Source organism: Acinetobacter piscicola (genome assembly GCF_002233755.1).
Lineage (GTDB): Bacteria > Pseudomonadota > Gammaproteobacteria > Pseudomonadales > Moraxellaceae > Acinetobacter > Acinetobacter piscicola.
The window spans coordinates 1-55,543 of the sequence record NZ_NIFO01000026.1; the positions used below are offsets into that span (position 1 = coordinate 1).

The 55,543-nt window shown below is 36.6% G+C and carries 56 protein-coding genes; 23 read left to right on the top strand and 33 right to left on the bottom strand.

Translation table 11 applies throughout. From position 1 onward, the window contains the following. Positions 1-278: 278 nt before the first annotated feature. The 6 genes from CDA10_RS14480 to tssH are packed head-to-tail and all read right to left on the bottom strand — an operon-like array spanning position 279 to position 7,860. Complete coding sequence (locus CDA10_RS14480; protein WP_089606284.1) at positions 279-1,256, bottom strand: M15 family metallopeptidase; 978 nt, start codon at positions 1,254-1,256, stop codon at positions 279-281. Beyond that, entirely contained in the window at positions 1,253-1,843 is a 591-nt protein-coding gene (locus CDA10_RS14485) for a hypothetical protein (protein WP_089606285.1), read from the bottom strand. Before CDA10_RS14485 ends, CDA10_RS14480 begins: the two co-directional genes overlap by 4 nt. Positions 1,844-1,855: 12 nt before the next feature. Then, a complete protein-coding gene (gene icmH / locus CDA10_RS14490; protein WP_089606286.1) occupies positions 1,856-2,656 on the bottom strand; it encodes a type IVB secretion system protein IcmH/DotU in 801 nt (266 codons plus the stop codon). Between the two features lie 17 nt (positions 2,657-2,673). Further along, positions 2,674-4,038 (bottom strand): type VI secretion system baseplate subunit TssK, encoded by a 1,365-nt coding sequence (gene tssK / locus CDA10_RS14495; RefSeq protein ID WP_089606287.1) that lies wholly within the window; start codon positions 4,036-4,038, stop codon positions 2,674-2,676. Between the two features lie 6 nt (positions 4,039-4,044). Next, the gene (tssA, locus tag CDA10_RS14500) at positions 4,045-5,148 is read right to left on the bottom strand and encodes a type VI secretion system protein TssA (RefSeq protein WP_089606288.1); all 1,104 of its coding nucleotides are present in this window, start codon (positions 5,146-5,148) and stop codon (positions 4,045-4,047) included. A gap of 21 nt (positions 5,149-5,169) precedes the next feature. Next, a complete protein-coding gene (gene tssH / locus CDA10_RS14505; protein ID WP_089606289.1) occupies positions 5,170-7,860 on the bottom strand; it encodes a type VI secretion system ATPase TssH in 2,691 nt (896 codons plus the stop codon). A gap of 360 nt (positions 7,861-8,220) precedes the next feature. On the opposite strand from tssH, the gene CDA10_RS14510 reads away from it, so the two are divergent. The 12 genes from CDA10_RS14510 (at position 8,221) to CDA10_RS14565 (ending at position 22,199) form a co-directional block, all read left to right on the top strand. Then, the gene (locus tag CDA10_RS14510) at positions 8,221-8,859 is read left to right on the top strand and encodes a hypothetical protein (protein ID WP_089606290.1); all 639 of its coding nucleotides are present in this window, start codon (positions 8,221-8,223) and stop codon (positions 8,857-8,859) included. A gap of 40 nt (positions 8,860-8,899) precedes the next feature. Then, positions 8,900-9,409: a type VI secretion system contractile sheath small subunit gene (gene tssB, locus CDA10_RS14515; RefSeq protein ID WP_089606291.1), complete on the top strand. Its 510-nt coding sequence runs from the start codon at positions 8,900-8,902 to the stop codon at positions 9,407-9,409. Then, on the top strand, positions 9,402-10,880 hold the full coding sequence (gene tssC, locus CDA10_RS14520) for a type VI secretion system contractile sheath large subunit (RefSeq protein WP_089606292.1): 1,479 nt from the start codon (positions 9,402-9,404) through the stop codon (positions 10,878-10,880). The genes tssB and tssC overlap by 8 nt, the downstream gene beginning before the upstream one ends. A 48-nt stretch (positions 10,881-10,928) precedes the next feature. Continuing rightward, positions 10,929-11,432: an Hcp family type VI secretion system effector gene (locus CDA10_RS14525; protein WP_089606293.1), complete on the top strand. Its 504-nt coding sequence runs from the start codon at positions 10,929-10,931 to the stop codon at positions 11,430-11,432. 65 nt (positions 11,433-11,497) lie between these two features. After that, a complete protein-coding gene (gene tssE / locus CDA10_RS14530) occupies positions 11,498-11,965 on the top strand; it encodes a type VI secretion system baseplate subunit TssE (RefSeq protein ID WP_089606294.1) in 468 nt (155 codons plus the stop codon). Between the two features lie 17 nt (positions 11,966-11,982). Continuing rightward, a complete protein-coding gene (gene tssF, locus CDA10_RS14535) occupies positions 11,983-13,791 on the top strand; it encodes a type VI secretion system baseplate subunit TssF (protein WP_089606295.1) in 1,809 nt (602 codons plus the stop codon). Further along, positions 13,755-14,747: a type VI secretion system baseplate subunit TssG gene (gene tssG / locus CDA10_RS14540; RefSeq protein WP_089606296.1), complete on the top strand. Its 993-nt coding sequence runs from the start codon at positions 13,755-13,757 to the stop codon at positions 14,745-14,747. The genes tssF and tssG overlap by 37 nt, the downstream gene beginning before the upstream one ends. Next, entirely contained in the window at positions 14,748-16,142 is a 1,395-nt protein-coding gene (locus tag CDA10_RS14545) for a hypothetical protein (protein WP_089606297.1), read from the top strand. Positions 16,143-16,193: 51 nt separating this feature from the next. Continuing rightward, positions 16,194-20,120 carry a type VI secretion system membrane subunit TssM gene (gene tssM / locus CDA10_RS14550; protein WP_228704645.1) on the top strand — a complete coding sequence of 1,309 codons (3,927 nt, stop codon included), beginning with the start codon at positions 16,194-16,196 and terminating at the stop codon, positions 20,118-20,120. Between the two features lie 34 nt (positions 20,121-20,154). Then, entirely contained in the window at positions 20,155-21,114 is a 960-nt protein-coding gene (gene tagF, locus CDA10_RS14555) for a type VI secretion system-associated protein TagF (protein ID WP_089606299.1), read from the top strand. A 4-nt stretch (positions 21,115-21,118) separates the two neighbouring features. Beyond that, positions 21,119-21,883 (top strand): OmpA family protein, encoded by a 765-nt coding sequence (locus CDA10_RS14560; RefSeq protein ID WP_089606300.1) that lies wholly within the window; start codon positions 21,119-21,121, stop codon positions 21,881-21,883. 49 nt (positions 21,884-21,932) lie between these two features. Then, positions 21,933-22,199, top strand: coding sequence for a PAAR domain-containing protein (locus tag CDA10_RS14565; protein ID WP_089606301.1), 267 nt, complete (start codon positions 21,933-21,935; stop codon positions 22,197-22,199). Positions 22,200-22,441: 242 nt separating this feature from the next. Here the strand turns inward: CDA10_RS14565 and CDA10_RS14570 are convergent, their stop codons facing one another. Continuing rightward, complete coding sequence (locus CDA10_RS14570) at positions 22,442-22,984, bottom strand: NADPH-dependent FMN reductase (protein ID WP_089606302.1); 543 nt, start codon at positions 22,982-22,984, stop codon at positions 22,442-22,444. Between the two features lie 197 nt (positions 22,985-23,181). Between CDA10_RS14570 and CDA10_RS14575 the strand changes: the two genes are divergently transcribed. After that, positions 23,182-23,745, top strand: coding sequence for a 5'-methylthioadenosine/S-adenosylhomocysteine nucleosidase family protein (locus tag CDA10_RS14575; protein ID WP_089606303.1), 564 nt, complete (start codon positions 23,182-23,184; stop codon positions 23,743-23,745). Between the two features lie 86 nt (positions 23,746-23,831). On the opposite strand, the gene CDA10_RS14580 is transcribed toward CDA10_RS14575, so the two are convergent. From CDA10_RS14580 to CDA10_RS14665, 19 genes are all read right to left on the bottom strand, one after another. Next, positions 23,832-24,449 (bottom strand): TetR/AcrR family transcriptional regulator, encoded by a 618-nt coding sequence (locus CDA10_RS14580; protein ID WP_089606304.1) that lies wholly within the window; start codon positions 24,447-24,449, stop codon positions 23,832-23,834. 402 nt (positions 24,450-24,851) lie between these two features. Continuing rightward, positions 24,852-25,649 (bottom strand): ATP-binding cassette domain-containing protein, encoded by a 798-nt coding sequence (locus tag CDA10_RS14585; RefSeq protein ID WP_089606305.1) that lies wholly within the window; start codon positions 25,647-25,649, stop codon positions 24,852-24,854. Between the two features lie 9 nt (positions 25,650-25,658). Beyond that, on the bottom strand, positions 25,659-26,480 hold the full coding sequence (ssuC, locus tag CDA10_RS14590) for an aliphatic sulfonate ABC transporter permease SsuC (RefSeq protein ID WP_089606306.1): 822 nt from the start codon (positions 26,478-26,480) through the stop codon (positions 25,659-25,661). Next, a complete protein-coding gene (ssuD, locus tag CDA10_RS14595) occupies positions 26,477-27,646 on the bottom strand; it encodes an FMNH2-dependent alkanesulfonate monooxygenase (RefSeq protein WP_089606307.1) in 1,170 nt (389 codons plus the stop codon). The genes ssuC and ssuD overlap by 4 nt, the downstream gene beginning before the upstream one ends. A 30-nt stretch (positions 27,647-27,676) precedes the next feature. After that, on the bottom strand, positions 27,677-28,609 hold the full coding sequence (locus CDA10_RS14600; protein ID WP_171334003.1) for a sulfonate ABC transporter substrate-binding protein: 933 nt from the start codon (positions 28,607-28,609) through the stop codon (positions 27,677-27,679). Between the two features lie 99 nt (positions 28,610-28,708). Then, a complete protein-coding gene (locus tag CDA10_RS14605) occupies positions 28,709-29,668 on the bottom strand; it encodes a sulfonate ABC transporter substrate-binding protein (RefSeq protein ID WP_089606309.1) in 960 nt (319 codons plus the stop codon). A 336-nt stretch (positions 29,669-30,004) separates the two neighbouring features. Then, entirely contained in the window at positions 30,005-31,357 is a 1,353-nt protein-coding gene (gene argA, locus CDA10_RS14610; RefSeq protein WP_089606310.1) for an amino-acid N-acetyltransferase, read from the bottom strand. Positions 31,358-31,503: 146 nt separating this feature from the next. Further along, complete coding sequence (locus tag CDA10_RS14615) at positions 31,504-31,881, bottom strand: RcnB family protein (RefSeq protein WP_089606311.1); 378 nt, start codon at positions 31,879-31,881, stop codon at positions 31,504-31,506. A gap of 231 nt (positions 31,882-32,112) precedes the next feature. After that, positions 32,113-32,493, bottom strand: coding sequence for an RcnB family protein (locus CDA10_RS14620; RefSeq protein ID WP_089606312.1), 381 nt, complete (start codon positions 32,491-32,493; stop codon positions 32,113-32,115). A gap of 254 nt (positions 32,494-32,747) precedes the next feature. Beyond that, positions 32,748-33,158 carry an RcnB family protein gene (locus tag CDA10_RS14625; RefSeq protein WP_089606313.1) on the bottom strand — a complete coding sequence of 137 codons (411 nt, stop codon included), beginning with the start codon at positions 33,156-33,158 and terminating at the stop codon, positions 32,748-32,750. A 290-nt stretch (positions 33,159-33,448) separates the two neighbouring features. Next, entirely contained in the window at positions 33,449-33,604 is a 156-nt protein-coding gene (locus CDA10_RS16895) for a hypothetical protein (protein ID WP_167374972.1), read from the bottom strand. A 198-nt stretch (positions 33,605-33,802) separates the two neighbouring features. Next, positions 33,803-34,825, bottom strand: a complete 1,023-nt coding sequence (gene ahr, locus CDA10_RS14630; protein ID WP_089606314.1) for an NADPH-dependent aldehyde reductase Ahr — start codon at positions 34,823-34,825, stop codon at positions 33,803-33,805. A gap of 32 nt (positions 34,826-34,857) precedes the next feature. After that, on the bottom strand, positions 34,858-35,412 hold the full coding sequence (locus tag CDA10_RS14635; protein ID WP_089606315.1) for a DNA-3-methyladenine glycosylase I: 555 nt from the start codon (positions 35,410-35,412) through the stop codon (positions 34,858-34,860). A 46-nt stretch (positions 35,413-35,458) separates the two neighbouring features. Continuing rightward, a complete protein-coding gene (locus CDA10_RS14640; RefSeq protein WP_089606316.1) occupies positions 35,459-35,704 on the bottom strand; it encodes a hypothetical protein in 246 nt (81 codons plus the stop codon). Positions 35,705-35,749: 45 nt separating this feature from the next. Continuing rightward, complete coding sequence (locus tag CDA10_RS14645; protein ID WP_089606317.1) at positions 35,750-36,286, bottom strand: M23 family metallopeptidase; 537 nt, start codon at positions 36,284-36,286, stop codon at positions 35,750-35,752. A gap of 87 nt (positions 36,287-36,373) precedes the next feature. Further along, positions 36,374-37,423 (bottom strand): A/G-specific adenine glycosylase, encoded by a 1,050-nt coding sequence (mutY, locus tag CDA10_RS14650; protein WP_089606318.1) that lies wholly within the window; start codon positions 37,421-37,423, stop codon positions 36,374-36,376. Between the two features lie 128 nt (positions 37,424-37,551). Then, complete coding sequence (locus CDA10_RS14655) at positions 37,552-37,920, bottom strand: HIT family protein (protein WP_089606319.1); 369 nt, start codon at positions 37,918-37,920, stop codon at positions 37,552-37,554. A gap of 54 nt (positions 37,921-37,974) precedes the next feature. Next, positions 37,975-38,712, bottom strand: coding sequence for a dienelactone hydrolase family protein (locus CDA10_RS14660; protein ID WP_089606320.1), 738 nt, complete (start codon positions 38,710-38,712; stop codon positions 37,975-37,977). A 186-nt stretch (positions 38,713-38,898) separates the two neighbouring features. Next, positions 38,899-39,057 (bottom strand): DUF1328 domain-containing protein, encoded by a 159-nt coding sequence (locus CDA10_RS14665; protein WP_089606321.1) that lies wholly within the window; start codon positions 39,055-39,057, stop codon positions 38,899-38,901. A 200-nt stretch (positions 39,058-39,257) separates the two neighbouring features. Here CDA10_RS14665 and CDA10_RS14670 point away from each other — a divergent pair, with 200 nt between their 5' ends. The 4 genes from CDA10_RS14670 (at position 39,258) to CDA10_RS14685 (ending at position 44,817) form a co-directional block, all read left to right on the top strand. Then, the gene (locus tag CDA10_RS14670; RefSeq protein WP_089606322.1) at positions 39,258-39,710 is read left to right on the top strand and encodes a YcgN family cysteine cluster protein; all 453 of its coding nucleotides are present in this window, start codon (positions 39,258-39,260) and stop codon (positions 39,708-39,710) included. 156 nt (positions 39,711-39,866) lie between these two features. Next, entirely contained in the window at positions 39,867-41,033 is a 1,167-nt protein-coding gene (gene ampC / locus CDA10_RS14675; protein ID WP_089606323.1) for a class C beta-lactamase, read from the top strand. Between the two features lie 82 nt (positions 41,034-41,115). Further along, complete coding sequence (locus tag CDA10_RS14680; RefSeq protein ID WP_089606324.1) at positions 41,116-42,390, top strand: replication-associated recombination protein A; 1,275 nt, start codon at positions 41,116-41,118, stop codon at positions 42,388-42,390. Positions 42,391-42,465: 75 nt separating this feature from the next. Continuing rightward, entirely contained in the window at positions 42,466-44,817 is a 2,352-nt protein-coding gene (locus tag CDA10_RS14685) for a glycerophosphodiester phosphodiesterase family protein (RefSeq protein ID WP_089606325.1), read from the top strand. A 474-nt stretch (positions 44,818-45,291) separates the two neighbouring features. Here CDA10_RS14685 and purC read toward each other — a convergent pair whose 3' ends face one another. From purC to dapA, 3 genes are read right to left on the bottom strand one after another with little or no spacing between them, the layout of a single operon-like run. Next, on the bottom strand, positions 45,292-46,011 hold the full coding sequence (purC, locus tag CDA10_RS14690; protein WP_089606326.1) for a phosphoribosylaminoimidazolesuccinocarboxamide synthase: 720 nt from the start codon (positions 46,009-46,011) through the stop codon (positions 45,292-45,294). Positions 46,012-46,048: 37 nt separating this feature from the next. After that, a complete protein-coding gene (locus tag CDA10_RS14695; RefSeq protein WP_089606327.1) occupies positions 46,049-46,657 on the bottom strand; it encodes a lipoprotein-34 precursor (NlpB) in 609 nt (202 codons plus the stop codon). 15 nt (positions 46,658-46,672) lie between these two features. Further along, positions 46,673-47,569: a 4-hydroxy-tetrahydrodipicolinate synthase gene (gene dapA, locus CDA10_RS14700; RefSeq protein ID WP_089606328.1), complete on the bottom strand. Its 897-nt coding sequence runs from the start codon at positions 47,567-47,569 to the stop codon at positions 46,673-46,675. A gap of 529 nt (positions 47,570-48,098) precedes the next feature. Between dapA and pncA the strand changes: the two genes are divergently transcribed. Beyond that, positions 48,099-48,746 carry a bifunctional nicotinamidase/pyrazinamidase gene (gene pncA, locus CDA10_RS14705; RefSeq protein WP_089606329.1) on the top strand — a complete coding sequence of 216 codons (648 nt, stop codon included), beginning with the start codon at positions 48,099-48,101 and terminating at the stop codon, positions 48,744-48,746. A gap of 94 nt (positions 48,747-48,840) precedes the next feature. After that, positions 48,841-49,794: a bile acid:sodium symporter family protein gene (locus CDA10_RS14710; RefSeq protein WP_089606330.1), complete on the top strand. Its 954-nt coding sequence runs from the start codon at positions 48,841-48,843 to the stop codon at positions 49,792-49,794. A gap of 50 nt (positions 49,795-49,844) precedes the next feature. Here the strand turns inward: CDA10_RS14710 and CDA10_RS14715 are convergent, their stop codons facing one another. Then, on the bottom strand, positions 49,845-50,330 hold the full coding sequence (locus tag CDA10_RS14715) for a 2-thiouracil desulfurase family protein (RefSeq protein ID WP_089606331.1): 486 nt from the start codon (positions 50,328-50,330) through the stop codon (positions 49,845-49,847). Positions 50,331-50,408: 78 nt separating this feature from the next. On the opposite strand from CDA10_RS14715, the gene CDA10_RS14720 reads away from it, so the two are divergent. The 3 genes from CDA10_RS14720 (at position 50,409) to CDA10_RS17045 (ending at position 51,817) form a co-directional block, all read left to right on the top strand. Further along, positions 50,409-50,687, top strand: coding sequence for a DUF4031 domain-containing protein (locus CDA10_RS14720; RefSeq protein WP_089606332.1), 279 nt, complete (start codon positions 50,409-50,411; stop codon positions 50,685-50,687). Between the two features lie 105 nt (positions 50,688-50,792). Further along, a complete protein-coding gene (locus CDA10_RS14725; RefSeq protein ID WP_089606333.1) occupies positions 50,793-51,545 on the top strand; it encodes a pyridoxine 5'-phosphate synthase in 753 nt (250 codons plus the stop codon). Positions 51,546-51,601: 56 nt separating this feature from the next. Beyond that, complete coding sequence (locus CDA10_RS17045) at positions 51,602-51,817, top strand: hypothetical protein (protein WP_089606334.1); 216 nt, start codon at positions 51,602-51,604, stop codon at positions 51,815-51,817. 369 nt (positions 51,818-52,186) lie between these two features. On the opposite strand, the gene CDA10_RS14735 is transcribed toward CDA10_RS17045, so the two are convergent. After that, the gene (locus CDA10_RS14735; RefSeq protein WP_089606335.1) at positions 52,187-52,669 is read right to left on the bottom strand and encodes a hypothetical protein; all 483 of its coding nucleotides are present in this window, start codon (positions 52,667-52,669) and stop codon (positions 52,187-52,189) included. 89 nt (positions 52,670-52,758) lie between these two features. On the opposite strand from CDA10_RS14735, the gene CDA10_RS14740 reads away from it, so the two are divergent. Next, on the top strand, positions 52,759-52,977 hold the full coding sequence (locus CDA10_RS14740) for a helix-turn-helix domain-containing protein (protein WP_089606336.1): 219 nt from the start codon (positions 52,759-52,761) through the stop codon (positions 52,975-52,977). A 1-nt stretch (position 52,978) separates the two neighbouring features. Here the strand turns inward: CDA10_RS14740 and CDA10_RS14745 are convergent, their stop codons facing one another. Beyond that, positions 52,979-53,935 (bottom strand): hypothetical protein, encoded by a 957-nt coding sequence (locus tag CDA10_RS14745; RefSeq protein WP_089606337.1) that lies wholly within the window; start codon positions 53,933-53,935, stop codon positions 52,979-52,981. Between the two features lie 15 nt (positions 53,936-53,950). After that, positions 53,951-55,543 (bottom strand): ORC-CDC6 family AAA ATPase (locus CDA10_RS14750; protein WP_089606338.1); only part of this gene is annotated, 1,593 nt, incomplete at its 5' end.

Genomic DNA, 55,543 nt, shown 5'->3' on the forward strand with positions numbered 1-55,543 from the left:
AGGCACAGCAGAGTCTTACCATTTACAGTCAGATGCAAGAACTAAACTTCGGTTCGGTTTACTTTTCTTTCGGGATGAGTGGCACTGCCACGCAAGGGTAAAACCTGAGCTGTGATTAAAGCAGCGCAAGAGTCGCCAACTCGACAGATACTATCAAGTACCGAATATATTGCAAAAACAGTATATTGCAGATCTTGCGGAATATATTCCTCATACCTCGAACAATGCGACTGACGTTTCCGCGTATCATATAGTTGGTAACTTATCCCGAACTCAGGTTAATTTAAATCAAGATCATTTACGATAAGTCCTTGTGCTTCTGCAATTAGGCGTTCTGCTGATTCTCGATTTTTTCTTAAACCAGGCATACGAAACTCAGTATGACCATAATCATGAATTCTTGTCCAACGACCACCCCACGTTAAACCTACCGATTCAGCAACAACACCGTAAAGTTGATAACCTTTCCAAGCCCATGGATCACGTTCAGAAATGACAACTTTTCCATCTTTTTTAAAGGCAATATCTGCGGCTAATCCAAATTGATGATAACTTTGATAAGCCTTAGCTAAAGTCGTTGCTGTATTACCAGATAACCGCGTTTGGCGTTCAGGACTACGATAACCCTCTAAAAGTACCATTTCATAGCCATGTTGTTCTTTCATAATTTTAAAGACCATAAGTAAGCGTTGTTTATAGCTAGGGTGCATTTTGTTCCATTTACGATCAACCATTGCAGTATTAAAACTACTTCGCTGATCTCCAAATTCTTCATAATCAATACTTGACGGATTTATAGTTGAAAATTGATGATTTTGATTAGAATCTTCTTTTTCTAATATTTGCGCTTGAACAATTGCTGCATTAATTAGGCTGTCTTCTACCGCAGGTGGTGGGCTTAAAACTTCTCCATTTAACAAAGCATAAATTTGTGGATCAGTTTTTCTTAGATATTCTGCTTCGATTTGTGTAGGATCGATTGGACGTGTAAATGCAAAAACTAAAATACTTGAAAGTAAAAAAAAACCTGCAATTAAAATCCACCATTGTTGTAAATGCCAATGGGTCTGAGTTTGTTTAGAAGAAGCAGCTTGATTCATTTGCTCCGCAAAGTTTCGCGCAGAAGCAAATTTCTTTTTCCCTTGAGGCAATAATATTCTAAAGTAAGTTAATGTTTTATTTCTAAGTTCGTAAGACATCAAAAAAATTAAACAAAGCGCCAATAAAATAAAACATAAAATGACAAAAAAAATCATGGTTTATTTTCTATTTGCCGACGATCAATTGAAACTTTAACAGAACCTATAGGGCTTACTTCTTCGATCTCTTTGCTGGTAGTATTTATTTGTTTTTCTTCAGTCTTTAGTGCGGGTATTTTCTTTATTTTTGGTTCAGTAGCTTTCTCTTTTGTAATTGGTTTGGCGAGAGGAGGTTGAATTACTGTTAGGTTTTTCTTTTCAGATCCATTAAATTGCTCGAATGGAGATGTTTTGTTCAAATTTTTAGTTTCTATTTTATTATTTCCATGTTTAAAAATATCTTTTAAGTCCTTTTCATTGACATGCTGTTTATAGGCACTGGAATCCTCTTCTTCCTCATTATGTCCATGATTGGACTCAGATGGTAAAACATTCAGCTTTTCAAATTCATTTTGCTGAAGTGTTTCGGATGTATTATTTTCCATTTTAATAAATTGATTTGTATTGAATAATATTAAAAATAAAATTGAAGAAATAATGAAACCAATAAATAAACCAAGTAGAAAAACAATTGATTTACTAAAGTTTTTTTTAGTGGGTTTATTTTGCAATATACGGATCGAGTTTTGTTTTTCTTGAGTCATAGTTTTACCTGATTAAGGCAAGTGAATTGTAATATGAGCCTGTTCGGCTGGTGTAGAAATTACATTTTTAAATTTTATTAAAGCTGAGTTCTGATCTTTATCCAGTAATATTTTTAAACCTGAAAATGTGAGTAAAGCAAAAAGTAGTAAGAAGAATAAAATCCAAACAAAAGGTAATTCTTTATGAATGATATTTTTAATTTGATCAGGTAAAGCTGAAAATGGTGAAAAAGCCGTTTTCTTTCCTTTTAAGAAATCTATTTCATCACCAACACGTGCGGCGAGATGGTTTAAACTTTCAATAGATTCAATGCGATACTTTCCCTGAAACCCAAGTAATAAACAGTAATGATAAACCTCTAAAGAAGCCAAACGCTCTTTGCCATGACTACGTATTTTTTCTAAAAATTCAAAAAAACGGTAGCCTGCTAACTGAGAACCAAAAATACTTAATTGCAATGGACTAATTAACCATTGATTTTGAAGATTAAAAAATGAAGAATCTTGCTGCGTAACGATGGTTTCATCTAATAAAGCACAATATGCATATTTTGCATCATGTATATCTTCAGCAGAAAATTGAAGCTTTTTTGCTTGATTCTCAAAGCGATTTAATAAATCTAAAATCTTTTCTTTAAAACCTTCAGTATTTTCTGGAACATATTGGTTTCTTAATAAAAAGACAATATAGAAACCATCATGTAAAAGATCGACTAGATTCGTGGTTTGGTTTACTTTAGATTGTTGTAGTAGAGAACCTATACCAATTTGTCCATCATCAAACAGTGAAGGAGCGATATTATTTTGACTCATTTTTATAATTCTCTATTTTAACCGTTCATTACAGCAATTAATTCAATACTGATATCTTGGAAACCCGCAGGGATATAAATACAAATCGTTTCTGAATCAAGCATACGTTGATACATTTCATGATGAGGCTCTATTTCAAAATAATTCACACCTGAACGTACAGGAATTGCTGTAGGGATTTGTACCAAATGATGAATTGGAGTTGCTGGTAAAGCAGCTACAACCCGTTGTTCTACATCCACCGTATTACCAACTTTGAAACGAAGTGGGACGATTTGAATGAGTTCATGTGTTTGCATCATGCTACTTGAAACAGCGATATATAGACGAGTTTCCTTGGTAATTTTGTCTGTTTCCAAACTTCCAACCCAATAAGACGGTCGAATTTCTTTAAGTGCGATGCTGATATAACGACTGGAAATAATGGTGTCTAATAACTCTCTGAGTATTTTATCAAGTTGAGTAAAACTGTTTTGAAGATTATGGTGTTGGTACCGTGGTAAATGTTCAACCTCATATGCAGTTGAAAATGTAAGTAAAGAACCCGTTAAGCGTAACAGTTCAAAAAATAATTTTTCTGGATGGATTTGAGGGTTTTGTAATAAGTGATTCAATGTTGCATGCGCGGTATTGAGTGCATTGACTAACCAAAAAGAAACAATGTCACCAGATCTAAATTCGATGAGTTTCTGTTCATTTTCACGATTATTTGATTGTATTGTTTTAATTTTTGCTCGAATAACATTTAATGTTCGCTTTAAATTCGAGAGTAATGCTTCATTGGATTGGATGTGTAGGATTGGTGGAATAAATTTTGAATCAATTTCAAAATGACCAGAACTGAGTCGTCTAATTTTACCGATGTTTAAATATAGAAAACCATTCAAATCTTGGTTTGGATCGGCTTGAACATCGAATAGCTTAAATTCGGTATGACGTTTTAGAAGGGTAATTTCAGCAGGTGTTGCATCTGTATAAAGATCATGTATTTCATTGAGATAAGAGTGGTATCTAGCAGGTTGCTTATCTTGATCATCTGAAATATTTTTCTTATTTGGCTGAACAATGGGTAATGCTAAATAAATCAGCATTTCACCACGTAAGTTTAATTCATCCAATAAAATAGGGTTGGGAAGCAAATCTTTCGCTGGTGCTTGATAGATTTCACCATCCTGCCAGATCATATCAATTTGTTCTAATGCTAAAATATGTGTACTCAGCTGAGTTTCATCAAAGCGTATACTTTTAATACCATATGGATAAGGAACAGTAGAACGAATTGTGTGATTCAAACGTTGTTCTTGATAGGTATCCTGTAATTGAAAGTGCTGAGGTCTTAAAAACAAACCTTCACCCCAAAGAACTTTTTCTGCTTTAAACATTAACGATTACCATTCTGAAGATTCATTATTTTGATTTGTCCCTAATAACTCTTGGATAGAATCAAGAGGGTTTTCATTTTTAATTACTTGAGCAAGCCATTCATGTAGTGGCATTTGGCTCCATTTAATGGTTTTTTGCAGCATATAACTTACAGGGCTATGTGGTTCATTACTTTGAAAATAATCGGCTATATCTTGTAAAACTTGCATCGCCTGTTCGCGATTTTGCAAATGATTTTGCGCTTGAGGTTGAAATGATTGAGTTTGAACGATGGCAGATGGAGTCGTACTAGAGTTTATGGGTAAAGTAGATTCTCGAGAGGACATTTCAGTTTCTGATGTATTCATCGTAGTAGAAAAAGAATCTGCTTTATAAATTCTTTTTAGACTCATTTGAATATCTTCAAGTTGAGAATCTATAGCTGCAAAACTAGGTGCTTCAAGTTCCATAAGCAAATCTAAAACTTGTTTAATAATGTTCCAGTGTCCAAGTATTTCTTGAAAATACTGATAATTTTGATATTGAAAACTACGAGATGTATTGAGTAAAGCCTGATTAAATTGATCTAATTCTAAAGAAGCTTCAACATTTTCAGTATCTTCGGCTTGTTTACGTCGATTATTTTGTATATGTAAAAGTTTTTCATATTGTGCAAGAGAGTAGAAAGGTTGAATATTAATTAACGGCACATTCTTTATGAGTTTTGGGACTTGCGAGGTAAAACCTTGAAGCAAACCTAAGCGCTGATCAAGATCATCATCTTCAATTTCAGGATAAATTTTGAGCCAGAATTGTTCTAAAATTTTATGACATAGTTCAAGTCCTTTGATTAATCCTTCAAAACCATATAAATTTGACCAAGCTTCAGTTAACCACGTTAATAAACGAATATCTTTGGTTTTCGTAGTGAGTAATTGTACTGATTTTTCTGCAATAAATGACCAATCTGCTTGTTTATGTTCAGAAACCCAATCGCCCTGATCTAAAAGAGGATCATCATGTATTCTCGCTTTTTTAATTTCATGAAATTCTGTAGAAAATGATAAGTCTTTACCACATGGATCGTTCTCTGAGATTGGTGCTAATAAAGCTTCTAAATTTATATCCATTTTTATGCTCATTGAAAATATTTACGCTTCCACAGCTTTTGATTTCTTTGCTGTTTTTTTCTTTTCTTGCTTAGGTTGTGGATCTAAAAGATAAATAATCTGATCATCTTTGACATCTATATGAATGATTTTTGGTATGTTTTGTTCAGCTAAAGCGACTAATATTTCAGTAGCTAAGGCTGGTAGAACAGAGGCATTTAAAATATTGTCAATGTTGCGCGCACCACTATCGACTTCAATACAACGACTTAATATGAGTTCAATTAAATCATCACTATATGTCACTTGAGTTCTATATTGATGTTTCAGACGAGCTATAATTTTTCTTAGTTTATGTTCAATAATTCGAACTAAAAGATCATCATGCAAAGGATAATAAGGCACGATTCTCATACGGCCAAGGAATGCTGGCTTAAACTGTTTATACAAACTTGGTTTGAGTTGTTCAATTAGTTGTTCCGCACTTGGCCATTCTTCAAGAGGTTGATTCATACAAGCCTGCATAATGGTTGTTGAACCAGTATTCGATGTGAGTAATATTGTTGTATTTTTAAAGTCGATGATGCGCCCTTCGCCATCTTCGAGCATACCTCGATCAAAAACTTGATAAAATAGCTCTTGTACATCACTGTGCGCTTTTTCAATTTCATCCAATAAAACAACACTATATGGGTTGCGTCGAATAGCCTCAGTTAAAACACCACCTTGCCCATAACCGACATAGCCTGGAGGCGCACCTTTGAGGGATGAAACAGTATGTGCCTCTTGGTATTCAGACATATTAATCGTAATTAAATGAGATTCGCCTCCATAAAGTTCATTAGCAAGTGCAAGTGCTGTTTCTGTTTTACCAACACCGCTTGGACCGACCAACATAAATACCCCTTGCGGTTTATTTGGGTCTTCTAAACGCGCTTTTGCAGTTTTAATACCCTGCACCAATTGGTGTAATGCATAATCTTGTCCCATTACTCGCTGTTCAAGTTCTTCTTTTAAACTTAAAATTTGTTTGATTTCATCATGAACCATTTTTCCCACAGGAATGCCAGTCCAGTCCGAAATAATTTCATTAATAATTTGCGTATTTACCCGTTCAAAAACTAAAGCCTCATGATTTTGCAGTGTAGATAACTGATTCCTAAGTTCGAGGATTTCAGTTGTAATGGGCTGTTCGTTTGAGCTTACAAGGCTTTCGAGTGCTTGAATTTTATGTACTAAATCAAGTTCCATTTTCCACTGTTGTTCGGTTTTTTTAATCTCTTGATTCAGTGTTTCCAAAGATAAATTTAATTTTTGTAAACGATCTGTATGAATCGGATTGTATCGTTGTTCATTTTCTAAAATATTAAACTCTAAGCTTAAATTATGCTGCTGTGCTTTGAGTTGATCTAGTTTTACAGGCTGAGCATTTTGCGTGAGTGCTACCCGAGCAGCCGCAGTATCTAAAACACTAATGGCCTTATCTGGAAGTTGACGCCCACTAATATAACGATGCGAAGCGTGTACTGCTGTGATAATAGCCTCATCATCAATACGTAAATTAAAATGATTTGCCATGACTGGAATCATGGCACGAAGCATATCAATCGCAACTTCTTCAGTTGGCTCTTCTACTTTAACAACTTGAAAACGACGACTTAAGGCAGCATCTTTTTCAAAATATTGTTTATATTCTGCCCATGTTGTTGCTGCAATTGTACGTAATTCACCACGAGCAAGTGCTGGTTTTAACAGATTTGCAGCATCATTTTGTCCTGCTTGTCCACCTGCACCAATCATAGTATGTGCTTCATCTATAAAGAGAATAATCGGGTGAGATGCTTGTTGTACTTCCTGAATAACCTGTTTCAAGCGATTTTCAAATTCCCCTTTGACGCTTGCTCCAGCTTGTAACAATCCCATATCGAGAGAATGAATTTGCACATTTTTTAAAGCATCAGGCACCTGATTCTGTGAAATTTTTAATGCTAACCCTTCTACTACAGCTGTTTTCCCTACACCTGGCTCACCAGTCAAAATAGGATTGTTCTGACGACGTCGCATTAAAATATCGAGCATAAGACGAATTTCATATTCACGACCAATGACAGGATCAATTCCACCATTTTGTGCTTTTTGGGTGAGGTTGGTTGTAAATTGATCTAGAGCGAGCGTCTTTTGCTTGGATGTTATTGGGGATAATGCAGGATCTAAATCGCTTTTTTCTAAGCTTGCTTCAGTGGGATTATTTACTGGAATATTTTCAGAACTTTTAATACAAATATCTAGAAACTTATGCTTCATTGTATCAATTGGAAATAGGTCAAATAGATTTGATGCACGGATTGCAATTTGATAAAGATCTGAAGCTGTTAAAAGTGCAACAAGTAAATGACTACTTCTAATCATTGGATTTTTTTCAGCTGAAGCTAAAAGCCACGCTTGTTCAAGCAATTGAACAATTGATTTTGAAAAAATAGGTGTTCGGGTATTTCCTTTAGGTAACTTGGATATACATTCTAATAAATCTGAGAATAAAACATCTTTAGAAATATTATATTTATTAAGTAAAATTTCAATATCATTGTTGGGCTGTTGTTCTAATAATTTAACGAAAAGATGCTCAACTTCTATTTCAAAATTGTGATGATTGACACATAAATTGGCAGATTGTTCTAAAGAAGTACGTGAATGAATCGATAGCTTTTTAATTAAAACCTTTAAATCTGTCATCTTTAAATCTCTCAGTAATAAGTGTTTAATCAAATATTGTTTAATATGTATTTTAAATTAGTATATTTAAATCAAATAGTTAAATGTTTTATTGAAATCCAGTCTAAATATTTTACATAAAAAAAAAGATTTGTGAAGTTTTGATTTTATTTAGTTTTTATAAATAAATGAAATATCCATAAAAATTAATAAATTATAATTAATTTAAAAAATCATGCTTGACATTATTTTAAATTTTTAGTCTCATTGTTAAAATTTTCTAAATTATAACAGTTAAGATTTTTGAAATTAAATTCTAATCTATCAAAAAAGCGTAGCTATATTCAGAAAAGTGAATCAAGAAAATATTGAGGTTGGATTTTGAAAAAGTTTATTTTGTGTGGTTTCGTTTTCGTAACATCTGTTACTAGTGTGATTGGTCATGCTGGAGATGAAATAAAGCTTAAAAAGTCGTGTTTAAAGGATTATCCAGAAATGGTTGGTGAGTCTAACCCTGAGCTTTTATCAATTTATTCACAGCTTTGTGATAAGAAAAATAAAGATAATAAGAACAGTATCCTTATTTTAGCAGCACAGAAATTTCAACAAATGGGTAAAAATAATAAAGCTATTCACATTGTGAGTTATTTAGAAACACAGAATATTCAAAGTAATGAGCTTACAGATGTGAAATTTTTATCAGGTATTGGTTTGGCTTATGACGCATTAAACAAGATGAGAAATAACGAAATGCGTTATTTAGCAGAAGAGACAACGTATCCTGCGGCTAAAAACCTTTCAGAGGCAATCAAACATGCGGCTCCATCTAGTGTTTTGGTTGAAAAACAACAAGAAGTAAATACCAGTACCGTGAAGACCAGTAGACCAACACGATCCACTCGATCTGTTCGTCCTGCAAAATCAGTACGTAAAGCTGCTGCACCTATAAAATCTGTCACACCAGTGAAATCTAAGCCTGTGGCGAGTTCAGCAAGTCAAAATCCATTTGGCAAGCTGTAAAGAATTAAAAAATTTTAATGATATTGGTGAGGGATGAGAAATGTCTAAACGCGAAAGTGTACAAAAGAAATTACAACGAATCAGACCACCACGTGTTCAGCTTACCTATGATGTTGAAGTTGGCGATGGTAAAGAGGTTAAAGAATTACCCTTTGTTGTTGGGGTGTTAGGTGATTTTTCTGCAGCTTCTGAGTTAGAAAAAACAAAGCTGAAAGATAAAAAATTTATCAATGTAGACTTAGATAATATTGATGAAGTCATGGAGTCTTTATCTCCGCGAGCTGCATATCAAGTCGAAAATACGTTGACTGAAGACGGCGGTTATATGTCTGTTGATCTAACATTCAAAGCAATGGATGATTTCAGACCAGAACACGTTGTACAGCAAATAGAGCCTTTGAAAAAGCTGGTTGAAGCACGTGAGCGTTTAACAGATTTAAGAAATAAAATTTCGAATAGTGAACGTTTAGAAGATTTGCTCGATGAAGTTTTACAAAATACAGATCAGATTCGTAAGTTAAGTGCTGAGGCGGGTTCTGAAAATGAGTAATTTACAAACCAGTTCAACACAAGATCTTGTTACAGAAGAAAACTTGCTTGATTCAATTGTTGAGCGTAGTCGAATTGCAAGAAATGATGAAGAGCATATTCGGGCTCGAAATTTAATTGGTGAGTTGGCCAAAGAAGTCATGGCTGGAACAATTACTGTTTCAGAAAATATGTCTTTATCTATTGATAAGCGTATTGCAGAAATTGATGCTTTAATTTCTGCTCAACTCAGTAAAATTATGCATCATGAACAATTTCAAAAAATTGAATCAACATGGCGTGGTTTACATTATTTTTGTCAGGAATCTCCATCGAATCCTTTAATTAAAATTCGTATGTTGAATACAACGAAAAAAGAATTGGTGAAAGATTTCCAAGGTGCAACTGATTTTGATCAAAGTACCTTGTTTAAGAAAATTTATGAGGAAGAATACGGGTCTTTTGGTGGTGCGCCTTATGCAACATTGATTGGTGATTTTGAGTTTGATCGTACCCCATCAGATATGTATCTCTTAGAACAAATTTCACATGTTGCAGCGGCTTCACATGCACCATTTATTTCTGCAGCAAGCAGCAATATGTTAGGGCTTGAATCGTTTACGGATATTGACCGCCCGCGTGATGTTTCTAAAGTATTTGAAACAGCTGAATATGTGCAATGGCGTTCATTCCGTGAAAGTGATGATGCACGTTATGTGGCTTTAACAATGCCGCGTGTATTGGGACGTTTGCCTTATGATCCAAAAGAAGGTTGGTCAACTGAAGGTTTCAATTTTGTTGAGGAAGTTTCTGGTCAAAACCATGATGAATATCTGTGGATGAATGCAGCTTATGCCTTTGGTACTCGTTTAACTAATGCTTTTGATATGCATGGTTGGTGTGCTGCTATTCGTGGTGTAGAAGGTGGTGGAATGGTTGAAGGCTTACCAGTTCACACCTTTAAAACGAGTGATGGAGAGGTTGTATTTAAATGTCCGACGGAAATTGCGATTACAGATCGTCGTGAAAAAGAACTTAGTGATTTAGGTTTTATTCCTCTAGTACATTGTAAAAACACAGATTACGCAGCATTTTTTGGTGCACAATCAACTCAAAAACCAAAAAAATACGACAATGATACTGCAAATGCAAACTCATCATTGTCGAGTCAGATTCAATATATTATGGCTGTTTCTCGTATCGCTCATTACTTAAAAGCAATGATGAGAGATAAGGTGGGAAGTTTTGCTTCGGCTGGGAATGTAGAAGTGTTCCTCAATGAATGGTTATCTCAGTATGTATTACTTGATGATGGCGCTTCTCAAGAAGCTAAAGCACAGTATCCACTTCGTGAAGCTTCCGTCAAAGTTGTAGAAAATCCTGCAGAGCCAGGGCACTACAAGTCTGTGGTTTTTTTAAGACCGCATTTCCAGCTGGATGAGTTGTCAGTTTCATTACGACTCGTTACTGAGTTGCCTCAGTCCTCAAATTAAAATAGAGAACAGCTAAATAATAACTTTAAAAAAAATAGGGTAATTCCAATGAAAGATATATATGTTCACTTTCAAGGTAAATATAAAGTTGATGGTGAGTCTCGCGATTCAGAGCACAAAAACTGGTTAGAGGTGAATTCTTGGTCTCATAACATCCGTCAGCCTAAATCTGCAACTTCTTCAAGCGTTGGCGGGCATACTGCTGAACGCGTTGAACATTCAGATATGGTTTTTGTTAAAGATTTGGATGCGACTAGCCCAAAGCTTTGGGAAGCATGTTCAGCAGGTTATACATTTGATGAAGTCCAGATTGATTTTTATCGTGCTAATGGCGATAAGCGTATTAAGTATTTACAAATCAAGCTGAAGCATGTTTTGGTTTCAAGTGTAACACCAGTAGTCAATGAAGAAGGTGTGCCAACTGAAGCATTTGGTTTGAAATATGCTGCAGTTGAGTGGACTTACAACCAACAAGATATTAATGGCTCTGCTAAAGGTGCTGTTACTAAGAAATGGTCTCTTTCAAATAATACTGCATCTTACGCTGCATAATTTTTTGTTGAGATGGATAGAGACTGTTCAGCCTCTATCCTTTTAAAATCATTAGAATTTTATTTATGAATTTAGATCAACTTTATCCCTATGGGTTCCGTTCTACATTGTTTGATCGTCTAATTGTTGAAGATAATCAAGGGCTTTCCATTCATGAGTTGAGAGAATCTATTGCTCGTGATTTAGAAGATTTACTGAATACACGCATTGCTAAACTTGATTTCAATATTGATGAATATGAATTGGTAACAAAGTCGATTGTACAATTTGGAATTATTGATTTTGTGGGGTTATCTACTGCGAATCCGACAGACCGGGAAACCATTTGCAAGTCCATAGAGCAATCAATAATTTCACATGAACCTCGTTTAAAACAAATAAAAGTTGAGATGCAATTGGATGAGCTTAATGTTGGTTCTTTATCCTTAAGTATCCAAGCCTTTTTTAATATTCATCCACTTTATGAACCTGTAATTTTTGATGCCTTACTTAAGCCAACAACACAACAATATGTCATTTCTGCGCGATCTTAAATAAAGTAGGGTATGCCGTGATCGAAGAACTTTTACCGTATTATGAAAAACAATTGCAAGAATTTGGACAACAAGCACGTGTTTTTGCAGATAAATATCCAAAAATTGCGCAAAGACTTTCGTTAAACCAAGAACAAATTGATGATCCACATATTGAACGTTTAATTCAAGCATTCTCTTTAATTGCAGCACGTATCGATAAAAAATTAGCAGACAGTTACGATATTTTTACTCGTTCCTTATTTGAGGTCATGTTTCCCCAATATTTACGTCATTTCCCAGCTTGTTCAGTGGTCAGTTTCGAAGATATTGATAGACAAAAGCAATTGACTGAGGCGCATTTGGTTCCTAAAGGGACAAGCTTAAAGTCTCGAAGCTTTAAAGGTGTTCCATGTGAATTTAATACCAGTGCTGAAGTAAAACTTTTACCCATTCAATTGGAGAGTTTGCGTTTTCAGACCAGTCCGAGTGCACACATTCATTTAAATCAAAATGCGACCTTAAGTTTAAAGTTTGATGTATTTAATTCAGCTCAAAAGTGGTTAAAAAATGAAAAACTGCCTATTTATTTAGATGCAATTTCGAATTTTCCACTTCAGGTTTTGGACCATATTTTTCATCAAAATACCAGTTTTAGTCTTCGAATTAACCATCAAGTTGTTGAAATTAAAAACCCTTTTGAAGTGATGGGATTTGACGAGCATGAAGCTCTATTGCCAGTGGATCAGCATACTCATCATGCTTATCGATTATTAATTGAATATTTTTGTTTTCCTGAAAAATTTAGCTATTTAAATTTGAATTTAGCTTTTTTAAATTTTTTAAAAACTTCAGATCACCGTTTTGAAATACAGATCCATTTAAAATTGAATTTGAATGATCAGACAGTTATCCGAAATTACTCGGAATTGAATATTGCTAATTTTAAATTATTCACAAGTCCCATTGTCAATTTATTTGAAAAGCAGGCAGAACCTCAAAAAATAAACCATAAAAACTTAGAATATCCTTTAATCACTGACTCTCATCATCCAGAGCTTTATCAAGTTTATTCAATCCTCGAAATGAATTTAATTCGTGAAAAAAGTAATAAAGATCAAGTGGTTTATCCTATTTTACCTTTTTTTGCGATGAGTCATTATCATGGAGAAGATGTTCAGTTTTTTTATGCTTTGAATCCAACGATTTTACAAAACAAATTTGTCGAAACAGGTTATTCGATTATTTCTAAGCACCTTGAACCACAAAGTATTAAATCGGATTTTGTCAGTTGTAAGTTACTTTGTTCAAATCGTGATTTGCCATATGAAGCATTTGGACAGAACAATAATGTATTGAATTTGAGTGATAATGCAGTTGCGCGCCGAGTACAGATACTAAAAAGACCGACCGAACCATATCAATTTGAACAGAATAAAAATGAACAATGGCGAATTATTTCTCATCTTTCACTCAATACTTTAGCACTCATGAAAGGTGATGCTATAAGTCACATCAAAGAATTATTAGAACTTTATAACCTACCAAAATCTAAGGAAAATCACTTAGTAATTGATGCAATTAAAAGCATTGATTTTGAAATTACTCATAAGTTAGTTGAAGCTAAACCTTTTCCAATGTTTATACGTGGTGTGAAAGTTTTGCTGGGTGTCGATGCCCAAGTTTTTCATGGGCATAGCTTATATATTTTTAGTGAATTAATTTCTCATATTTTTAACTTAAAAGTACAAATGAATAGTTTTGTCGATGTTTTTGTTAGAGATATGAATAGCAAACAGGAGTTATACCAATGCGTTCAGAACGTTGGTGGCAAGAAGCTTCTGTAATTGATGAGCTTTTTAAGACTCCGACAGCGTTTGAATTTATTCAAACGACTCGTCTATTGAGACATGCACCTAAAACTTCGGTTTTAAAGAATTGGTCTGATGATTTTCATTTTCAAAGTTCTTTAAATTTGAATTTTCCAAAGAGCGAAATCGAATCTTTAAATCAAGAAGATGAGCGTATTCACTTAACAAATTTGGTGGTTAGTTTAACAGGTATGCAAGGTGTTATGCCTTATACTTATACGAATAGAGTAAAACGAGCTTCTCGTAAACAACGTGTTGAAATTCAAAATTTTTTAGGCTTGTTTAATCATAAATTGACAGCGCAATTTGTCGATGCAAGCTTGAGCTATAATTTGCCAGTACGCTATGAAATTGAAAAGGAAAATAGTTATTTAGAGATTTTACATGCTTTAAATGGTTATATTCGAACGCAGCATCAACAGCATGATTTAGATGATTATTTTGCAGAGTTTTCGGGATTGATGCAGGGGCAGAACAATACCGCTCATGCACTAAAAACGATGTTAGGGTGCATATTTAATCAAACTGTTGAAATAAAAGAATATCTTGTGGAAAAATTTAGTTTAGCAGAACAACAACAAACGATGCTCGGTGGCAAAAATCCATTTCTATTGGGCGTAAATACTTTTTGTGGGGAAACGATTCGACAAATTGATGGAAAAATTGAGATTCAAATAGGCCCTTTAAAATACGCGCAATATTTAGAATTTTTACCAAAAAAGAAGCTGAGTAATAAGCTTAAAAATATTTTACAAAGTTGGTGTAGTCCAACTTTACTTATCGATTTGCGCTTAATCCTTGCTAAAGAAGATGTTCAACCTTTGCAATTGAGTTCAACGAGCCATATTGGCTTGGCTCAAGGTGCTTTTGTCATGCCAAAAAAACAAATTGATAATCATGAAACGTGTTATGCACTGATTGGAGTGTCATAAATGATAAAAAAAATATTAACGACGTTGTTTAGTGTTTTATTACTGGTGATTGCAGGTGTGGTCTTTTACTGGCGTGACATCAAATATAATCCGAGTGGTCAAGATTTTTTAATATTTTTTGGTTTGATCCCACTCTCGATCATATTATTGATTTTAGCACCGATGTTTATTTGGAAGTTTTTCAAACTTCGCCAAAAGAAAATAGAGCAAAAAAAAGCAGAAGCTGAGCAATCAGCAGAAGAAAAAATAAATACCAAGGAGCAAGTTACAGATCAGATTGAATGGATTCAATTGCAAGTATTTTCAGCAACGAGTTTAAGTGCTTTGGGTGAGAACGGTGCTCATATTGAGCTTCTTCAAGAGGTAATCAGCCCAAAGCTTGACCAAGAACTTCTTAATCATTCCAATTTACCTACGCTGTCGTATCGTATTACAGACATAGATGATGTCGTGAATAATGATAGTGAGCAATCAGTGCTTTCTACACGCCAAAAAAGAATCGCTGCTTTGATCCTGCAACAACTTGCGAAGAATGAAGTGGTTTTGTCTCAGATTGCAACGCATTTGAAGAATTCAGCTTTATTTTATGATGCCAAATTGGCACATGAATATCGTATGCATCCAGCATGGATTGACCCAAATAGCGAGTATAAGGAGGAAGAATCCGAACGCGTTATTGAGACAGTACCGAGGTTAAATCGTTTAAATATTCACATGATTCTGCCTGAAAATTTACTTCACGCATGGGATGAAAATTTGGTTTCTACGCATGTAAATGAATTTTTAACAGGGCTCGGAATTATTTCTCAACAATTAGATACGCAATATCATTATTGGGGGGAGACTACGGCTTATAACGACTGGATCAGATTGTTAAAACAATTTCAGTATTTGGACTCCGAGGTATCTTTTTTTATTGTTGTAGATTCTGAAATTGATCAGGAAACTTTGAAAGACCATTCATGGGGACTTGATAAATATATTCCATCTGAATATGTCAGTACTTGTTGTATGACCAGTACTAACGTTGAGCTACAAGATTTAGTTGTGATGAAAAATATACGTATTGCATTAAATTCAGATCAAGCCTCAAAAACATTAAAAGAATTGAATTTAGAACAAGCGAGTCAATTTGAACAGGATGCCGCATTTGTCTTGATTTTAGATGACCCAGCTGAGTTTAAATTACCGCAAAAATTAAACCTCAACTTTGCTAAAAGCATGATTGAAGAACACCATTATCTTTACAGTAAAAACAGCTTAGGACATACCCAATCTTTATCTAAAATTTTTGGATTTATGTTGAGCTTACACTTTAAAGATGAATTGTATGGCTATGTGTATTCCGCTGAACATCGACAGACCCAAGTCATTGTTGGGACTGAGTTTGTATAGAAATACCTACATAGAAATGACATATAAATATAGAAAGAAATAGAGAAAATGATACATACAATTTTGAGTTATGTTTGGCAATATGTAACAAATCCTAAAGCCATTATTGCGCTTTCAATTTTTGTTGCTTTAATTTCATCATATAGCGTTGTTCCTCGCCGTATTTTTATCATCATGCTTGCAGCCTATGTATTCGGTTTAATTATTTATGCAATTTTTTGGTTTATTCAGCGTAGAAAGCATACCAGTCAAGGCGAAGCCTTAGTTGAGGCTATTCAGCAAGATAATACTGCTGAATATGGAAAGCTAAAAGACAAAGAAGAGTTGCAACTGATTAATCAACAAATGAAAGACTCGATTCAGTTGATTCGAAAGTCTAAATTGGGAGATAAAAAGGGCAATGCTGCGCTATATGAATTGCCTTGGTATATGGTCATCGGCAATCCCGCTGCTGGTAAAAGCTCAGCAATTTATCACTCAGGTTTGAAATTCCCTTTTGAAGAATCACATCAGAAAATTGTATCTTCTGGACTGAGTGGAACTCGAAATTGTGATTGGTTTTTTTCTACCGAAGGTGTGCTACTTGATACAGCAGGGCGATATTCGGTTTATTCAGAAGACCATTCAGAATGGCTAGGTTTCTTAGATATTTTGAAAAAGAATCGCTCGAAAGCACCGATTAATGGTCTTATTGTCATTGTAAGTGTCGCTGAGTTAGTTAGTCAAAGCCCTGAAAAATCAATTAAGTTAGCCAAGAGTTTACGTGCACGTATTCAAGACCTAACTGAGCGATTAGAAATTTTTGCACCTGTTTATTTGGTGTTTTCTAAAATGGATTTGATTGCAGGTTTTACTGAATTTTTTGAGTGCTATGAAGCTGCTGAGTTTGATCAAGTCTGGGGTGCAACGCTGCCTTATGATTCTGAATCATCACAAAATGCAGTTGAGCATTTCGAGAAACATTACAGTATTTTATACGATGGCTTAAAAGGCGTAAGCACAACACATTTAAGCCGCCGTCATGCACAAAATATTTCTCCCAGTGTGATGACTTTCCCTTTGGAATTTAAAACATTAAAACCTGTTTTAAAGACATTTATTGGGACTTTATTTGAAGAAAATCCATACCAATTTAAACCTGTATTTCGTGGTTTTTATTTCACCAGTGCTTTACAAGAAGGTGTAATCGAAAGCCCAATGACGGAACAGATTGTTGATGATTTCCAATTAGCAAAAATACCCAATAGTGAACATGGTGTTCCGCAAAATTCGATTTCGCAAAATCATGGTTATTTTTTGAAAGGGTTATTTTCAGAAGTTATCTTAAAAGACAAAAATCTAGTTAAACAACATATTAATCCAACAACGAAACGCAGACGCTATTTAGGTTTTATTGCTGCTTTATTGGGTGTATCCATTATTCTTGGGCTGTGGGTTTGGTCTTATCGGAACAATCAACAGCTTATTGCAGATGTTCAGGCAGATTTAAATAAAGTCGTGCAAATGGAACAGGTTTCTGGTCAAGAACTAGCAACACAGATAGATGCTTTGTTGATTTTACAACAACGTTTAGAACAATTGGATGATTTTGATCAGCATCGCCCTTTGAAATTTTCATTTGGTTTGTATCAAGGCAATGAGCTAAGAGATAAATTAAAAGTTGAGTATTTAAAAGGCGTTAAACAAATTGTTTTAGCGCCAAGTCAACAAAATATTGCTCAGTATTTACAACGAGTTAAAAATAATGAGCAGACACTGAAACAAAACCATGTCAATGTAGAAATTAAACAAGCTTCATCGACACAAATTGCATCTGAACCTTCCGACACCAATCCACAAGATGCCTATAACGCATTAAAAGCATATTTAATGATGAGTAATCCACAGTACATGGATTCAAGTCATTTAAGTGATCAAGTGACACGTTTTTGGCGTTCATGGTTGGATGAGAGTCGTGGGCAAATGCCGCGAGGAGAAATGATTCAAAAGGCTGAGAAAATCTTGAGCTATTCAATGAGCTTAGCCAATGATAAAACTTTCCCAGTTTTAGAGTCTGATGCGCAGTTAGTCGACCAAACTCGTCAAGTGTTATTGTCCGTGGTTCGTGGTATGCCTGCACGTGATCGTGTGTATAACGAAATTAAGATGCGTGCTGCGGTAAGATTCCCTGCTGTAACCGTTGTGCAAATTGTAGGAGAGACGAATCGCAGTGTAATGTTGGGTGGTTATGCTTTACCGGGTGTATTTACGCAAAAGGCATGGGATGAATATGTTGATAAAGCGATTGAAGATGCTGCCAATAAACCTACCGATACCAAAGACTGGGTGCTGAATAGTACACAATCAGATGATTTAACCTTTAGTGGCAGCCCAGATCAAATCCGAAAACAATTAACGCAATTGTATAAGCAAGAATATATTGCTGAATGGAAAAAATTCATCAATGCAACACATTATGCGAAAGGGGCTGATTTCGTTCAGCAGACTAAAATAATGGATGTATTGGGTGAACCACAAAATTCACCTATTCGTACTTATATCGATCGTGTTGCCAAAGAAACCAGTTGGGATAATCCTATTGTGCAAGCTGAACTCGCTGCACCACAAACAGGTTTTGTTGCTTGGTTTAAACGTAAAGTTTTAGGACAGGGTAAATCTGAGGATATACAGCGAGCTTCAAATCAAGCTCAAGGGCAAATTTCTCAACAGTTCCAAATATTCTATCAATTGGTACGCAAGCGTGATGACTTACAAAATCAGTCATTATTAGATGACTATTTTCAAAATATGGCGCAAGTCAGAAGTAAATTAAATGATTTACGTAGTGCTGGCGATTTTGGTCCAAATGCTTTGGCCTTAGCCAAACTGACCATTAACGATCAGACCTCTGTGTTTAATACCACTCAAAAAGTTGTAGATGAAAAGCTCATCGTTGGTTTAAATGAACTTGATCAGCAAATGGTTCAAAAGCTTTTGGTCAGCCCATTAACACAATCTTTTGATAGCTTGTTAACACCTGCTCAGGATGAAATAAATAAGCTTTGGACTTTACAAGCTTACCAACCCTTTAACCAAGCTTTATCGCAAAAAGTACCTTTCAATTCTTCAGGCACGATTCAAGCAACCAGTAATGAGATTAGTCAAATTTTTGGTGATAATGGCAGTATTTCTAAATTTGTAAAAGAAACACTAGATCCATTTGTGATTCGCCGTGGTTATACCTTGTCATCTAAGACTTGGAAGAATATGGGAATGGGTTTAAATCCTGAATTTGTGACCAGTTTTGAACAATACACAACACCGATTAATGGGGTGGCGGCAGGGAATGCATCAGGCGCGCCATCAGCAACAAATCAGTCTAATTTTCAATTTTATCCGATCCCAAACAATAATTTTTTGTCCTATACCCTTGATATCGATGGACAGCGTCTTGTTTATGAAAATGGAATTCAGCAATGGGTGAATTTTTTATGGCCAAATGCAAATGCAATTCCTGGTGCAAGAATCACAGCAATTGATTTAGAAGGACAAACGCATACCATTTTTGAAGAGCCTGGTGAATATGGAATTAATAAACTCATTGATAGAGCACAACGTAAACAGCTGAATGGTAGCTACGAAATGACGTGGGTCAGTCAACAAAATCCATCCATGTTTGTAAAACTACAATTTCGTTTAATTAGCGGAAATGCGTCCAATCCAATCGGATCTAACCGTGGCTATGTTGGTTTGAAATTGGTCGAACGTGTAACGAGTCCGAAAGCAGCACTGGTCGTTGCAGCGCAACAGGCATCAGCTACAGCAAACTCGCAAATGACTACACCATCACCAGCAGTAACTTCAAATATGGCTCAAATTAAACAGCAGACGACAGGATTTACAACGAATTCTACGGCTTCAGTTGGAGGTTCAGCGACTCCCACAACAACACCGATGAGCCCTTCAGCTACATCGACTGGAAGAGGGACAGCACAATGATTAAATGGAACAGTTTTGTGCGAGGGATACACGTATGCAAATGATAAAATCTACACCTCTATATTATGGAAAATGCCCAGCACGTGGCGATTTTTTAAAGACCAAAGGTCAATATTCCCTGATCCAAGTGATTGATCAATGGATTACAGAGGCTTTGGAAATTGCAATGCGAGATCCAAATTTTAATGAATCTTATCGGTCACTTGCTCCTTTAGACTTCTTTATTGCAAATCCTAAAGAGCAGATGTTTCTTGTTGCAAATATGATTGCCAGCGAGGACAGTTCAGGACGCCAATTTCCAATGGTATTGAGCCATTTATTGGAAATTGAAAATCCTTATCAAAACTTACTCTATGCACCTTATAAATATAAGTCTGTCTTGATTGATTTATTTCAAAAAAATAGAGTATTTCGGACGGTTAATCATCCCGAGATTCTCATTTCAAAATTGGCCAGTATTAATAATGAAATTCAAGTTTTGTCTGAAATTAAGGCTCAAGATTTCTTTGAAAATCACACGATGTATTCATTTGCTCAGATTATGAAAATTACCCCATATGAATTGGCACAAAGTATTCTTGCTTTAGGGTTACTACTACAGCCGGTACTTAAACATGGCACCAGTAAACTATCTAAAGTTCTTATTTTACCCATCAACAATCACAGTTATTGTTATGAAATTTCTGCATTTTGGGTCAATTTGATAGGGCGTTTTTTAGGAAAAAACAATACAGAGATTTTGATCGGAATATTACACCACGATTCACCTATCTTATTGTTTGGATTTCAAGGTGCAGATATTACGGCACTGAGTAATATTTTTACCCAAAATATGCAAAATGAACATTGGGTCTCTTTGGTTCAGCCGCAATGGGTTGATGCTTATTTAGAGCAAAATGCAGGTTTAGCAGCATTAGAACAAGCTTTATGTGAGCGTCAGTTGAGTTTATCTCAAGGCATGAAATTGTTTAGACAAACATTTATAGAAGAATAAAAACATGAAAAATAGAGAACAATGGCTATTCAAAAAACTGGTTATTATTTCTAGTTTATTTTGTTCATTGCATATTGCTGCTGCGCCGATCGTTGTTGATGGTGTAGTACCCAATGATATGGCTAAACAAGCCATTTTAGAGAAACTTCGAGCTGTCTATGGTGCAGACCAAGTGGTCGATAAGATCCAAATTCGCCCTGTATCTGCACCGAATGGTTGGAGTGAATCGGTAACACGAGTCATCACACCTGATTTAAAGAAGATTAGCCAAGGTAAATTATCTGTACGCGGGACTCAAGTGGATTTAACTGGGAAAATGGGCGTGCAAGCTGAAATTCAACCCACAACTGTTTTATTCCAATCATTGGTTCAGCCACCTTATCGCTTTAATTCACAAATTACAGTCAATGCTGCTGAACAAGCGGTGATTGATAATGCATTGAAAAATAGGATTATTGAGTTTGAATCAGGCAAAGCAGTACTGACGCCAGTGGGTACACAAATTTTAGATGAGATGGTTGTCGCTTTAAATAAAGTACAAAACAAGAATATTAAAATTGTTGGACATACAGATAGTCAAGGTGATCCGCAAAAGAATCAGTCATTGAGCTTACAACGTGCTGAAGCAGTCAAACAATATTTAATTGCCAAAAGTATTGCACCGACACGTTTAACGACTGAAGGGCTTGGTGCGACAAAGCCCGTAGCAGACAATGCTACAGAAGAAGGTCGTAAAAAGAATCGTCGTATCGAGTTTGATGTTCTATAAACTTGATTTGACTCAATAACAACATAGAAAAGACATAAAGGAAATAATCATGGCACTGCCTTATATCACTTTAGGTTCACCAACGACAGGTGGTGGAAAAATAATTTCAGCAGATTCATCATTTATCATAGATGGTAAAGCCATAGCATGTGTTGGGGACAAAGCAACATGTCCAAAACATCAATGTATTGCAACTATTCTCGCTGGTGATAATCATATGATTATTATGGGAAAACCTGCTGCACAACATAATTCACCGTTGTCTTGTGGATGTAAATGTATTGGCGATCAACATTTAGTGGTTGGGGATAATTAGAAAAGTCTAAACCCATAGATAAAAAGAAACCCCATCATCCTGACGGGGTTTCTTCATATAGGTTAGTTAGATTTGACTCCTGTCTAATCTCACGTTCCTGATGCTCAGACCGATTATTGTTGTTTTTTGTCTGGGAAACTTCCTGTTCCCTATGTAGTTAGAATAAGGAAGTTTCGAGTCGTATAAAAGAAGAAAAAGTAAATAGTTGTTGTAAGCTAGAACGTACAAAGTACATTCAGGATTTAGGCATTGGCATATTGGATTAGCTTATTCACGACTGATTTAACGGTTCTATTATCAAACTCATTACCTTCAAAGGTCTCAGTTTTATTACGTTGCCCAATATCTCGAATTTCAATCACAGCATTTGAATCAATCATACCAATAGCAGTACAAACTTGCTTAATTTGATCTATAGAACGTGAACCATTACTGCCACCGTAGCTGACAAAAGCGGCAGGTTTGGCTTGCCATTCTTTGTAAACATAATCAATTGCATTCTTTAGGACAGGACTATACCCATGATTATATTCAGGTGTGATAAAGATAAAGGCATCACCTGAGGCAACTTTTTTAGCCCATTCCTGCTGTTTTGGCTGATCATAAATTCCAGATGCAGGTGGATTTTTCCCTGCAAAAAATGGTAAATCCCATTCTTTCAAATCAACAATATCAACATTTAAAGTACTAAATTCTAATTTTTTAATTTCATCAAGCAGCCAGTTAGCCACTTTAATTGCAACACGACCTTCACGGATGCTACCGACAACGATTTGAATATTCATAGATTATTGCTCAGTTATTTTATTTTAATTATTATGAATAAATCATTTCGACGATATCGTAGTGATTTGTATATATTTTATCTAAAAAGTTATTTTGTGATTTTCCGTCAGTATTGCCTAATAAAAATAGATCATCTTTATGGTTGATCTAGAGTGTATTTTCAATTTTAATCATTAAAATTTGATGTGATTTGAATATGAAAAACGATCTTGCCCTGATTATGGCTTTACCCAATGAATCAAAAGGATTATTTGAACAAGCAGAAATACCTGTTCACTACAGTGGGATTGGTAAAATTAATGCTGCATTTACGGCTTATGATGTTATTCAAAAAACAGGCTGTAAAACGATTTTGAATTTAGGCTCAGCAGGCAGTTCCTTTTTTAATACACATGAATTGGTCGAAGTTAAAACCTTTGTACAAAGAGATATGGACGTTTCACCTCTTGGCTTCGAGGTTGGGGTAACACCAATGGATGCTCATTTTCCGCATGAAATTCAGCTTGAACCTTATTTTTTAGACCTACCACAAGGGATTTGCGGTACAGGAGATAGCTTTGAAACAGGGCAGCCCAAAGTCACTTGCAACTTGGTTGATATGGAAGGCTATGCTTTAGCCAAAGTATGTAAAAAACTGGATGTTCGTTTGATTTCGATTAAGTATATTACAGATGGGGCAAATGATACGGCGCACTTGGATTGGGAAGAGAATTTATTATTGGGTGCGCAGAAATTATTAAAATTATATCAATCTATTTAGCTATTAATTAACGAATGAACGGAAGTCTTGGCGACCATAGGGCACTATGGTCGTTTGCCAAAATAATTCAATAACGTATTATCAAATTATGGATTACGAGGGATTACGCCATATAGAATCATATGCACGGTATGTTCAATTGCACGTTGATACATGCTTTTATTACGTAAGGTTTTTCCTGTGACCATTTCTAATTGGGTGCTAAAATCAGCATAGTTCTGTGTTAAACCCCAAATATTGATAATCAATAATTCTGCATCAATTTTGTCAGATATTTTACCTTGTTCTTGCCAATTCAAAATAACTTTAGCTTTACGCTTAAATAATTTTTTAAGTGGCCCTTTTAAAATTGGTAAAATATGTGGTGCACCTTGAATAATTTCCAATGCAAAAAGCTTTGATGCTTTAGGTTGCACACGAGAAATTTCAATTTTTGTCGTCAGATAATGCGCTAGAGCCTCAGCCGGTTCTAGTTCAGCTTCTAAGGATTGTAATGGTGCAAGCCATTTTTGCATGACGGTAGTCAGTACTTCGACATACAAAGCTTCTTTATTTTCATAATAATAGAAAATATTGGATTTATGCATATCTGCCAATTGTGCAATTTCATCCAAACTTGCACCATTGAAACCATATACAGAAAATACATCTAGTGCAGCATTGAGTAATTGCTGCCGTTTCTGAGCACTCTTCTTTTGTTCCATCGCAACTTTGAACTAAATAAATGATTCATAAATTGTACGGTAAAATGTTTGATTTGTGCACAGAAAGCAGCATTATTTTGAAATATTTGTGATAATTTATGATGAAGTATTACTAATAAGTAATTTCTTGGGCTTTTTTAAAATTTTGCACTAAACTGGAGCAAAATAATTGATTAAATTCTGTCATTTAAAATACATTATTTAAACTTTATGACAGTTTTAGTGTTTTAATTCACTTTTAAGCTAAGATAAAAATAGCCATCGGACTTCAGTATAATAGCGCTATAACTAGGTTAATAATAACTATTCGTATTAATAACGATTAAATCCTTTAATTCTGTTTTAAATAGAAATTAAAGGATTTGCAAAGCCTTGTATTTTATCATATACATCGAATTGATTTTAGGTTGCAAGTACAGCAGCTAAGACTTGTTGTTCAAGCTCAGCAAAAGTGCTGCCTTTTTGGCGTGGGCGTGGTAGGTCAATTGTAAATTGTTGAGCGATATGCCCTTGATCAAGGAGAATAATACGATCTGCCAATTGCACGGCTTCACTGACATCATGTGTCACTAAAATGGTGGTAAAGCCTTGTTCCAACCATAACTTCTCAATAAGGTTTTGCATCTCTAAGCGAGTCAGTGCATCTAAAGCACCGAGCGGCTCATCTAATAATAATATTCGCGGTGTATGTGATAATGCTCGAGCTAGAGCGGCGCGTTGTCGCTGTCCACCTGAAAGCTGTGAAGGCCATAATTTAGATTTTTCCTTTAAACCCACTTTTTCTAACAACTGTTCAGCTTTAGCATGTTGCTCTTTGTTTAATCCAAGTTGAACATTATTTAAAATACTTTTCCACGGCAATAAGCGAGGGTCTTGGAACATTACTCGAATATCATCGGAAGTAATACCTTCACGGAAATTACGTAAAGATTTAAATTTAATTTCACCATAACTTGCTTGTTCTAAATCTGCAATCAAACGAAGCAGGGTGCTTTTACCACAACCACTTCGACCAACAATCGCAACAAATTCACCAGCTTCAATATTTAAATCTAAATCCTCTAATACTTTGACATCACCATAATATTTATAAAGTTGTTCTATAGAAATTTCTGCGCCAACCTGAGCTTGATTTTCAGTTTGTGATTCTGCTACAGGAATCAGATCCTTTGCATATTGGCTAATGCTTAAGTCAGTCATGGTCTACTCCTATTTTTGATAGCCTGCGTGCCAACGCAGTAAATATTTTTCTAAGTATTGTGCAAAAACATCTGCTAATTTACCCAAAAGTGCATAGAGCAAAATCCCCACTAAAACGATATCTGTTTGTAGAAACTCACGTGCATTCATGGTCATATAACCAATACCAGACTGAGCAGAAATAGTTTCAGCCACGATTAACAACACCCAAACCAAGCCTAGAGAAAAACGCAAACCCACTAAAATGGAGGGCATCGCACCCGGTAAAATGATTTCTTTGTACAATTGCCAACGACTGAGTCCATAACTTTTACCCATTTCAATCAGTTGAGGATCTACAGAGCGGATACCATGATAAGTATTGATATAGATTGGAAAAAATACACCTATAGCGACCAGAAATAACTTTGCTGATTCATCGATACCAAACCATAAAATCACTAAAGGAATGAGTGCTAAAGCTGGAATATTACGAATCATTTGCAAGGTTGTATCCAGTAGATTCGAGGCAACTTTAGATGAACCATTCAAAAGACCCAGTAATAAACCCAAACCTCCACCGACCAATAAACCTAACAAAGCTCGCCCTGCACTGACTTTGACATGTTGCCAAAGTTCACCGCTCAGCAGTAATGTCCAAAATGCAGCAACAACAGCTGAGGGTGCAGGTAAAACACGACTTTCTAACAGACCACTTTTAGATGCGATTTGCCAAAAAATGATCAGTAAAGTTGGAACAATCCACGGCAGCAAGCGCTGCCCGAATTGTTTTGTTCCACGTGAAACTAGATTAACTTGGGAGGTGTTTATATTTTTTAATGTTGCATTCATGCCGACTCCTTAAGCGGAGCTTTGTGTTGTTCAGGCGTATAGTTGTTGGCAATAATTTCACCGAATGGGCCTGTTAAATTAGGTTGAGCTAATTTTTTTCGAGTTTCGAGTGGTAGTAAAGGGAAGACCAATTCTGCAAAACGAATAGACTCTTCTAAATGTGGATAGCCCGAGAAAATAAAGGTATTAATTCCTAAATCAGCATACTCTTGGATACGGTCTGCAACGGTTTGAGGATCACCCACCAACGCTGTACCCGCACCACCACGGACTAAGCCGACACCTGCCCAAAGGTTAGGTGATACTTCCAGTTTGCTTCGATCTCCATTATGTAATTCAGCCATGCGACGCTGACCGACTGAATCCATTTGTTTAAATTTCTTTTGTGCTGCGGCAATCGTTTCATCATCTACATATTGAATCAGTTCATTGGCTGCTTGCCATGCTTGCTCATTGGTTTCACGTACAATCACATGCAAACGAATACCATAATTGAGCTGACGACCTTTGGTATCGGCCTTGGCTTTTACAACAGCAATCTTTTCTTTTACTGCTGCGGGTGGTTCACCCCAAGTTAAATAGGTATCCACTTGGTCAGCAGCTAGCTCAATCGCATCATCAGACGAACCACCGAACCACAAAGGTGGATAAGGTTGTTGCACAGGTGGGTAAAGCAGTTTGGCATCATCGACGCTTAAGCGCTCACCATGAAAAGTAAAAGATTCACCTGTATGCGAACGCTTTAAAATCTCACGCCAAATGGTGGTGTATTCCGCAGCTGTTTGATAACGTGTTGAATGATCTTCATATATACCATCGCCTTTCAGTTCTTGCTCATCGCCACCTGTGACAAGATTTAAGAGCACACGGCCATTCGATAAACGATCAAAAGTCGCTGCCATACGTGCTGCCAGCGCAGGGGTTGTTACACCCGGACGTAATGCGACTAAAAATTTTAGATTTTGGGTTGCATCAATTAAGCTCGCCGCGGTAATCCATGGGTCTTCACATGAACGTCCTGTTGGAATGAGTACACCTTCATAACCTAGATTATCCACGGCTACAGCAATCTGCTTCATATAAGCATGATCGACTTGGCGAGCACCTTTACTGGTACCTAAATAACGACTGTCACCGTGAGTGGGAATAAACCAGAAAATTTTCATTTCATTCAATCCTGAGAAAGTATTTAAATATTATTTGCCTGTCCAAACGGCTTGTTTAATGTTGATGCTGTTTGGAATGATTTTAAGTTCACTAAAACGATCAGCCAGTTGTTGTTGATCTGCGATGACTTTTGCGGTCAGGGCTGCTGCACCAGAAGGTCTTGGACGACGGTCAATAAAAACTTGGCTGACCTGAGGTTTTAAACCTGTACTTTGCCCAATCGATTGCGCTGTTCCAGGTCGATGCGCTTGTACCCATTTATCGGCAACATTCAGCTGTTGAATAATACTTTTCACTGCTTGAGGGTGCTGTTTGACAAATTCAGGTGAGGCTAAATAGAAGGTGTAATTTGGACTAAGACCTTTACCTGAGGCTAAAACACGAGCCTGATCTTCAACTTGTGCTGAAGCAAAATAAGGATCCCAAATTGCCCAAGCATCTACAGCACCTTTTTGAAATGCAGCACGCGCATCGGCAGGAGTAAGCCAAATCGGTTGAATATCAGACCATTGCAAACCTGCTTTACGGACAGCTTGTACCAATAGGTAATGCGCACTTGAGCCTTTTTGTAAGGCAATACGTTTGCCTTTGAGTTGACTCAATTGTGTGAGTTGCGAGTTTTTAGGGACTAGAATTGCCGAAGCCAATGGTTTCGCTGCTTCATAAGCAATGTAATACAACGGTTTATTGGCTGCTTGCGCATAAACGGGTGGTGTATCACCTGTAACGCCAACATCCACAGAGCCGACGGCAAGTGCTTCTAAAATTTGTGGGCCAGCTGGAAATTCATTCCAAGAAATTTTGGCATTTGGAAATTCTTTTTCATACAGCTTTTGCTGTTTGGCGATCGCAAAATTAATCGAGCTTTTTTGAAAACCAATACGTAATTGTTTCACACTCGGATCTACCGCCCAAACAGCTGTAGAACCTAACATTGCACAAGCGATAAACATAGCGGTCATGCCATGACCCTTTACGTTGAACCATGTTGGTGTTTTGTGTTGTGCAATGTTTGGAGTCATTTTTGTTTCCTCATCTAATCGGGTTGTTTTACGTATTTTTTAATTCGCCAAAATGGCTGCTTGAATATTGATTTTGTTTGGAATTAACTTTTGTTGATAAAACGCATCTGCAACGTATTGCTGTTCTTTAGCAACTTGATTGGAAATAGGTTGAACACCAAAACCCATGCGTGAAATCGATGTATTGAGGACATCCAAAGGTAACCCTGTTGGTTTCTCTAAAAGTTTTGCAGCATCAGCTTGGTGTTGAGAAACCCATTGTGTCGTGGTATTTAATTCATTCACTACGGCTTTTAAAAGGTCAGGGTGCTGTTCTGCAAATTTACGGTCAGCTAAATAAAATTGATGATTACTGACAAGATTCTCACCTGTGGCTAAAACTTTAGCACCCAGCTGTTTTTCTGCTGAAGCAAAGAATGGATCCCAAATCACCCATGCATCGACTGCGCCTTTTTCAAACGCTGCACGTGCATCGGCAGGGGGTAAGTACACTACTTGAATATCCTCAAGCTTGAGATGGTTTGCTTCTAAAACTTTGAGTAAAAGATAATGAACATTTGAGCCTTTGTTCAGTACGACACGTTTACCCTTTAAATCTTGAATAGATTTAATATTTGAGTCTTTTGGAACGATTAAGGCTTCTGCTTTGGGTGCAGCAGGTTGGTTGGCGATATAAACCAAATTTGAATTGGCAGCTTGAGCAAAAATCGGCGGTGCTTCGCCTGCCTCACCAAACGATACACTTCCCACATTTAAGCCTTCCAGCAATTGAGGCCCAGCAGGAAATTCGACCCATTTAATATTGACGCCTTTTTCTTTCAGCGCTTTGTCTAAATCACCACGTTCTTTGATAATCGGCAGCAAGCCATATTTTTGATAACCAATATTTAAAGTCGTGGTTTCTTGTTGTTTCGCACAACCAGAGAGCAACATGATCGTGGCAAGACTAGCGCTGAGAAGGGTGACTTTTTTCCATGAAGGTTGAAATAGACTTGCCATGACGCTTATTGCTCCTAAACTTTAAATGATGAAAAGTGAATGAGCATCAGCTTAGGAGGCTTTGTAATTTCAAAAAAATAAGTTTTCGATGATTGCTAATGAAAAAAAAAGATAAAATTAAAACTGTGAAACTTATTTAAAATTGTGCAATAGAAAATACAGACTGACTAAATTTAAAAAAATTCTAAGACACTGAAATTATTATATTAAATAATCATTATTCTAAATTTGTATAATTTTAGGCAGGATTTTGCTAAGAATAAATTCTATTTTCCTATAGAGATAACGAATATTCTTAGCAAAAAATAAGATAACATATCGGTTATTTTCAGACGTTTAAATCCGTTTTTTAAACACCATTGAATTACGTTGATAATTATATAAAGCTTGGCGAGCTTCTGGTAAATCATCCACATTGGCCGTAATAAAGCCATGTTCTATGAACCAATGCGCAGTACGTGTGGTCAAGACAAAGAGTTGTTGAATATGTAGCTGCTGCGCTTTTTCTTCTAAAAAATTCAGAATTTGACTACCGCGATTGGATTTACGATAACTTGGGTGTACTGCGACGCAGGCAATCTCTGCCGATTTAATTTCACCACCAGTGACAGGAATTGGATATAAAGCAGCGCAAGCGAGAATCGTTCCATCACGTTCAATCACAGCAAATTGATCGATTTCATTCTCTAAACGTTCACGTGAACGATAAACCAACATTCCATCTTCTTCGAGTGGGCGAAGTAGGTTAATGAGACCACCGACATCACCAATATTCGCCATACGCACTTCTTCATAATGTGCATCGGTAATCATGGTGCCATGTCCATCACGTGTGAACAATTCTTCGATCAATGCACCATCATAGGCATAAGACAGCAAATGTACGCGATGCACGCCTTTTAAAGAGGCTTCTTTGGCATTTTGTAAATGCAAAGCAATTTCAAAATTAGAGTCTTGGTACTTTCCAATATGTTGGTCTAATTGTTGAGGAGTAATTTCTCGCAACAATTGACCATATTCATCCATTAAACCTTGTTGATTGCCTAAGAAAATTAGTTTATCAGCTTGAATATGAATTGCTGTTTTAGTCGCAACCTCTTCGGCGAGTAGGTTAAATACTTCACCTGTGGTGGAATAGCCTGTTGGCCCAAGTAATACAATATTTTGATTGTTTAAATGTCGCTGAATCGCTTCTGTATCAATAGTGCGAACTTCACCAGTCAATTGAAAATCTACACCATCACGGATGCCATAGGGTTTTGCAGTAACAAAATTACCCGATACGACATCAATACGCGCACCAAACATGGGTGAATTTGCCAATCCCATAGACAATAGTGCCTCGATCTGGAGACGGATTGAACCAACAGCATTCATGACACAAGGCAAGGATTCACGTGTTGTGACACGATGATTGATATGGATTGGACTTTGAATGGCTTTTTCTTTTAAATTTTCATTAATTTGCGGACGAGCGCCGTGAACCAATATCAGGCGAATACCCAATGAATGCAGTAGCGCAATGTCATGGATAATGTGTTGAAAATTCTCATGTTGTACAGCTTCACCACCAAACATGAGGACAAATGTTTTACCACGATGTGCATTGATATATGGTGCAGAATGACGAAACCAATGCACATATTGTTGTGTCGTGCCTTGTGAAGTTTCTAAAATGTCAGTTTGCATGCCAATCTCAATATTGATGGTTTATGAAAGAGAGTTTAAACAAAAAATAGGGATGAAGAATAGAGAAAATAAAAAAAGCACTAGAACGTGGAAGAACTAGTGCAAAGAGGGTATTCGATTTTCAGTTTGTGTTATCGCAAAGTCACTTATAGACCAAGTACTTTTAGAATGACATAAGTGGTGGTGTCGACCAGTACATATTGATTATCGGCTTTGTACCATTGTTGGTTTTTGCCTGGCTTACTCAGTTTTTTATTGTGCTGATAATTCACTTTATAGCCCGCGCCACGATAATCATTAGGAAATTTATTGCCAGTATTCCAGTTATGATGCGGTTTATTTTGAGTTGCAACACGCTTAACGTCAGCACCATGATTGTTAGGGTGTTGTTGAGTGTTTTTATGTTGCTGTGTTGGCATTGCTTTGTCATGATGATTTGCATGATCTTGAGGCGCAGCTATAGCTGTCGAAGCAGCCATCATTACACTGATAGAAATTGCAAAGGTAGAAAATATTTTTTTCATAACATCACCTAAAACTTTATCTTGTTGCCTTTTGATGTGATCAATTTAATTGAAAATGATAGAGAAATGATGAAGGTTAAAATGTGTTTTGTTCTCTTAGATTCTTAGATGATGAATAAACTATGTGAGCTTATTTCCAATATATAGAAAGCCCAATTTTGATTGGGCTTTTATTTTCATTGAATATAAATGGATGAATAAAATATCTGTCATTATTCAATGACTCAGCAATTATCCAATCACACGAATGATACGGTTATTACGTTCATTCACTAAAACATAGTCACCGTTTACTTTGTACCATTGTTGATATCTGCCTTGTTTTGGCAACTGGCGATAGTTTTTATAATTGACATGATAACGAGAAGAGCTAAATTGGCTTGGTAAATATTGTCCAGAACGCCATTCGCGGCTTGGGTTTACTCGGTTGTTATATCGGTCATATTTGTCATAGCGATCATTGTTATTCCAACGATTGTCATGTTTATGATCCCAATAATTTTGCTGATAACGATCATAGCGGTCTTGGTGATTATCATGTGAAGCCGCCATTGTAGATGTTGCAACGAGAGCGCTTAAAGATAATGTAATTGCTGTTAATACTTTTTTCATTTGATTCACCTGAATTGAACTTTTGTCCTTTGATGAAATCAATTTACTCAACAATTCAAGATAAATGGTGAGGGGGATTTAGTTGAATTGTGAAATGTATGGAGGCTTGATGAAGGAATGTAACTGTCTTCAAAAATTACGCTCATACGTTCAGAGAAGTTAAATAAACAGAAGGGGTTAGGTCGCTTTTAGCAATAAAAAAGCCCAAACGATGTTTGAGCTGAGGTCTTGTATCTTAGCTGTTAAATCAGAGATTACATGCCGCGAATGCTTAAAATATTATTACTGTCAGAATCCACTAAAATATAATCATTGTTGATTTTGTACCATTGTTGATTACGAGAAGGTTTTGGAAGATTACTGTCTTTATAATCGACTTTATAGCTATTACCACGATAGTGTTGTGGCATCACATAGCCTGTCTGCCAACGATGTTGCTGCAAACGTTTTACACCACGTTCTTCTCGCTCACGGCGTTGTTCTTGAATATCATCGTCGTCATCATTGTCGCGAAATTGACGCCCACGATCACCACGATCATTTTTGTTACCACGGTCATCATGATCGAAGCCACGACCATTGTCAAAATGAGGCTTTGCACTGCTGATCTGAGTTGTCATCAGTGTTGATAAAGAGATGGCGATGATCGCTAAAATCTTTTTCATAAGAGCCCTCGCTTTTGCATGTGTAGATTTTTCACACCACTACTGTACTGCTTAATTGCAGAGAAACTGTGAAGAAAGTTCAGTTTTTCATTTAAAAATACAGACATAATAAGAACATATTTCTTTATTTGATTAAAGTGTTATTCGAAAGACTTATATGATAAGACATTGAGCTGAATTAGAAAATTGTGAATGGGTTCAAAAAAATGTAAAGAATTATGAAAATAAGTCGGAGCAATCATCCAACTTATTCTCTTATTTTTAAGGATAGCGCAATTTTGAAGATAAGTTTAGTGCCATTGATTGGACATATGCTTTAAGCAATTGATCGCTTTAACAACATTTTCAGCAAGTTGAGCATCATCCAAAGCTTGAATCAGTTGATTTGAAAGTTGCAGTTGTTCAATGGAACGAATCATTTCAACTTTACGTTTTTGATCTTTCATGAGTAGTTCCCCAAAGTGGTGATTTATCTTGAGCTCGACTATAAGCTGAATTTATAAATTTGAAAAACTGAATAATATTGTTATTTTAATTGATTTAAACGATTTTATAGTCATTGTTGGAACAATATTTACGTCTTATCGTTTTAAATTTTTGCTATTCACAACATAAATTGTGAATAGCAATTTGAGTCAATAAAATTAAAAATCAGCTTTTAACACGATACGATAACGGGCTTTGCCTGAATGTAGGCGTTCTAAAGCATCATTGATTTGAGACATTGGATAAAGCTCAATTTGCGGAGCAATGTTTTTACGTGCAGCAAATTGTAAAAGTTGGCGTAATGCAAAAGGTGAACCTGTTGGAGAGCCTGTGACAGATTTTGCTCCACTAATTAAGCTACCAGCTGGAATAGCCATCGGTTCAATAACCATGCCGAGCATATGTATTGAGCCATTTGGCGCTAGGGTATTGAGGTAAAGTTTCCAATCTAAAGTAACATTTACGGTACACAGTAATAAATCAAACTTTCCACGTTGAGTTTTGAGTGCATTGGCATCACGGCTATTGACCACGTGATCAGCTCCCATTGCTTTTAGTTCATCCGTTTTATCTAGACTGGAAGTAAATGCAGTAATTTCACAGCCCCATGCCTTGAGCAATTTGATCGCCATGTGACCTAAACCACCAATACCAATCACACCAACATGGTGAACGGCTTGAATTTGATGCTTTAAAATAGGGTCAAAGACGGTTATGCCACCACACAATAATGGCCCAGCGCTTTCTGGGTCTAAATCTTCAGGAAGTGGAATAATCCACTGCCAACCTGCGCGGACTTTATCTGCAAAACCACCTGCATGACCCACGATAGTTGCCTGTTTTTGACCTGTACAAAGTACTTGTTGTCCACTGATACATGGGTCGCAATATTGACAACTTTCAGCTGTCCAACCAATACCTACCCGTTGTCCGACTTTTAAGCCTTTGGCTTCGGAACCTAGTTGAATAATCGTACCAATAATTTCATGTCCGCCAATGACAGGAAAAACAGCATTTCCCCATTCATTATTGATCACAGAAACATCTGAGTGACATAGCCCACAATATTCAACTTTGACTTCGACTTGGTGTGCTTTAAGTTCACCTGCATCAAATTGATAAGGGACAAGTTCTGCACCTGCTTCTAAAGCCGCATAGGCTTGGATGGTATTTTCAGACATTTGGATCCTTCCTCTTATTTTCGAATGAAAATTTAACGAGATATGCAATCATTTTCATGGTCATTGACCATACCAACCGCCTGCATAAAGGCGTAAATCGTGGTTGGGCCAACAAATTTAAAACCATTCTTTTTCAATGTTTTTGAAAATTTTTGACTGATTTCAGTTTGTGCAGGTGCTTGTTTGTAGTCTGGAACATCATTACTTTGTACTTGTTTGTCGACAAAATTCCACAACCAATCCACCATGTCGATGTTTTGGGCTTTCATATTTTGCCATGCGATGGCATTGTCACGAATCGCCGTTAGCTTTCCAATATGTCGAATTAAACCTGCATCTTTACATTTCTCAGCTAAGTCATCATCAGTAAAATCAGCAATGTTTTGAATAGAGTGATTAAAGAAGTGTGCTCGATAGCTTTCACGTTTTTTTAACACAGTAATCCAAGACAAACCTGCTTGTTGTCCTTCTAAGCACAGCATTTCAAATAAATGCTTTTCATCACGATTCGGTTTACCCCATTCATGGTCATGGTATTCAATATAAATCGGATCATCGGAGCACCAACCACAGCGTTTATTTGACATGAATGATGCTCCTTTTTATTTATTGGTATATGAATTAAATTGTTGTTTAGATTTGAAAATCGGCCCATTGATCTGTTTCAGTATCCCAATAGGACAGTTCGGCTTGAGTTAGATCTGTAAATTTGATCCAAAAATCCTTTCCAGTTTTATCTGCAAATCCTGTACTGATCAAGAGGGCATCTTCAGTAATTTCCATGATCCAACCTTGATGAGTTTGTCCGTTCAGCACAATTTTTTGTTGATTGCCTGATTCTGCAAACTTAACTAAACGCTCAAGCAAAGCTTCTGACATGAAATATTCCTAAAATCTGACTTAAAATGAATTCACGTACATCAATTAACGTAAATAGGGGTAAGGGTTGACTGCACCACGACCTTTGCCGTTTAAGTATAGTCCATAGTGTAAATGTGGAGCAGTATGGCGTGCATTTCCTGTATTGCCAACATAGCCAATCAGCTGACCTTTTTTAACATAATCGCCTTCTTTGAGACCACGCTTATGATCATTCAAATGTGCATAATAATGGTAAGCGCCACTTGGCCCAATCAGCCAGATCACTTTACCACCCAAATTGTTACTTTTTAAACTAGCGATCAGACCTTCAGTGGTACTGTACACTTTTGTACCTCTTGAAGCCATGATGTCTATGCCTTCATGTGCTCTCCCTTGGCTACGGGAAGCACCCCATGTGTCAGTTAAGTTTTGTGATTTTACCCCATCAACAGGGATAGGCAATTGGTTGGGTAAAGGCATCGCTTTAAGTTGCATAATGGTTCTTTGCGGTAAAGGCGTTGATTTTTTAGGTGCTGTTGTACACGCCGTTAAAAAAAATATAAATAAGCAAATTAAGCTGAAATGGGTACTACGAGACACAGGGAATCCTTGTTTATAAATTTTTACTCTTTGATGCTGAAACAATCAGAATGAAGTGATTCACATCCTGATTTGAGTTTGACTATGTCATATCTCTACCGCAGAGATCAATTTTTTCATGGCGGTAGGAATACCCATTTGTGTAGCTTTTTGTGGCGTTAGCCATTCTCCACCGAGTTCAGCCTGTAGATATTCTGTTTGATCTGCTTCGACTTGGAAAATATGAGCATTCAATATCCACGTAAAGTGAGTAAAACTATGCGAAATTTGAAAAGGCTCAGCAGTGGAAACCAGTTTCAATCTTTGGCAAAGTTGACTAAATTCCGCATCATTTTCAATGATGGGTATGCTCCACAAACCACCCCATAAACCGCTATTTGGTCGTTGTTGCCATAACCATGGATTATCCGATTGCAGTTCATTTGCTTGTAACAACAGTACTTTAGCTGTTTTGACAGGAACAGGCTTTTTCGGTTTTTTATAGGGTAGTTCAGTTTCTAAACCTTGTTGATGTGCTTGGCAATGCTGTTGCATTGGGCAGTATAAGCAGAGCGGTTTTTTAGGTGTACAAATGGTTGCACCTAAGTCCATGATCGCTTGAGTATAGTCATGATTTCGCTCGACAGGACAAAGACTGTCTGCCAGTTGCCACATCGCTCGTTCATGGATGGGTTTAGTCAGATCATCTTCTATGGCAAAAAATCGTGCTAAAACACGTTTTACATTACCATCCATAATGACGCCGTATTGGCGTAAACCTAACGACATCAATGCACCACCTGTCGAAGGCCCAATGCCAGGAAGTTCAATCCATTGTTCTAAATTTTCTGGAAATTGACCTTGTTGGCTGACAATGATTGCCGCTTTATGTAAGTTACGTGCACGTGCGTAATAACCCAGTCCTGCCCAATAGGGTGCAACATCATCCCATGATGCTTTGCCTAAATCATTCACAGTAGGGAAGCGTTGCATAAAATGATCAAAATATTGCAGTACCGTTTTTACTTGAGTTTGTTGCAGCATGATTTCAGATACCCAGACTTTGTATGGATCATTTGCGACTTGCCAAGGCAGATCATGGCGTCCGTGTTGATCAAACCAAGTAAGTAAGGCATCTGAAAAGGAAAATTGCGGCATATTGATCAAGTATTGAAGTGAGTATAAAACTGGGTGTTTAGTATAGCGAATCGCAGTGAGCTTTCGAGCGTATTTTCAAAGTAAAAAAGACGCCGAAGCGTCTTTTTGGATAGATGTTCAGGAAGAGCTTAGTCTTCGCTAATCACACCCCAACGTTTATCAAGTTTGAGTGGTTCATTTTTGTAACGTGGAATAATGTGCATGTGGAAATGCTCAGAGTGTTCGTCACCAAACACATGACCATCATTAAATGCGATATGAAAACCTTCAGGTTGGTGACGAATCTTCAACTCATTACGTGCGAGTTCAAGTAATGTCGCCAAACTTTTACGCTCTTTTTCAGTTAAACCAAAAAAGGAGTCAGTATGGCGTAGAGGAATGATCACTGTATGCCCTTTAGACAAAGGATTGGGTTCAGGCAAAATTGCACCGAATTCATTTTTATCAATGATGTCAAATTCATCAAATTCACAATATGGGCATTTTTTATCAGTCATTTTAAATTCCTCTTTTCAATCTCTGTTAAATCAAAACATCGCCGTACAATTGGGTTAAGCGAGTGTACGATCTAATACACTATACATTGCGACTAAGCCGTTTTTCTCCGCTTCGGCGTTATAGCCTAAATCTACATTGTTGGCTTTGGCGCGTTCGTCAGCGAGCGGGTTACTAAAGCCATGCTTAGCATTTTTTAGCACAATCACCTCTGCTATGACATGGGCATTGTTCATTTCTTGTTTAAATGATTCAACATCTGCCAAAGATACCATGCTGTCGAGTTCGCCATGCAGAACCAAGACTTCAGCTTTGAATGTATCTTGTTGAGCGACTTGCTGAGCAGATAAATTCGCATGGAAAGTCACAGCAGCTTTTAAGTCAGCACCTGAACGTGCTAAATCCAAAATAACTTTACCGCCATAACAAAAACCAACTGCTGCAAGACGAGTTGCATCGACTTCAGGTTGTGCTGCCAATGTTGCTAAGCCTGCATTGGCACGATCGACGATGGTATTTTCATTCTGGAATGTTTGCATCATCCATTCGCTGGCTTGAGGCACTTGAGTCGTGGCTTTTTTATCACCATACATATCAATCGCTAGAGCAGCGAAGCCATGTTCAGCAAGTTCACGAGCGCGTTGTTCGGTATATTCATTACGCCCCCACCATTCGGGAGCAACAATGATGCCTGCCACAGGTTTTACAGATTCAGGTGCAGCAAAATAACCAATCAGTGTTGACCCATCAGCTGAAGTATAGGTTATTTCACGAGTTTTGATTGCGGCAACCATCTGTTCAATCCTTATATGAATGAGAATGAACTTGATTAAAGCATAAATCAGCAAGATTCAAAGGACTAATTTATGAATATTGGTATTGAAATGTGAGAATTTATGAAAGCCTCAATAAAGCAAAAAGAAGGATTAAAACCCTTCTTTAAGTATTCACTTGAAATGCACATAATAACTTTAAGTTGGCTAGACTTTTCCTCTGGAAATAAAGCCTACAATTGCTAAAATAGCAGCAACTACTAAGAGGATAACCGCAAAGTCTTTAGACATACCCGCAACGCCACCGAAGCCAAACAAACTCGCCACTAGTGCAATCACTGCAAAGATAATCGCCCAACGAAACATAATTCGATCTCCATATTGTTTTTATCAGATTTTAGTATATGCATGTTTTTTCAACAGAAGTGTATTGTTGTGTGGCCTAAGTGTGAAAATATCAATGATATGTAATTGATCTGTTACGTTTTTAGGTTGCTGATGTCACGGTATGGGCCGCTAAAACTGCTATAATCTATCAAACTTTTGATGAACAACGTTCGAATCGTATGACTCTAAGCCTGCGTCCACAATTTTGGAAAAATTATTCTCTTGCTGAAATGAATCAAGCGGAATGGGAAGCATTGTGTGACGGTTGTGGTCTGTGTTGTTTGATCAAATTGGAAGATGACGAAACCAATGAAGTTGCATACACCAAAGTTGCATGCAAGCTACTCGATTGTAAAACTGCACGTTGTTCTGATTACCCAAATCGCTTACAACATGTACCTGATTGTATTCAACTGACACCTGAAAAATTACAAAACATTCATTGGCTACCTTCAAGCTGTGCATATCGCCGTTTAAATGAGGGTAAAAATTTACCGACTTGGCATTACCTCAATACGGGTTCAAGAAATAGTGTGATAGAAGCCCGAAAATCAGCAGCAGGGCGTTGTATTTCTGAAGTAGAAGTCGATGAAGAAGAGATTGAAGATTATATTGTACGTTGGGTGCGATAATATTGAGTTCTGTTTATTTATCTGCATTCTTCAGCAATAAAAACAATACTTTTACAGTCATTTCTCTATTCACCCACATATTATGAGTACCTAAAGACAGACATTATTGTGGAAGGCTTTCAGGTTGCTTGAGTTAAATGAATTTTGGAAATATACATGATCGCATCAAGAAAGCTGTTCTTAATTGTAGGGCTTTTATCTTGTCATTCTTCTGTTTGGGCGCAGCCGCTCAGCGAGCAACAAGTAAAGGACATTGTAGATCAGCAATTTAAACCCTTATTAGAGCAATATAAGATTCCCGGATTAGCGGTCGCAGTGACATTGAATGGGAAGCATTATTTTATCAATTACGGGCGAGCATCAAAACAAAACCAACAAGCGGTAAGCAACAGTACCTTATTTGAACTTGGCTCAGTGAGTAAGACCTTTAATGCCACTTTGGCAAGCTATGCTCAGGCGCAAGGGCAGTTATCATTGTCTGATCATCCTGCCAAGTATTTCCCTGATTTAAAAAATACAGCAGTGAATAAAGCCACAATCTTGAATCTAGGCACGTATACAGCAGGTGGTTTTCCGCTTCAGTTTCCTGATGAGATTATCCAACAACAGGATATGATTCAATATTTCCAAACTTGGCAGTCGAAAACCAAAGTCGGCGCTGCCCGTCAATATTCCAACCCAAGTATTGGTTTGATGGGTTATGTCACGGCTTTAGCCATGAAAAAGCCGTATGCTGAATTGCTTGAAAAAACATTGTTTCCACAGCTCGGTCTGACACAGAGCTTTATTCATGTGCCTGAGCAGCAGATGTCGCAATATGCATGGGGTTATAAAAATGACCAAGCGATCCGTGTTTCCGCGGGAATGTTTGATGCTGAAGCGTATGGGGTGAAAAGTAGCAGTTCCGATATGCTGAAATTTCTAGATGCTCAAATTAACCCACAAAAATTAAAACAACCGATGCGTGCAGCGATTGAAAGTACACATGTAGGTTATTTTAAAGTCGGTGCGATGACGCAAGGTTTAGGTTGGGAGCAATATGCTTATCCTGTTCAGTTAGAGACTTTATTGCAAGGCAACTCCAGTAAAATGGCTTTAGAAAGTCATATCGTCACGCCAATCGAGCAGCCTAAAATAGCGCCAGCCGCAACGTTGTTTAATAAAACGGGTGCGACCAATGGTTTTGGTGCCTATGTTGCATTTATCCCACAACAGAAAATAGGCATTGTGATGCTCGCTAATACAAACTTCCCAAATGCTGCACGAATCACCGCAAGCTACCGTGTCATAGAGCAGTTACTTCAAACGAACACTGCGCAATAGAATGTCGCATGATTACAGATTCAAATTGTAGATTTGAGTCAGACACAATAGACTAGGACAAAACAGCATAAAGCCAATAATGATGTCAGATACGCATATTCCTTTACCTGAACGTTTACGCCCTCGTGATTTGTCAGAAATCATCGGGCAAGATCATTTGCTTGGTGAAAATGCACCGTTACGTCAAATGATTGATCAAGGTCATTTACCTTCAATTATTTTTTGGGGACCGCCTGGGGTTGGGAAAACTACAATCGCATTGCTTTTGGCACAAGCTGTAGATCGTCCTTTTGTGAGCCTATCTGCGCTAAATACAGGTGTTAAAGAGCTGCGTGAAATCATTGCTGAAAGTGGTGATTTGCTGACCCCTGTGGTTTTTATTGATGAAATTCATCGTTTTAATAAGTCGCAACAAGATGCGTTATTAAATGCTGTTGAAAAAGGTAAAATTACCTTAATTGGTGCGACCACTGAAAACCCATCCTTTGAAGTCAACAGTGCATTATTATCACGTTGTCAGGTTTATACCTTACATGCGCTGAGTAATGAAGCCATTCAAGATTTAATACTTCGCGCAATTCAGCAGGATAAATTTTTAAAAGAGCGTTATATTCAAATTGAAGAGTTTGATGCATTGGTGCAGTTTGCAGCTGGTGATGCACGTAAGGCTTTAAATTTAATTGATTTGATTGCCAGTACTTTTGAAGCAGATGTAGAAAATATTGTCACCAATGCAATTGTTGTAAAAGTTGCACAGCAGAATATTGCACGTTATGACAAATCGGGCGAGCAACATTATGACCTTGTATCTGCTTTTATAAAATCAATTCGTGGAAGCGACCCTGACGCGACTTTATATTGGATGGCGCGGATGTTAAAAGGTGGGGAAGATCCAGTCTTTATCGCACGTCGTATGTTGATCGCGGCTTCGGAAGATATTGGAAATTCAAATCCAAATGCTTTACTCCTTGCTGGTGAATGTTTCCGTTCGGTACAAGCGATTGGCATGCCTGAATGTCGTATTATTCTTGGACAATGTGCAGTTTATCTTGCAACCAGTGCCAAGAGTAATAGTACCTATTTAGCAATTAATAAAGCTTTAGAGTTGGCTGATAAAACTGCAAATCTTCCTGTACCGTTGCATTTACGCAATGCGCCAACCAAGTTGATGAAGGAACAAGGTTATGGTGTGGATTATCTCTATCCGCATAATTACCCTGAGCATTTTGTACTTCAAGAATATTTACCACCTGAACTCAAAGGCACGAAATTATACGAGTCTGCACGTAATAAGCGTGAAGTTGAGGGGGAACGTTTACAGCAACGTCGTTGGCAACAAGAACAGCAACAACAATAAAGTGAGGTTGATGCATAGCTTCGGCTAGGTTATGCATCAATTGGAAAATACATTTGCAATGATTCAGAATTGATTATGAAATTATCTTTTTTATCGCTCGCTATCGTTACGCTTCTTCCATCCCTAAGTTATGCAGAAATCTCCACTAAAATTACGACCAAACAACAAATTCAAAACGGTTCAGTGTCTCAATTAAAAGTGCTTTATCAACAAGATTTCACACAACAAAAAAGCATTCCTCAAGGTTGGCGTATTCCTGGAAATAATGCAGGTAATGTCTATGTGGAAAAGGGCATATTGAATATTGATGGTCGTGCGAATGCGATGCAGACCACTTCAATTTTATTGCCACAAAATTTAGAAAAACAGCAAAACTATCGAATTGATTTAGAATTGAGTTTAGATCAACCTCTAAATAATTCACGTTGGGGCAGTGTGATTTATGATGTGACAGAAGCGCAAGGTGTGATTCCAAGTCGTTATTATCAGTTTACATTGCGCGCAGATACAACAGCGAAAAATGGCACAGAGTTTGGTCGACGTAAAGCAAATGGTCAGTGGGAGCTGTTTGAAACTAAAGCATTTTCTGAAAATATCAAACCGAATCAGTGGTATAAAGCCAGTATCGTAGTGTCAGGACAGCGTGTACAGCATTATTTAAATGGCCAGTTGATGCAAGATGTTGAGTTGGAACAGCTTTCAGCCAAAGGTGGTATTGGCTTATCCGCAGCAGGTGTTATTTTAAAAGTTAAAAATATTCAAGTATCTGAACAAGTGACCGCTTTACCCAACTTACAAAATAAAGTAATCCAAGTTCAGGAAATTGAAAGTAATGTTGCTTTAGCACCGACGATTATCCAAAAGATTGAAAATAGTAGTTCACCATTAAATTCAGCCAATCAGTTGTATTATCAACTCGATGCTCAGCTCAATTTATTCAATCAAAATGGGCAAAATATAGGGACTTTAGCGCAATATCTAGCACAGCCTCAGCGTAATACGATTCCCGTACTTGAAATTAAAGAGCCGAAAACATTAGAAGCTTTGAAATTATTGGCGAATACTCAAGATATCAGCGATATCACCTTATTGTCTAAAAGTGATGATTTACTCAAAACAGCACACCAAATTGTCCCGATGGTACGTACAGCTTTAGATCTAAGCGCTGAAAAATTAAAAGATAACCGTCAAAGCCTTTCTGAAATTATACGCCGTAGCAATCAAGCCTATGCCCGAATTGTGGTTTTACCACAGTCCTTGGCTAATAAAAGCAGTGTTAGTTTTATCCAACGACATTTAATGACCGTTTGGATGGATAGCTCGGTTACGCAACCACAGCAAGCTGCGCAAATTTTAACGTCAGGTGTGAATGGTATTATTACAACGCAAAGTACATTATTCAGCAGCGTTTTAAAGCAATTTCCTAAAAATACTTTATTGCGTAAACCCTTCATTATTGGACATCGTGGTGTACCAAGTCTTGAAGATGAAAATACTTTAGAAAGTGCGAAACATGCTGTGGCTTTAGGTGCAGATATTGTCGAAAATGATATTTATCTCACTAAGGATCAACAGCTTGTTGTTATGCATGATGCAACTGTTGATCGTACTACAACGTCAACAGGTAAAATTGAGGAGATGACACTTGCCCAAGTTCAACAACTCAAATCAAAGAATAAAGAGTATAAAATTCCAACACTTGCAGAATATTTTTCAAGCTTTAAAAATAATCCAAATTTCGTATTAATGATTGAAATGAAAAGTGCTGATCCACAATTAGTACCCAAAATGCAGGAAGAAATTAAAAAGTATCGAGTTGAAAATCAGGTGGTCACGACCTCTTTTAATATCGATCAAGTGGCACGTGCGCAGACATTATTGCCCCATATTCCACGTGGCTTATTGGTAGGGATGATGCCTAAAAACTACAATAATTTGGTCAGTGCCAAACAAATCAATGTGGATGTTCAAAAGTACAATTCATCTTATAACCCTGCATATCGTGCGGACTTAATCACTTTATTAGAAATAACAAAACATCGTGGGATTAGCTTTTGGCCGTGGGCGTTAAATGATGAAACCTTTAAAAAACTTTATATCGCAGGCACATACGGAATAACAACGAATTCAGCACAGCTTTATTCTCAGTATATTGTTGATGTACAAGTACCACAAAATATGAAGGCTCAAGTAAATCAGCCTGTACAGCTTATTGCTCAATTAACCCAACAAGATCAAACTCAATCTCGCCAAGAAATTCGTGATTTTCTTGTTTTATCAGGCTCACCAAAATATGAGTTTAAAAATGGTCAGTTGAGTTTCTCTGAAAAAGGGACTGCTTATGTTTTAGCAGGCTATAAATATCAGATTGATTCACAAAATTTTTACCAGATATTTTCAGCACCAATGAAAATAGTCGTTAAATAACCTGAGTTCGAGATATGATATGTTCCCAACTATATGATACGCGGAAACGTCAGTCGCATTGTTTGAGGCAGGACTACATCTGCAATATACTGTTTTTGCAAGATATTAGATACTTGATGGTGTCAGTCGAGTTGGCGACTCTTGCGCTGCTTTAATCACAGCTCAGGTTTTGCCCTTGCGTGGCAGTGCCACTCATCCCGAAAGCCTTGCGAGGTAATACCTCTCAGGTCGAACCGAAGGTTAATCCTTGCATTTGATTTTAAAAGGTAAGACTCCGCTGTGCCTGATCTATCTTTTCAATAACTTACATCAAAGTTTATCCCGAACTGTCGTTAAATAATGTTTCACTTTGATCTGCTAGACTGTATTCAGATATAAAACGTAATGAACTCATTTCGTAAAGTGCTAAAATATTGATTTGAAAATAAAAAAACCGAGCAATTTAGCTCGGTTTTTTATTTTCCAGTATCTAAATTAGATATCAGAAAGATCTACACCAATACGCGTAGCCACTTCTTCATAAGCTTCAACAACACCACCTAAACCTTGACGGAAACGGTCTTTGTCGAGTTTTTTCTTAGTGTCTTTGTCCCATAAACGGCAACCGTCTGGAGAGAATTCATCACCCAGTACGATACGGTCATGGAACACGCCAAATTCAAGTTTAAAATCAACCAATAACATGTTGCCTTGATCAAACAAGTCTTTAAGAACCACATTCACTTTTTGAGTGAGTTCTTTCATTTGAGCCAATTGTTCAGCAGTCGCCCAACCTAAGGCAATCGCTTGAGATTCGTTGACCATTGGATCGCCCAAAGCATCATCTTTGAAAAACAATTCGAACGTTGGCGGAACAAGTTCTAAACCTTCTTCTACACCTAAACGGCGGCATAATGAACCTGCAGCGTAGTTACGAATGACGCATTCAACAGGAATCATTTTTAATTTTTTAACTAAAACTTCAGTCGGAGAAAGGAGCTCTTCGAAGTGAGTTTCAATACCAGCAGCAGCCAATTTTTCCATGATAAAGGCATTAAAACGGTTATTCACCTTACCTTTGCGATCTAGTTGCTCTATTTTTTCGCCGTTAAATGCTGATGCATCATCACGGAAAACGAGAATTAGATGATCTGCGCTATCTGTTTCATAAACGGATTTCGCTTTACCAGTATAGAGCAAGGTTTGTTTTAACATGGGGGAACCTTTTGCAAGTAAAAATTGCCTAGAACGACTAGGCTGGCCAGTTTTGGTAAATCTGGGATAACAGTTCTGCAGCTTTTTCTTTATCTGCAAAGCTGTTGTCAGCATTGAACAGAGCAAGCGTATTGCTTGATCCCACTGAGTTAAGTTTCAAAATATAAGTTTGTTTGTCGATTTTCATAGTAGCTTCATAGCCGCTTTTGCTTTGACTATCGACCTTAATATTTAAACTACTCAGTGTGGCAAGTGCGTACTGCCAAATTGTAGCAGAATTTCCATCAATTTTAATCAATGGATTGCCGTTTCCATCAGTTAAAAGTTGTGGACGACTTACGCTCTCGCTTGATTTTGAATTTTCATCATTTGCTGGATTAATTTGAGCAATTTCAGGGCGTGGTACTTCGTAACGATTACCACGTTTATTTTCAAATTTAGGCGCATGTTGAATCGCTTGAGGGTCAACAATAGGAGCAGGATACATAGGTGTCGCAGGTCTAACCATTGTACCTTCAGGATAATTAAGTGGCTCTACTGTGGTCGTATTTTTATAATCTAAAGAACCATTGCTGATTCCAAGTGAACTACAACCCGCCAAACTTAAAGCTGAAAGGGCAAGAGTTAAACCTAAACGTAATTGCATAATACTAAGCTCTTATTAAATGATACCCACTGCTTTGAGTTCTTCACGCAGTGGTGTACGGTATTGTTCTGCAAGTGGCGTTAATGGTAAGCGAATACCTGTACCAATTAATTCCATTTCATGGAGTGCCCATTTGACTGGAATTGGGTTGGATTCACAAAATAGAATATTGTTTAATTTTGCAACTTGACTGTCTTTTGCTTGAGCAATATCAGTTTGGCCAGCCAAAGCAGCGGCACAAAGTTCACTCATAATTTTTGGTGCAATATTGGCTGTTACAGAGATATTGCCTTGCGCGCCTAAAGCGATCAATTGGCATGCAGTTTCATCATCGCCTGAATAAACCGCCATGTTTTTGCCTTTTAAGCCATCAATCAGTTCTTTACCACGTGGAACATCACCAGTCGCATCTTTAATACCCACAATATTTGGGATATCTGCTAGACGAATTGCTGTGTCGTTGTGCATATCTACACCAGTACGACCGGGTACATTGTAAAGAATGATCGGTAAATCTACGGCTTCAGCGACAGCTTTATAATGTTGAAATAAGCCTTCTTGGGTTGGTTTGTTATAATAAGGTGTAACCAATAGTGCAGCATCTGCACCAAGTTGTTTTGCTTCTTTAGTGAGCTCAATCGCTTCGTGTGTTGAGTTTGCACCAGTACCAGCAATAATTGGAATACGTTTATTGGCTACACGAATAATTTCTTTAATAACTTGTGTGTGTTCTGCCAAATTAAGAGTAGATGCTTCGCCAGTTGTACCGACAGCAACAATACTATTAGTGCCTTGTTCTATGTGCCACTCAACGAGCTTCTCGAGACCCTTCCAATCTACGCTGCCATCTTCGAACATAGGGGTGACGATTGCGACAATTGAGCCTTGAATGATCTGTGCTTGCTGAGTCATTTTGAAAAAATATCCTATTTTTCCATCTACAGTTTACGTTGTGTAAAAATAATATGTAGGTGGTTGCAGTATTTTGATTTGAGCGAGAAACAATCATTTTAGAGATTGAGTAATGCTTATGCAAATTATGACTGATTCAGCGAGTGAGAACAATACGATTTATTCAAAGCTGGAGAAATCTTTATAAAAAGAAACAAATAGATTTTAACGCATTTGAATATAGCGCTATCTATTCCAATATTTTCTTACTTAATGGAGATTTAGAAGGGATTTTTAGGGCAGAAATGCGGTTATGATTATGCAGCCTAAAAATATCATAACGGCTTAATTTTGTTGATTATGTTAGCTGTATCAGTACTTCTCATTTTACTGTGATGTCATTCAAAACACTGAAAAGTGATTCAATGCTTTGATTATGTGTAAGAGCCCGCAATTTTAGGCTTTTTTATTGTATGTTGAGTCATATAGGATTTTTATTTTCATCATTAAGATCTTTACATAGGATTCAATTTAAAAGGGAATCGGGGAAATGTTGCAATCTGAGCGTAGTGTTTTAATTGTTGTTGATGTGCAAAATGGCTTTACATCAGGTGGAAATTTAGCAGTTGCAAATGCTGAGCAGATTATTCCAACCATTAACCAATTGGCGCAGCATTTTGAAAATATTATCCTGACTCAAGATTGGCATCCTGCAAACCATATTTCTTTTGCTGAAAATCATCCTGATAAAAAACCATATGACACGATTCGATTAAATTACGGTACACAGGTATTGTGGCCTTCGCATTGTGTGCAAGGTTCAAAAGATGCTGAATTTCACCCTGATTTAAATATTCCCACAGCCCAAATGATTATTCGTAAAGGCTTTCATTCTCAAATCGATAGCTATTCGGCATTTATGGAAGCGGATCATCAAACCACTACAGGTTTAGCGGGTTATCTCAAGGAACGTGGCATAGATACCGTTTTTATCGTTGGAATTGCAACAGATTTCTGTGTGGCATGGACGGCAATGGATGCAGCAAAATTAGGCTTTAAGACCTTTGTGATTTCAGATGCAACCAAAGCCATTGACCTACAAGGCTCGTTACAACATGCATGGCAAGACATGCTTGCAGCAGGTGTGAAGCGAGTGGTTGCAAATCAAATTTTAAATGCGGTTGGTACTGAAAAATAGTGCTACGCGAGAAAAATAAGGTATTCACTTGATGCTTCTATTAACATAAGTCAGATCGACAATGCTCAAAATGTTTATCTAGGTAGCAATCATAATGTCTGCAATGTTACGGTTTAGTCAGTTCGTACAAAAAACTTTTGCCTTTTGGGTGGTATTTTTTGCTTTTATCGCACTGTGTTTTCCTCCCGCCTTTGTATGGATGAAAGCTTATATTCCATGGGTTCTGGGGATTATCATGCTGGGAATGGGGATGACCATGACCGTGGATGATTTCAAAGGTGTATTGCAAAATCCGAAAGCTGTTGTGATAGGTGTGGTGGCCCAATTTGTGATTATGCCGGGGTTGGCTTATTTACTTTGTCAACTTTTTCAATTGCCTGCTGAAATTGCGATTGGTGTGATTTTAGTGGGATGTTGCCCTGGTGGAACAGCGTCCAATGTGATTGCTTATATGGCCAAAGCAAATACGGCTTTATCGGTTGCATGTACCACAGTTTCTACTTTTTTAGCACCGATTTTAACACCTGCTATTTTTTATGTGCTTGCCAGTCAATGGATTCCGATCGACGCTGGATCAATGTTTATCAACATTCTGAAAGTGGTTATTTTCCCGATTATTCTTGGTGTTGTGCTCAGAAGTTTGTTTAAGCAAAAAACAGCACAGTATATTCAGATTATGCCGCTGATTTCAGTCATCGCAATTGTTGCCATCGTTGCTGCAATTATTGCGGCCAGTAAGGCTTCGATTATGCAGTCGGGTTTGCTGATTCTCGTTGTGGTGATGTTACATAATGGTTTAGGATTTTTCTTAGGATATTGGGCAAGCCGTTTATTTAAATTGTCTTATCCTGATGCCAAAGCGGTGTCGATTGAAGTTGGCATGCAAAACTCTGGTTTGGGCGTGACTTTAGCTGCCATTCATTTTTCAGTATCACCAATAACTGCCGTTCCAAGTGCAATTTTTAGTTTATGGCACAATATTTCTGGGCCAGCTTTGGCCACGTATTGGGCAGCAAAAGCGGACAAAATGTCTAAAAATAAACAGTAAAATAAGTTGTTTATCGAACCGATATTTTTTAGAGCGCTTAGGCGCTCTTTTTATTTCGACATAATGGGTAAAGGTTGTAATTGTTGTAAGAACGCCTCTTCAGTCATCACGGTAAATCCATGTTGTTCAAGTAAAGCTGCTGTCACACCCTTTCCTGCAATTTTCTGATCTGAGAAAGTACCATCATAGATCATTTGTGAACCACAAGACGGGCTATTGGCTTTGAGAATGACATGTGTGACTTGATGTTGTTGAGCAAGCTTTAATGTTTTTTCAGAACCTAAAATAAATTCTCTTGTTACATCAATTCCTTGGCTATCTATGACCTTTGCCAGTCCTTGTAAAACTGTAAAACCATCACCATTAATGATTTCAGCAGGCTGTCGTGGGGTAGATAATCCACCTGCAATTTCAGGGCAAATGACCACTGCTTGATGTGTATCAAGCAACTGTTTAAGTTTAAGCTGTAAACAGTTTTTTGCATCATAACGGACATTTTGACCAACAAGACAGGCGCTAATTAAGTACTTATTCATAGGGTTTGGAAACAAAGGCTGAATATTTTCAAATCATAAGCACAGTATAGTTATATATTGGATCTTAGGGTGTTTTCTATGGCAATTTATGTGGATCGAGCAAAAGTTCCATTTAAGGGTAAACAGTGGTGCCATCTGATGGCCGATACTCTTGAGGAGTTACATGCTTTTGCAAAAGCTGTGGGGATCGATTCGAGATTATTTCACCGTTCGGCTTCTTATCCACATTATGATATTACCTTAGAAATGCGTATTTTAGTGATTGCTTATGGCGCTATCGATGCAGATCGCAGAACAATTATTATGTGTGGCAGAAAGTTGAAAATACAGTTGATTGCATTAGAGCAAAATCAGTAAATAGTGTATTTATTCGAATAAACTGTGCCTTGTGGTATATATAAAACAACATATTTATAAATCATGTGTAGCAAATAATATTCTTGAATGGAGACAAAAAATAAAATGACCAGACTCAGTATTAATGTGAATAAGATTGCTCTTATTCGAAATTCTAGAGGGACTAATTTTCCAAATTTAGAGGATTTTGTAGAAAATTTATTGAGGCTAGGTGTTAAAGGTATAACGATTCACCCAAGAACTGATCAACGTCATATTAAGTATGATGATGTTTATCAAATTTCTAAGATAATCAAACAGTATCCTGATGTAGAGCTGAATATTGAAGGATATCCAGATCGGAAATTTATCGATCTTATTAAAGATGTTGTACCTGAACAATGTACTTTAGTCCCAGATTCACCGACACAGTTAACTTCAGATCACGGGTGGGATTTGAAAGATCCGACGTTTTTACAATCTGTGATACAAGAGCTCAGAAATGTCCCTTCAAGATTGGCATTATTTATTGAGCCTAATAAAGAAGATGCAATTTTGGCTAAACAACTCGGAGCTGATGCGATTGAAATATATACAGAATACTATGCAAGTCGTACTCAACAAGATGAAATAGACTTGGCGATTCAGTCGATTTCAGAGGCTTGTATCGCTGCTGAAGATGTAGGATTAGTCGTCAATGCAGGTCATGATTTGAATTTAGATAACTTAGAAAAATTATTAAACCGCTGCAATATCAGTGAAGTATCGATTGGGCATGCTTTTACAGTTGAATGTATTCAATATGGAATACATGAAGTCATTCAACGTTATCTTACTATATGTGAAAAACGTGGGGCGACGATCCGCAATAGTGTTTAGGATCAGTATGAAATGAGCCAAAGTTTGAATGATTTGGGGCTGAAGAGGATTGGGAAATTCTTAAAGCTGTTCGCTTAGAATCTCTGCTTGATCGTCCAGATGCTTTTGCTGCCACTTATGCCATTGCAGAGAAATATAGTGTGTCACCAAATAATTCGCGAGCAGTGAGTTTTTACTTTCGACATGGTTTCATCTTTATACCCGAATGGGAATCTGTAGCGCTGAGTTCAGGTGAAAAAAATCAAAAAATGGAATGTTCAGCATTATTTTAATTTGTGATTTTATATCTTATCGAAGATCATCTGTTTTACATTTTTAAATTGGTTTTATATAAATCTTTTGAAACAGGTATAAAAAATCCACACATCATGCTGTTTAGAGCATAGCTTGTGTGGATTTTTTGAGCAATCTAGTATTACACTTTATTACTCAGTATGAGACTTTATTACTTTCATACAACACCATGACTGAGAGTAATAATGTATCATACTCATTTTTTTTCAAGTGATTGATTTTATTGGTGCTCAAATTTTATCTAAAAAAATAAAGTATCATACTCACGGTTCTTCACCACTAAATTTCAGTCAACTACTGAGTAATAAAGTTTCATACTGAAATATCTATCTTTTAAAATTTTGAAATTAAATTAGTGATGTTAAAAAATCATTGTATGCTTTCAATTTTTCAATATCTTGAAGTAATTGGTTTTTTCTTCTCAAAATATCAGTCGTTAGTTCTGGAAAATCTGTAAGGGCTTGTTCAGAAGCTTTTACTTGGTTTTCGTAAATCTTCTGCTTTTCTTTTAATTGCTTAGTCTTGAATTCAAGTTTTCCTGAATCATTTTTAGCAGTTTTAAGATCAAATTGTTTTCTAAATTCACACATGCTTTCAGTTTCAACAAATGTTGAAAGTCTTGGATTGTCAGAATGAATCTGTTTGATTAAGTGACCTTGTTTTATTAGTTTTCTCAGAAGTCTATAAAGTTGTTGCTGATTGATTCGTTGCTTTTCATCTTTTGAAAGATTCAAAGTGTTCCAAATTTGTTGTGATGTCCACCCATCAATTTGGTTTTTGTGTAGGAGAACAAGAAAAGATTGAAAGATCGGAGAGACTATTTGTTTCATAAAAGAAAACTATAAAATTTAAAAAGAGGATTATAGTCCGTGGATATATAGTCCTCAAATAGTGATAGTTCTGTTTTTTAAGCATTTGAATGTTTATGTCAGAACTTACTATTCAATTTGGGCAATTAGTTCGCAAGTACAGAAAAGAAAAAAGCATGTCACAAGAGCATTTGGCATTGCTCTGTAACATGGATCGGAGTTATTTAGGACGGATCGAAAGAGGAGAGGTGAATCTTACTATTGAAAAACTCTATCAATTGGCGAGTATTCTTGAAATCTCCCCTAAACAGTTGCTACCAACATTATAAGTTAAACGAATAATTCTACTTCATAAACCCAAAGCCTTTTTAAGCCTATAGATGTTTCTACCGAATAGTTAATACATTCTGGGAGTAAAATAGTTATGCCTCTATTTTCCCCCTCTAAAGCCCAATAAATAGCAAAGCCTAGCGTTTGGGCTTTTGTTGAAATAGGAGCTAAATATATATTGTTCTTATTTTCATTTTTTTGATCTAATTCATTTACAATATCACTCAAAACTTGTGCTGTTGCAAAAGGGTTATTAGCTGGTGAAAACCTTCTTTTCGTTATCCAATCAGTGTGTTGTGTAATACTTCCACTTAAAGCTGCTCTCATAGCGCTTTGTTGATACATATCTGCACTTAATGATGGAAATGAAAATAATGGATGAAATGTAGCACCATCTTTATAAGAAACCACCTGAGAAACCATCTTATGATCATAACCAATATTAATGATCAAATGATCTGTGTATTCAGAATTCGCAGTTTGCGATATACCACTAATAGGACGAACAATTTCTGTTGTAGCACCAAATTCAGTATCTTTAGCTTTAGAGTAAGATCTCGGTTCAGAATAGATTGCTGTAAATTTAACAACACCTTTATATTTTAACATAGCGATCAAGAATATCAGTACATGTCGCATAAAGCCTGTAATATCAATACATATTGTTTTATTGTTAATATCACCCATTCTGTCAATTAATGCTGATACTTGATCTTTTTCATGTGTGGCAGAAGGTGAGATAATTTCAAAATCATTAGGGATTGGTAATTTATCTTTCGTGAAGTGATATTCAGGATGCACAAGCCAATATTTTTGCGTAGCATTGATTTGAGTGAATAAGGATTTTACACGCTCACTTAGATTGTAAGCAGAGATAAAAATATCAAAACTTGGTAAATCTGTATGAAGATTATTTATATCAAGAGTTGAGTTATAGAAAATAGAATAATCAATCATATTAATATATTAGGCTCAATCAAAAAGGTCATTATGTTTTAACAAAGACTCATCACGAGTGAAAGGTTGATTCCATTTGAGTTCGGAAGTCTTTAGTAGATTATTAAAATCTTTAATTTTATCGATATTAAAAATTGCATTAGCAAGTCCTCCCGAAAGCCCAATATCTCCTCGTTTGCCTATTGGAAGCTCCCATATCGGAGACAACATCGGATTTAAAGAAATTTTACGGCTAATCTTTAGATTATTACGATTAGGTCGACCGCTTTTGATTTCAAATACAAATGAATAATTAAGAGCACTTTGTAGAATGGCTTTTGCTGAAGAACTTAGATCATCATCAGGAAAACTAATTGTAAGAGGAGATGATTCGGGTATGTTTAGCGAAAAACGTGCTACGCGTAACAGATCAGCCATATTTTTAACAGCTATTCTTGCTAAATCTGATGGGCGTCCGAAATTAGAATCTTGTTCGAACAAGAATCTAGCTGAATTAACAGCTGCTTTACTTTGATTCTCAATTGATAATGGTGCTCCATTTATAAAATCGAGTTTTTTAAAACGAGCAATATCATAAGCTGAGCTCAATATGCTTAATAAATTTCGAGGATTTCCATTAGACATTTCAATAAATGAGTCAAAACCACAATAAATCATTGGTTTAGCTGAATCTTTATTTAATTGAGCGATGAGATCTTTTGCATAGTGAGAATACGATTCTTTATAGGATTTTACAGTCAAACTTTTAGGTTTATCCAAATAAATACATGCATTTCCATGGATTTTTTTAGCGATATCTAAATAATTTTCTTCGTTGTTAAAATCTTTACAAAATCTTAAAATATTATGCTTTTTTATTAAAATTGGAAAATTATTAACTAAAGTATTAGTAATTAAGTCGACATCTTCTTTTTGAAAAATCTGAGGAATTTCTCGCAAAGTATCTTTAAAGTTATTTATAAACTTTAAATTATCGTCACTATTTTGCATATTTAGGAAGTTTATAAAGCTTTCATAATAATTGTTCGAATTGATATTTTGGAAGCATGCTGAAATGTTGAAAGATGAATCCGAAGTCACTTTTTCATAGAGTAATCTTGCTCTTATAAATGAATATGCAAAATTTTTATAATTTTGAGCTTCCTGAAGTAGGTCATCTAGATATGTGATTTTAAATTCAACATCTTCACGGTTTTCTTCTCCATCTCCAATAGTGGCATATGTTTTTAAAGCATAAAGCCGCCCGCTTATCCTGAATGCAATTAGTCCTGAATTATACCTAATTAAACTTTGTATTACTTGTTGTTGGCTTTCAGAAAAAAAATTTTCTATTTCATCTATCAAATAAATTAAATTAATTTTTGTTAGTGATGGGTGCCATAAGTTAATTGCATTTTTAATATTTATTGATAAATCTCCTAGTGAAAATGGAGGGTTAACATTAAGTTGATTTGTAAATGCAAAGTTATTAATGGCATCATTTATAGATTTTATTTCATTGTGTATCCAACCTTTAAAAGATTCGATATCACTAAAAATTTTTAAATCATTTTCATTTAGAACAGTTTTAGCAAGATAATTTATAGGTGGTGTTTTAAAAAGTATGCT

Bases quoted from the DNA above. Each gene is read 5' to 3' on its own strand.
- CDA10_RS14480 (WP_089606284.1), bottom strand. From the start codon at position 1,256: ATGATTTTTTTTGTCATTTTATGTTTTATTTTATTGGCGCTTTGTTTA.
- CDA10_RS14485 (WP_089606285.1), bottom strand. From the start codon at position 1,843: ATGACTCAAGAAAAACAAAACTCGATCCGTATATTGCAAAATAAACCC.
- icmH (WP_089606286.1), bottom strand. From the start codon at position 2,656: ATGAGTCAAAATAATATCGCTCCTTCACTGTTTGATGATGGACAAATT.
- tssK (WP_089606287.1), bottom strand. From the start codon at position 4,038: ATGTTTAAAGCAGAAAAAGTTCTTTGGGGTGAAGGTTTGTTTTTAAGA.
- tssA (WP_089606288.1), bottom strand. From the start codon at position 5,148: ATGGATATAAATTTAGAAGCTTTATTAGCACCAATCTCAGAGAACGAT.
- tssH (WP_089606289.1), bottom strand. From the start codon at position 7,860: ATGACAGATTTAAAGGTTTTAATTAAAAAGCTATCGATTCATTCACGT.
- tssB (WP_089606291.1), top strand. From the start codon at position 8,900: ATGTCTAAACGCGAAAGTGTACAAAAGAAATTACAACGAATCAGACCA.
- tssC (WP_089606292.1), top strand. From the start codon at position 9,402: ATGAGTAATTTACAAACCAGTTCAACACAAGATCTTGTTACAGAAGAA.
- CDA10_RS14525 (WP_089606293.1), top strand. From the start codon at position 10,929: ATGAAAGATATATATGTTCACTTTCAAGGTAAATATAAAGTTGATGGT.
- tssE (WP_089606294.1), top strand. From the start codon at position 11,498: ATGAATTTAGATCAACTTTATCCCTATGGGTTCCGTTCTACATTGTTT.
- tssG (WP_089606296.1), top strand. From the start codon at position 13,755: ATGCGTTCAGAACGTTGGTGGCAAGAAGCTTCTGTAATTGATGAGCTT.
- CDA10_RS14545 (WP_089606297.1), top strand. From the start codon at position 14,748: ATGATAAAAAAAATATTAACGACGTTGTTTAGTGTTTTATTACTGGTG.
- tagF (WP_089606299.1), top strand. From the start codon at position 20,155: ATGCAAATGATAAAATCTACACCTCTATATTATGGAAAATGCCCAGCA.
- CDA10_RS14560 (WP_089606300.1), top strand. From the start codon at position 21,119: ATGAAAAATAGAGAACAATGGCTATTCAAAAAACTGGTTATTATTTCT.
- CDA10_RS14565 (WP_089606301.1), top strand. From the start codon at position 21,933: ATGGCACTGCCTTATATCACTTTAGGTTCACCAACGACAGGTGGTGGA.
- CDA10_RS14570 (WP_089606302.1), bottom strand. From the start codon at position 22,984: ATGAATATTCAAATCGTTGTCGGTAGCATCCGTGAAGGTCGTGTTGCA.
- CDA10_RS14575 (WP_089606303.1), top strand. From the start codon at position 23,182: ATGAAAAACGATCTTGCCCTGATTATGGCTTTACCCAATGAATCAAAA.
- CDA10_RS14580 (WP_089606304.1), bottom strand. From the start codon at position 24,449: ATGGAACAAAAGAAGAGTGCTCAGAAACGGCAGCAATTACTCAATGCT.
- CDA10_RS14585 (WP_089606305.1), bottom strand. From the start codon at position 25,649: ATGACTGACTTAAGCATTAGCCAATATGCAAAGGATCTGATTCCTGTA.
- ssuC (WP_089606306.1), bottom strand. From the start codon at position 26,480: ATGAATGCAACATTAAAAAATATAAACACCTCCCAAGTTAATCTAGTT.
- ssuD (WP_089606307.1), bottom strand. From the start codon at position 27,646: ATGAAAATTTTCTGGTTTATTCCCACTCACGGTGACAGTCGTTATTTA.
- CDA10_RS14600 (WP_171334003.1), bottom strand. From the start codon at position 28,609: ATGACCGCTATGTTTATCGCTTGTGCAATGTTAGGTTCTACAGCTGTT.
- CDA10_RS14605 (WP_089606309.1), bottom strand. From the start codon at position 29,668: ATGGCAAGTCTATTTCAACCTTCATGGAAAAAAGTCACCCTTCTCAGC.
- argA (WP_089606310.1), bottom strand. From the start codon at position 31,357: ATGCAAACTGACATTTTAGAAACTTCACAAGGCACGACACAACAATAT.
- CDA10_RS14615 (WP_089606311.1), bottom strand. From the start codon at position 31,881: ATGAAAAAAATATTTTCTACCTTTGCAATTTCTATCAGTGTAATGATG.
- CDA10_RS14620 (WP_089606312.1), bottom strand. From the start codon at position 32,493: ATGAAAAAAGTATTAACAGCAATTACATTATCTTTAAGCGCTCTCGTT.
- CDA10_RS14625 (WP_089606313.1), bottom strand. From the start codon at position 33,158: ATGAAAAAGATTTTAGCGATCATCGCCATCTCTTTATCAACACTGATG.
- CDA10_RS16895 (WP_167374972.1), bottom strand. From the start codon at position 33,604: ATGAAAGATCAAAAACGTAAAGTTGAAATGATTCGTTCCATTGAACAA.
- ahr (WP_089606314.1), bottom strand. From the start codon at position 34,825: ATGTCTGAAAATACCATCCAAGCCTATGCGGCTTTAGAAGCAGGTGCA.
- CDA10_RS14635 (WP_089606315.1), bottom strand. From the start codon at position 35,412: ATGTCAAATAAACGCTGTGGTTGGTGCTCCGATGATCCGATTTATATT.
- CDA10_RS14640 (WP_089606316.1), bottom strand. From the start codon at position 35,704: ATGTCAGAAGCTTTGCTTGAGCGTTTAGTTAAGTTTGCAGAATCAGGC.
- mutY (WP_089606318.1), bottom strand. From the start codon at position 37,423: ATGCCGCAATTTTCCTTTTCAGATGCCTTACTTACTTGGTTTGATCAA.
- CDA10_RS14655 (WP_089606319.1), bottom strand. From the start codon at position 37,920: ATGACTGATAAAAAATGCCCATATTGTGAATTTGATGAATTTGACATC.
- CDA10_RS14660 (WP_089606320.1), bottom strand. From the start codon at position 38,712: ATGGTTGCCGCAATCAAAACTCGTGAAATAACCTATACTTCAGCTGAT.
- CDA10_RS14665 (WP_089606321.1), bottom strand. From the start codon at position 39,057: ATGTTTCGTTGGGCGATTATCTTTGCAGTGATTGCACTAGTGGCGAGT.
- CDA10_RS14670 (WP_089606322.1), top strand. From the start codon at position 39,258: ATGACTCTAAGCCTGCGTCCACAATTTTGGAAAAATTATTCTCTTGCT.
- ampC (WP_089606323.1), top strand. From the start codon at position 39,867: ATGATCGCATCAAGAAAGCTGTTCTTAATTGTAGGGCTTTTATCTTGT.
- CDA10_RS14680 (WP_089606324.1), top strand. From the start codon at position 41,116: ATGTCAGATACGCATATTCCTTTACCTGAACGTTTACGCCCTCGTGAT.
- CDA10_RS14685 (WP_089606325.1), top strand. From the start codon at position 42,466: ATGAAATTATCTTTTTTATCGCTCGCTATCGTTACGCTTCTTCCATCC.
- purC (WP_089606326.1), bottom strand. From the start codon at position 46,011: ATGTTAAAACAAACCTTGCTCTATACTGGTAAAGCGAAATCCGTTTAT.
- CDA10_RS14695 (WP_089606327.1), bottom strand. From the start codon at position 46,657: ATGCAATTACGTTTAGGTTTAACTCTTGCCCTTTCAGCTTTAAGTTTG.
- dapA (WP_089606328.1), bottom strand. From the start codon at position 47,569: ATGACTCAGCAAGCACAGATCATTCAAGGCTCAATTGTCGCAATCGTC.
- pncA (WP_089606329.1), top strand. From the start codon at position 48,099: ATGTTGCAATCTGAGCGTAGTGTTTTAATTGTTGTTGATGTGCAAAAT.
- CDA10_RS14710 (WP_089606330.1), top strand. From the start codon at position 48,841: ATGTCTGCAATGTTACGGTTTAGTCAGTTCGTACAAAAAACTTTTGCC.
- CDA10_RS14715 (WP_089606331.1), bottom strand. From the start codon at position 50,330: ATGAATAAGTACTTAATTAGCGCCTGTCTTGTTGGTCAAAATGTCCGT.
- CDA10_RS14720 (WP_089606332.1), top strand. From the start codon at position 50,409: ATGGCAATTTATGTGGATCGAGCAAAAGTTCCATTTAAGGGTAAACAG.
- CDA10_RS14725 (WP_089606333.1), top strand. From the start codon at position 50,793: ATGACCAGACTCAGTATTAATGTGAATAAGATTGCTCTTATTCGAAAT.
- CDA10_RS14735 (WP_089606335.1), bottom strand. From the start codon at position 52,669: ATGAAACAAATAGTCTCTCCGATCTTTCAATCTTTTCTTGTTCTCCTA.
- CDA10_RS14740 (WP_089606336.1), top strand. From the start codon at position 52,759: ATGTTTATGTCAGAACTTACTATTCAATTTGGGCAATTAGTTCGCAAG.
- CDA10_RS14745 (WP_089606337.1), bottom strand. From the start codon at position 53,935: ATGATTGATTATTCTATTTTCTATAACTCAACTCTTGATATAAATAAT.